Source organism: Sulfitobacter sp. JL08 (assembly GCF_003352045.1).
Classification (GTDB): Bacteria; Pseudomonadota; Alphaproteobacteria; order Rhodobacterales; family Rhodobacteraceae; genus JL08.
In genome coordinates this window covers 1069869-1125529 of sequence record NZ_CP025815.1, presented here as the reverse complement: position 1 = coordinate 1125529, position 55661 = coordinate 1069869, and the positions used below count along the sequence as shown (strand labels likewise).

Here is a 55661-nt window from a genome sequence, read left to right as displayed (position 1 = left end):
CCAAGAACTGATTGCGCGCGGGAAACATCCCGCCCTGATCTCCACGGGGGGTGCCACACGCGGGCACCCCCTTTCTTTTCAAGGACACGCCCCTCCATGCCCAATCCCGGTGCCCGCAACTGGGCCAAACTTGTTCTGCTTGGCATGATCTGGGGCGCGTCCTTTATGTTTGTGTCGGTCGCCCTGAACGGGTTCGCGCCGATCAGCGTGGCGGCCGCGCGTATCAGCATCGGGGCGCTGACGCTTTACATCATGATACGCGCGCTTGGCGTCAGCCTGCCGGACTGGTCCGCGCCGCAGGGGCGCGCCATCTGGGCCGCAGCGGCGGCGATGGGGCTGTTTTCGAACGCGCTGCCTTTTACCCTGCTCAGCTGGGGGCAAACCTATGTGGCCAGCGGGTTCGCCGGTGTCTGCATGGCGGTCGTGCCGCTGTTTGTATTGCCTCTGGCGCATTTTTTCGTCCCAAGCGAACACATGACATTGCGGCGCGGCATCAGTTTTCTGATCGGGTTTTCCGGGGTAATTGTTCTGATCGGTCTGGACGCGTTTCAAAGCATCGGCAGCGATTACGAGGCTCTGGCGCGTGTCGCCTGTCTGGGCGCGGCGCTGTGTTATGCCATCGGGGCCATTGTCACGCGGCTGTGCCCGGCCACGAACATGCTGTCCCTATCCGCAGCGGCCATGCTGTGCGCCGCTGTCATGATCGTGCCAGTCGCACTTTGGCAAGAAGGCGTTCCCGCCCGCCCCGATACCCTGTCGCTGGCGGCGATCCTTTATCTGGGGCTGTTGCCAACGGCGCTGGCACAGATTCTGCTGGTGCAGGTGATCCGCGATGCCGGGCCCAGTTTTCTATCGATGGTCAACTATCAGGTGCCGGTCTGGTCGGTGCTGTTTGGCGCACTGCTGCTGAATGAGGTGCTGCCGCCCCAGTTGCTGATATCGCTCGCGCTGATCCTTGGTGGCCTGTTGCTTAGTCGCAAGCGGGTGCGCGCGCTCGTCTGACTGGTTTTGCATCAAGGAAGCAGACAAAGAATACCTTGTCGCGCTCAACACATTGCATCACAAGTCACCGAAACAACGCATTCTGTGTCCGCCATCCCGATGGCCTACGCATTTCAATCCGCAAAAGGCCACCATGACACAGCCCCCTGAAATCACACTGAAAAGCTGGGTGATGGTGGCCACTCTGGGCCTGACATGGGGCGCCACCTTTATTGTTATCGAAATCGCACTGCGGGGGATCACCCCGTTCTGGCTGGCGGCTGCCCGGATCGGCTTTGCCGCGGCGCTGATGGGGCTGATCTGGGCCGTGCGCGGCGCGCGGCTGTTTCAGGCCCGACCGACACGGGCCAATCTGATGACCTTGCTGGCCGCAGGCGCGTTCAGTGCGGCAACGCCATTCATGCTGCTCAGTTGGGGGCAGCAATATGTTACGTCCGGATTTGCCGGTGTGTCGATGGCAACCGGCCCATTGATGGTTCTGCCACTGGCGCATTTTCTGGTGCCGGGCGAACGGATGACATGGCGTAAGGCGCTTGGGTTCGTGATCGGGTTTTGCGGCGTGGTGGTTCTGATCGGCGGAAACGCCTTTGAAAGCAGCGGTGCCGCATTTGAAACACCGGGGCGGATCGCGTGTCTGGGGGCCGCCACCTGCTACGGTTTCAGTTCGGTTCTGATGCGGCGTCTGCCGGCGATTGATCCGATCGGGCTTGCCACGGTGCTGTTGCTGATCGGATCGGCCATCGTGGTTCCGGTTGCGTGGGCCGTCGAAGGGCCGCCACCGATGCCTGATCGCCAGACGCTGATTGTACTGGCTGTGCTGGGGCTGATCCCGACTGCGGCGGCGAACCTGTTGCGGGTGCTGGTGGTGCGCACGGCGGGCCCGGTGTTCATGAGTCTGACCGGCTATCAGGTGCCGGTCTGGTCGGTCATTTTGGGTGCACTGATCCTGTCGGAACCCTTGCCTCCTTCGCTCTTGCTGGCAATGGGTCTGATCCTTGGCGGCGTCGGGTTAAGCCAGTACGGCGCGATTTCGCGATTGATCAACAGCGTCCGCGCTAGGACGCCACGGCATCGGTAACCGCATCGACAACACGATCGACGGCGCGTTCCAGAAGATCCGCATCCTCGCATTCCGCCATGACGCGCACCAAAGGCTCGGTTCCCGATTTCCGGATCAGCAAGCGGCCTTTTCCATGCAAATCCGCCTCGGTTTGCGCAATCGCCGCTTTCACTTTTTCAACTTCCAACGGCGCTTGACCTACAGAATACCGTACATTCTTTAACAATTGCGGCACTGGGTCAAAACTATGCAGCAAGGCGCTGGCCGGTCGGGACGAACGGATCATTTCGGCCAAAAACTGAAGGCCGGCCATCAATCCGTCGCCCGTTGTGGCGTAATCGGACATCACGATATGGCCCGATTGTTCGCCACCCAGATTAAATCCGCCCTCACGCATTCGTTCGACAACGTACCGGTCGCCCACGGCGGTGCGTTCCAGACCGATGTTATGCCCGGCCAGAAACCGTTCCAGCCCCAGGTTCGACATTACCGTTGCAACCAGCGCCCCGCCTTTCAGGCGGTTTTCGCTGGCCCAGCGCGCCGCCAGCAACGCCATGATCTGATCGCCGTCGGCAATTTTGCCCGACTCGTCTATGATAATCACGCGGTCGGCATCGCCATCCAGGCAAATGCCAACATCCGCGCCATGGGCAACAACTGTTTCGGCGGCCCTTTGCGGATGGGTCGAGCCGCAATCCTTGTTGATGTTCAACCCATCAGGGGCCACCCCCAGAGGGACAACATCGGCACCCAGTTCCCACAGGATTTCGGGGGCCGCGCGCCACGCCGCCCCATTGGCGCAATCGATTACGACCTTGACGCCATCCAGCCGCAGATCAGACGGAAAGGTGGATTTGACCCGCTCGGCATAGCGGAACCGTGCATCATCGATGCGTCTTGCACGCCCGATATTGCCCGCCTGCGCCGGTTCGACGCCTGTGTTTACCAGCGCCTCGATCTCGGCTTCGGCCTGATCGGACAGCTTGTATCCGTCGGGGCCGAAAAACTTGATCCCGTTGTCTTCCGCCGGGTTGTGGCTGGCCGAAATCATCACCCCCAGATCACCGCGCATGGATCGCGTCATCAACCCGACCGCAGGCGTTGGCACCGGGCCAAGGGTCAGTACATTCATGCCCGTCGATGTCAGCCCGGCAGTCAGCGCGCTTTCGAACATATAGCCCGACAGGCGGGTGTCCTTGCCGATGATGACCCGGTGCACGCCCTTGCTGTCGCGGCGGAAGTACCGGCCCACGGCGGCCCCTATTTTAAGAGCCATTTCTGCCGTCATCGGATAGGTATTGGCCGTGCCGCGCACACCGTCCGTTCCAAAAAGCTTACTCATGACGGTCCTCATCCCAAATGGCATCGTGCAATCTGACGGCCTGTTTCGTCATCGCCACATCATGCACACGCAAAAATTGCACGCCCTGCCCCAGTACCGCAAGGGCCACCGCAATCGACCCCGGCGCGCGAGCTGCGGCGACAGGTTCCTGCCCGATGGTTCCGATGAACCGTTTGCGCGACGCGCCCAGCAGAACCGGACAACCCAGCGTGTGAAACAGGCTGATGCGGCGCAAAAGGGCCAGATTATGCGCCTGCGTCTTGCCGAAGCCGATCCCTGGATCAACCAGAATACAAGACCTTTCGACACCGCAAGACACAAGCAAATCTACCCTTTCTTCCAGATAATCATACACATCCAACAACACATTGTCGTAGTGCGGGTTGTCCTGCATCGTGGCCGGATCGCCCTGGGCATGCATGACGCAGACCGGCACAGCGCGCTGCGCACAAAGTTTCGCCAGGTTCGGATCAAAGGTAAAACCCGACACATCGTTCACCAGATTTGCCCCCGCGCCCAGCGCCGCCTTGGCCACCGCGGCTTTACGCGTATCGATGGAAATTGGCGTTTCTGTTCGCGCGCGCACCCCTGCGATAACCTGTGCCGTGCGCGCGATTTCATCGGCAACAGACACTGTTACCGCACCGGGGCGCGTCGATTCTCCGCCGATGTCGATCATGTCGGCCCCCGCCTGCACCATGTCGAGCGCGGAACGGATCGCCGCATCGGGTGCCCCGTGCACTCCGTCATCGGAAAAACTGTCAGGTGTGACATTCAGGATGCCCATCAGGCGCGGCCTATCCAAACTCAGGCCGGCAATCGGTGCGCGCGGCGCTGTCATGGCCTGGCGCGCGTTTTCCGGCACATCTGACAGCGGTATGATCTTGGGTTTGGTTTCGCGCGACAGACATTCAACATGGGACGCAAAGCAAAGCCCCCCTGCCAGTTGGGCCGCGTGCGCGGTGCTGGCCGGTTCCATCATTGGGATCGGGCGATAATAGGACTTCATGGCCCTTTCCTGCGCGATGCGGCGCCCAAAGGCAAGCGCCGTCAGATCGTCTTTTGATCCACCGGAATCGCGCGCAATGGCACGTCAGGGGCGGTGGGCAGGTCAGACCCGATCACCAGCATTTCACCCGCGTGGAATGTCGCCGCAAACCACGCGGCCAGCGCAACTGCATCGCTGGGATGGGCCGATGGGCCATCGACAGCGTCAAGAACGATCTTGGAGGGCGCCCATACGCTGATCTGGCCGTTCTTCATGGCCCAGTCCAGTTCGGTCCGGGTTGAAACCACGACACAGCGCGCATCACGCGCCGCCAGAACCCACGCGTTCTGTTCGATCGCCAACAGATCAATCCGGCGTTGCGCCAGTTTGTGTTGCGCTTTCGGGGCGGGGGCGTCTGCCGCCCCGACACACAGGATCAGCGGGCGGCCCATATTTTCCAACTGGTCAACCCAGCTTGTCAGATTGGGCGACGCAATCGCGTCATTCGACAGATAGACCAGTTCGGGTGACAGCGTCTGGCCTGCCGGAGCTGGCGCTGTATCCTGAACGCGAGAGCGCACAATTTCGACACCCAAAGCACCGGGGCCGCGATCCAGCTTTTCAATCCGCACAAAGGCCCGCATCGCCTGCGGTTCCAGCAGGATGCGGTCGGCAATACGGCCAGCCAGCGTTTCCAGCAGGTTCAACCGCTCTTCGGCAAGTTCGTGCGCGATGGCTTCGGTCACACGATCATAGGACAGGATACGGTCTACATCGTCATCAATCTGTCCGCTCAGCGGGCGCACTTCGACTACGATGTTGAAACAGATCCTCTGGGTGGTGCCCCGTTCCGCCTGAAACGCGCCGATCTCGACTTCGACAATGTGGTCGCGCAGCGAAATTCTATCAAGCGGCGCATCCGGCGCGGTTGCTTCGGATCGTTCAGACGGATGCGCAAAGGCCAGACGAATTTCGGAAGTCATGGGAAACGGGCCTTTTTTCGTATCTGTTTGGGCTGCACCATAAATGCGTGGCGACCGAATAGCAGCCCTGCACGCGCCATACCAGCGGCCGAAAGCGTCTTGGACAGGGAAATTTTGAAAACGGTTCAGGCGTTGATGGGCCAGCGGCCCGAACCCCCTAGGGTTTGGACTGCGTGCTGACCGACGCGGCACGATAGTTGTGCCGGTAGAAAATGTGTACGCCGATATTGGCCGTTTTTGTGTAAACCCGCGCCCATTTAGGACGCACGGCAGTGGTGTGATAATGCGTGGCCCCGTTCGTGAGGTCGGGTGCGGCGCCATCCAGCACTGCCCGCGCAACCTTGCTGACGCGTTCGTAAGCTTTCGGCTCGCGGATCACTTCCTTGTTGCCATCACAGGTGTAGGTGAACTGGCACTGATACTTCTTGCCGGTTCCCTGATTGATCACGCCACACAGCGTACCGGGAAAACGGCTGCTTTCCACACGGTTCAGGATCACCTCGGCGACTGCGAACTGGCCTCTTACGGATTCACCGCGCGCCTCGAAATACAGCGCTTCGGACAGGCAGCGCCATTGCGCATCGCCGTCGGCCTTGGGTTGCGAATCCAACCAGGATTTCGAGAACGAGATGGTCGCCGGACGCTGCTTTGGCTCTGACACCAGTTTCCTGATCCGCGTGTCCGGCACTGCCGTCAACGACTGCCGTTCCTGCGCCATTGCGGTCCGGAATGTTGCGTCTGATGCCAGCGCGCCTTCCGCAGAAAACGCCATAACAAACCCAACACCAATCACGGCTATTGCCGCGCACCAAACCTTGTAGAAATACATGACAGCCCCAAACCACAGCCCCAAACGGCGGTTGGCGCACCTCCTCCCAGATGTGCAACCAAGGCGGTCTCTAACCAGTTTTGGAAATAACGTCCAGTTTGGGGCAAAAAATAGGCGGAAACACACTGTTTACCAGCTTACCCGCGCCCCACCGAATATTGTGCCGACGCGCATATTTTGCCGAAGGCAACGGGTTTCATCACTGTATTTTGTGTGAAATCGCCAACTGAGCAGCGGCCAATCTGGCCACCGGAACGCGGAAAGGAGAGCACGAAACATAGTCAAACCCTGCCTGACGGCAAAATGCAATCGATTCGGGATTGCCACCATGTTCGCCACAAATCGACAATGTCACGTGCGGATTCGCATTGCGTGCCCGCTCTGCTCCGATGCTTAGCAATTCGCCAACCCCATCCACGTCCAACACATGGAACGGGTCTTCGGAAAAGACACCCTGCTGCACATAGGTCGACATGAAACGGCCCGCGTCATCGCGTGACAGGCCGTATGTCATCTGGGTCAGGTCATTTGTCCCGTAGCTCAGGAAGGACACATAGGGCGCGATATCGCCTGCCCGCAAGGCAGCGCGCGGTGTTTCGACCATCACGCCAAGACGGTAGGTAAAATCACGGCCCTTTTCGGTGCGCACCGATGCGGCCACGGCATCCACCCGCGCCTTGACCATTTCAACTTCGCGCTTGGCGCTGACCAGCGGGATCATGATTTCCGGCACCACCGGCTCTCCGTCGATACTGGCCTCGATCGTGGCCTCGAAAATCGCGCGCGCCTGCATGTCGTAGATTTCGGGCACCGTGATGCCCAGACGTACACCGCGCAAACCCAGCATCGGGTTGTATTCGCCCATCGCCTCGACACGGCGGATCACATCGGACACCGGCAAATTCAGCGCTTCGGCCAGTTCGCGCTGGCCGTCCCGGTCAGAGGGCAGGAATTCGTGCAAGGGCGGATCAAACAGACGGATGCACACCGGCTGGCCCTGCATGATGCGGAACAGTTGGGTAAAATCCTCGCGCTGCATGGGCAGCAGGCGGGCCAGCACCGCGCGGCGATCATTGCTTTCATCCGCAAAGATCATTTCGCGCATGACCGTCAGACGGTCTTCATCGAAAAACATGTGTTCGGTCCGGCACAAGCCGATACCCTGCGCGTTGAAATTACGGGCCGTCTGGGCATCGTCGGGCGTATCGGCATTGGCGCGAATATCGATGTCGCGCTCTTTGTCGGCCCAGCCCATCAAGTCCTGAAACGCGTCATCCAGCGCCGCTTCCAGCATCGGCGGCTCTCCGGCAAGGATCTGTCCGCTGGTGCCATCCACTGTAATAATGTCGCCGGCGCGCAAGATACGCCCATCGGGCACGATCAGCTGTTTCTTGGCCGTCTGGAACCGGATCGAAGACGCGCCAACGACGCAAGGCACCCCGATTCCGCGCCCGATTACGGCAGCGTGGCTGGTGATGCCGCCCCGTTCCGTCAGAACGGCGCTGGCCGCATGCATCCCGCGCACATCTTCAGAAGAGGTTTCGCGGCGCACCAGAACACAGGCTTCGCCGCGCGCGGCGCTGGCTTGCGCTTCGTCCGCCGAAAACACGATCCGGCCCGTCGCGGCACCGGGGCTTGCGGCGATACCGGCGCCCAGCACGTCGCGGGGTGCGTCGGGGTTGATCTGGCGGTGCAGCAATTCCGTCAGGGTGCGCGGTTCGATCCGCATCACCGCCTCTTGCGCGGGAATGATCCCGTCATGCACCAGTGACACCGCAATGCGCACCGCCGCCCGGGCCGACCGTGCAACGCGAACGCCATCCAGAATGTGCAGAACGCCATCCTGCAACGCAAACTCGACCTGCATTTCCTCGCGCAGTTGCGTGCGCATCAGGCTGGCATGCGCCTTGAGATCGGCAAACGCCTTGGGTGCCAGTTCTTCCAATGATGGGCCGCGCGGATCCTGCTCCAGATAAAGGGCGGCTGCATCACCCTGCAACGCATCCCGGCCCTGTGACTGGGACAGGTAGCGCCCGGTGATCTGCGGCTGGCCCGTGACGGAATCGACCAGTTGCAGAACGCCTGACCCGCTTTCGCCCTGCCCGACACCAAACACCATCTGTTGCACCACAAGGCCCAGACCGGCATCTGCCGGCGCGCCCTTGGCCTGCCGCAGCAGACGCGCCGATGTGCCATCCCAGGCCCGCGCCATGGATCGCAACACGCCCGACAATTGCACAACCGGCTCTTGCGGGAAGGGTTCTTCGGTTTCGTCCTCATAGGCGCGCAGCGTTTCGGTCAGCGCGTCGGGGCCATCACCATCAACCGTGTCGAACATATCAGGGTCAAGCCGTGCCACGTGGATCGCATAGGATTGAACAAACCGCAGATACAGCGCGCTTGCCGCATTCGGGCCCAGCGTGTCGCACAACTGGGTATAGCGCGCGTCGTTCATTCCGATGTTCAGAACCGCGCCCGGCCCGCCCCAATCGGGATCTTCCGATGAAGGGCGCACACATAACAGATCGCCAGCGTCGAATTGCTTCAAGACCGATGCAATGTCCGGCATATCGCCCGATGCAATCCCGTGCACTGCATCAAAGGACAGCGCGACCGTTCGCGGCACAGGCAGATCAAGCCGCACCAGACGTTGCAGGCATTTGGCACGCCCGCCATGGGTTGCGGTCGCCACCGGCGCATCCGCCGAAATCAGGGTTGTTGTCGGGTTTCTATGCATGTTGCTGCGCTGCGGCACCTTTGTTGGATGGCGCAGCATAGGCACAGAACCGCCATGCGCAAGTAGGGCTTTGTTTCGCGGGATGCGACTGTTTAGCCTTCTATTCGTGTCAGATCGGCCACCGAAGAACAGACCGTGCGGATACGGTGCAACAGGTTCAGCCGGTTGCGCCGCACCGTCTGGTTGTCGACGTTGACCTGAACATCGGTAAAAAACGCATCAATCGGCGCACGCAGGGTGGCCATAGCGTGCATCGCGGCGGTGAAATCCTCCTGCGCCATGGCAGGGGCGATTTTCGCCTCGGCGGCATCCAGTGCGGCAAACAGTTCGGTTTCCGCGCCTGCCTCGGCAAATTTGACGTCCGGACCATAAGAATATTCAACGCCGTCGTTTTCTTCGGCCTGCAACAGAATGTTGTTGGCCCGCTTGAAGCCTTGGATCAGGTTTTCGCCATCTTCGGTTTTGACAGTGTCGTTCAGCGCAGTGGCGCGTTTGACCAGCAGCGTCAGGTCATCGTTTGCAGGCATCGCGATGCACGCATCTATAATGTCGTGACGGATGCCCTGATCGCGCAGATAAACCTTGAGCCGGTCATGCAGGAAAGACAGCAGGTGTTCACTGACATCGGGCAGGCGCTTTGCGATCCCGTCGATCCAAGACCCTTCCTTGAAATCCGGCTTTTCGGCGGCATCGTCAAACCGTGTTTTCACGGTGCGCAACGCCGCCCCGAATACGCCATGCTCTGCGATCTCACTCAGGGTTTCTTCCATTGTGTGCAGATCAAGCGCGGGCGGGGTGCCGTTGGCCTGACGAATTTCAAACTTCAGAAGTTCCGCGTCGATCATCCGGTCTAAATGCAGGCGGGCGCTGTTTTCCAGCACCAGCCGGATCACGCCCAGAGCGGCACGGCGCAATGCGAACGGATCTTTCGATCCGGTGGGTTTTTCATCAATCGCCCAGAACCCTGCCAGGGTGTCCAGTTTGTCCGCCAGCGCCACGGCCACCGAAACCGGCGCGGTTGGTACCGCATCGGATGGGCCCTGGGGGGCATAATGTTCCTGACTGGCGGCGGCGACGGCATCGGAATACCCCGCGGCAGAGGCGTAATAACGCCCCATAAGCCCTTGTAATTCCGGAAATTCTCCGACCATTTCCGAGCTGAGATCGGCCTTGGCCAGTTGTGCGGCCTGTTCCGCCTCGTCCGCATCCGCGCCGACAAAAGGGGCGATATCGCGCGCCAGTGCTGCAATACGCTGAACCCGTTCGGCCTGTGTTCCCAGTTTATTGTGAAACGTCACATTTTCAAGGGGTTGCGTCCAGATACTGATGTCAGATTTCGCAATACGCAGATCGTTTTCCCAAAAGAATTTGGCATCGGACAGACGGGCAAAAAGAACCTTCTGGTTGCCCGCCAGAATGGTCGCGCCATGATCGGGGGTTTGCACATTCGCAACTGTCACAAACCGTTCGATTCGTCCGGTTTTAGGGTTGCGCACGGAAAAGAATTTCTGATGTTCGCGCATCGAGGTTTGCAACACCTCGGGCGGCAAATCCTTGAACGCCGGATCAATCGTGCCCATCAACACAACGGGCCATTCGACAAGGCCCGCCACCTCGGTCAACAGGGCGGCATCTTCCACCACTTCAAACCCGTTGGCAAAGGCCTGATTTGTGGCGTCGGCCCAGATGTGATCGGCGCGTTCAGCGGCATCCAGAACGACGAATGCGCGTTTTAGCTTCGCACTGTAATCATCGAAATTAGTTACAGAAAACGCATCCGGCGCCATAAAGCGGTGGCCCCGCGTCATGTTGCCCGCCACGATCCCGTCCACCTCAAGCGGCACGGTCTGCGCGCCGTCTTCCGCGCTTAGAATACACAGGATCGATTGCAGCGGACGCACCCAGCGCAAACTGCCTGTGCCCCATCGCATGGATTTGGGCCATGGAAAGTTCCGGATCGTATGGTCCAGAACCTCGGCGATAATGTCGGGTGCGGGGCGGCCGGGCCGTTCCATCACGGCGTAGAACACGCGGCCCTTTTTCTCATCCCGTTCTTCCAGATCGGCGCGCGTCACGCCAGCGCCGCGCAAGAACCCTTCGATCGCTTTTTCGGGCGCATCAACGCGCGGGCCTTTGCGCTCTTCGCGCAGCGACGGGCTGTGATCCAATACGTCCTCAACCGTCAGGACAAGACGGCGCGGCGTGGTAAAGGCCGCTGCGCTGGCATAGGTCAAACCGGCCTCGACCAGACCGTCTGTCATGCGTTTTTTCAGGTCTTCGCCAGCGCGCGCCTGCATACGTGCGGGGATTTCCTCGGAAAACAGTTCAATCAGCAGATCGGGCATTGCGGGCGGCTTTCTTGTTCAACGGTTCCGGTCAGGTCCATTCCAGGTTGACCTTGGTGGCGGGATATTTGGCAGCGAACCGTTTGCGCAAGGCTTTCAGACGCGGGCGCAAGGCCGGAAATTTTCCCTGATGGGTCTCTACGACAGTCAGGCGAACAGCGTCAAACAGGTCGTGCTGTTCCATCGTTTCCAGAATGTCCAGTTCGGCCCCTTCGATGTCCATTTTCAGAAATGCGATCTGGCCGTGTTCCACTGCTGTTTCGCGGATCAGACGGGGCAGATCAACGGTTTTCACCTGTGTCGTCGTATCAGCCTGATCCGCCATCAGATGCCCCCCGGCCACGATTGTGCTGCGGCTGGATTTCGCGGCCGGATCATCCTTGAAGTCATGAGCACGTATCAGGGGAGCAACCCCGTCCTGCGTGCCGACGGCAACATTATGCAAAGTAACGTTGTCGGCGTCGGAAAACCGCTCGGACAGGCGGGCAAATGCCACAGGATCGGGTTCGAATGCGTGCACCTGCGCGCCGGACTGCGCCAGTTGCACCGTGACATCACCCACATTCGCCCCGCAATCAAAAACGATATCGCCTGCGCGCAGCATCGAAATAACGCCCTGCAGCATACCCTGGGCGCGCACCCGTTTCACGCGCCGTTTGTTGCGCCGGCGCATCTCGTCCAGTTCAGCCTGATGGGCCGGATCGGCCATAACGCATCCTAACTGGGTTCACGGGCGCGGCGGGCATTCTTCGCCGATCACCGTGCCGTCATAGGCTTTTTCACCACATTCATTCAGTTCGTGCCAGACATAACCACGCCCGTCATCGGTGATCGCGACAACGCGGTCCACACCGTAACGGATGTTCTTGGCGCCCAGAAAGACCTGTGCGGTGCCCGCATCCAGAGCCTGCGCGATGGCGGCTGCATCAAAACAGTCAAACCAACCCGGTGCATTGCGCGGCGTTACATCCTGCAACGGAACATAGAGGCCACCAGCCGTTTCCAGATCCAGACCGGTTGTGAAACAGGCACGATAGCGGATCGGGCTGGATTGCGCATCAATGGCCCGGAAATCGTCATAGGGGATGGTTTGCGGCTGCTCTGTGCCTGCCAGAGCCATTTGCACATCACCGACGCCGTCCGGCGTCACCTCTTCATAATAGCCGTAAACCTGCAAATAATACATCGCACCGCCCGCCAATGCGGCGATCAGCACCAGCATACCCACCAGAAACTTGCCCATCAGGCCGCCTGCCCGCCCGCAGCGGTTTGCACAAACGCATCCGCGCATTCCTTGGCCAGCGCGCGCACGCGCCCGATATAGGCCTGCCGTTCAGTGACAGAGATCACGCCGCGCGCGTCCAGCAGATTGAAAATATGGCTGGCCTTGATGCACTGATCATAGGCGGGATGCGCCATGATGATGCGCTTTCCGGTCTTGGGATCGTCTTTGGGCTGCTCCAGTATGGCGCGGCACTCGGCCTCGGCCTCCTCGAAATGGCGCAACAGGACGGATGTATCGGCCACATCGAAATTCCAGCGCGCGTATTCTTCTTCGGTCTGTTTGAACACATCCCCATAGGTCAGCGCGATCGGGGCATCGGGATCATTGAACGGCATGTCCATCACGTGATCCACGCCCAGAACATACATCGCCAACCGTTCAAGACCATAGGTCAGTTCGCCGGAAACGGGGTGGCAATCATGTCCGCCAACCTGTTGAAAATACGTGAATTGCGACACTTCCATGCCGTCACACCACACTTCCCATCCAAGGCCCCACGCACCCAGTGTCGGGCTTTCCCAATCGTCTTCGACAAAGCGGATATCGTGCATTCCCATGTCGATGCCGATGGCTGCCAGTGATCCAAGATAAAGATCCTGCAAATCCGGCGGGCTGGGTTTGATCAGCACCTGATACTGGTAATAGTGCTGCAATCTGTTGGGGTTTTCGCCATAGCGCCCGTCTGTAGGGCGGCGCGAGGGTTGCACGTAAGCGGCCGCCCATGGCCGGGTGCCAAGACTGCGCAGTGTTGTCGCGGGATGAAATGTGCCGGCCCCAACTTCCATGTCATAGGGTTGCAGCATGGCACAGCCGCGCGCCGCCCAATAGGACTGCAAGCGCAGGATAATTTCCTGAAAGGACCGGGGCGGATTGGGTGTGCTGTTCATCGGTTTTGGCCTTTGGTTGACGGCAAATCGCAGCCCGTCCGGCCCCGAATATACGCGCACCTTACCTAAGCTGCCACACCGGCGGGGTCAATTGTGACAGAAGCGGTAATTTGGCCGTGCAAATCATGGCAATTCGGTTAAAAGCCTGCTTTATTACGCCAAGTTTCACCCGTCAGAGGCCGTCCACTTGTTCAAGCATTTTTTCACGCCGGTCGTCATAGCCGTTTTCCTGTTGGTGTGCGCACCTTTCAATCGCGCACTTGCACAGGATAACGATGTTGTCTGGGTTCAGGTCGAAGCGCAGCCCAGCCTTGCCGAGGCACAGGACCGCGCGCGCGCCTATGCCGCCAGATTGCCTGATGTTAACGGTTTTGCCATGACCAGCGGGTGGTATGCCATCGCACTTGGCCCCTATGCCCGTGAAGACGCAAATCAGGTTCTTAGGGTGTACCGTTCGGAAGGAACGATCCCGCGTGACAGTTTCATCGCGTTTTCATCCAGCTTTCGCCAGCAGTTCTGGCCGGTGGGTGAAAACCTGCTGAACCGTGGCGTGCTGGCGCCGCCGGTGATTTCGTCATTACCCCAGCCCGAAGCGAATTTGCCTTCCATTATACAGACGACACCGGACCCTGCCGACGAAACCCCAACCGAGGCCCGCCGCAGCGAGGCGCAGCTGTCGCGCCCGGATCGGGAAGCCCTTCAGGTGGCGTTGAAATGGGCCGGATTCTACGATTCGACGATTGATGGCGCGTTCGGGCGCGGTACCCGCAATTCGATGGCCGCGTGGCAGCAGGCCAACGGGTTCGAATCGACGGGTATCCTGACAACGGCGCAGCGCGCTGCGCTTCTGGACCAGTACAATGCCGTGCTGAAAGGAATGGACCTGAAACTGGTGCGCGACACCCAGGCCGGGATCGAAATCATGATTCCAACCGGCGTAGTTGCTTTTGAAAAATACGAACCACCCTTTGCCCATTACGCGGCAACCGGTGATCTTGATGCGCAGGTTCTGCTGATCAGTCAGGCTGGCGATCAGGCCACTTTGTTCGGCCTTTATGACATCATGCAAACGCTGGAAATCGTGCCGCTGACCGGGCCGCGCGAACGTGACAGCGACAGTTTCCGCCTGATCGGGGAAAGCGGGATGATGATCTCGCAAACCGAAGCATGGCTTGAAAACGGCGAAATCAAGGGTTTTACGCTTGTCTGGCCGGCTGGTGATGAAGAACGCCGCCGCCGCGTTCTGGGCGAAATGCAGAAAAGTTTCGCGCGCCTTGGCGGTGTTCTGGACCCAAGCATCGGTGCAGATGCTCAGCAAAGCATTGATCTGGTCGCCGGCCTTGAGGTGCGCAAACCGCGCCTGTCGCGATCCGGTTTCTTTGTGGATCGTGCCGGTACGGTTGTGACGACCGCGGATGCGGTGGAAAGCTGCACCCGTATCACGCTGGACGATGAACATGATGCAAACGTACTGACGCTGGACACCAAACTGGGCGTTGCCGTCGTGCAGCCCGCAACAGCGCTGGCCCCGTTGGGTGTTGCGCGGTTCGCCGGTGCTGTGCCACGTCTGCAATCAGACGTTGCCGTGGGCGGATATTCCTACGAAGGCATACTGGGCGCGCCAACGGTAACGTTTGGCACCCTGTCCGACCTGCGCGGGCTGGCTGGCGAAGACCAGATCAAACGTCTTGCGCTGACCCCGTTGCCGGGCGATGCCGGTGGCCCCGTTCTGGACACTGGCGGGCATCTTCTGGGCATGCTTTTGCCGCGCTCCAACTCTGATCAGACATTGCCGGAAGACGTGAATTTTGCGGTAAACGGTGCGGCGATCAAAACCGTGCTGGATGCCGCGGGATTAAGCGTGAATGCCGTCGACCGGTCCGACCCCCTGCCGGTCGAGGATATCCGCGAACGGGCCAGCGGAATGACCGTTCTGGTCAGTTGCTGGGACTGATACAGCGTACATTCCGTGCTTAAAGCGTCATGTCAGGTGTGACGTAAATCAGGGTCGGGCCATCTGCATCGAACGCTGCACGCACATCCGCCTGTAATGCCTCAAGCGTAGCAGGCGTTGTGGCGCGGGCGCCGAACGCTTCGGCCAGCTTGCAAAAATCGGGGTTTCGCGCAATGACGGCATTGGGGGCGATCTGGGCGCGCACCATACTGTCCTCAATCTCTTTCAGCTTGCCGTTGTCCCATAGAATGATGGGTAGGCTAAGCCCCAGTTCCACCGCGACACCCAGTTCCTGCATTGTATAGTGGAACCCGTAATCGCCGATGATCACCATTGTCGGTTTGCCGCGCCGGGCCACGGCCCCGCCGATACCCGCGGGCAGCGCATAACCCAGCGTGCCGAAACCATAGGGATGGTGCCAGTGTTTGGGCCGTGTCATCGGCCAAACCTCTTTGGCGACATAGGCAAACTGGGTCATGTCCGAATAGATCATCGTATCGTCCGGCACGGCTGCACGCAGCGCATCACAGATTGGCACGATACCGGGGCGTTCCGCATCGGTTTCCGAACGCCAGCGCGCCCGTGCTTCGGCCACTTCGGCAACGCTCCATCTGGTATCGGGTGTGTTGTTTTCGGTTGCTGCCCACAAGGCCTTGGCCACATCCGCCGCATCGGCCAGCAGCTTGACCGATGCGCGCTGATCATCAGACAGGCTGACAGGGTCGATATCGACCCGGATCAGGGTCGCACTGTGCCCCAGATGGGCGCGCCACAGATCGACTTCGGCCAGTTCGGTGCCGACAGCAATCACCAGATCAGCCGTGGCAATAACATCAGCACTGCCCGGCCGCGCGAGGGTTGATCCGAAATCCAGATCATAGCCCGCACCGGCAAATCCGCGCCCCGCATAGGTCTGAAAACAGGCCGCACCGGTCTGTATCAGAACCTGACGCCACAGATTGCTGCACGCCCCGCCGCCGAACACGAAAAGCGGCCGGCGCGCGATGTTCAGCAGCGACAGAAGCGGGCTGATGTCGGGCGGGCCGGCCTTGGCGCGCAAACCGGGCATATTGGGCGGCTCTGCCGGGGCGGCATCGGCCTCGAGCTGGGCAATGGGCACCTGAATATGTTTCGCGCGCGGGCGCTGGGTGGCGAATTCTTCGAAAGCACGATCCACCAGACCATAGGCCGCAGCAGGGCTGTGCGCGGTATGGGACCAGTCGCACACCGTACCGGCGGCGATTTCCTGATCCTTCATCTGGTGCAACTGTCCCTGACGCGATGCGGTTTCATCCAGACAGGATGAAATCACCAGCACCTGAACCGAATCGCTGTTGGCCTGCCCCATCGGCGTCATGATGTTGCACACACCCGGTCCGGTGATCACATAGGCAACACCCGGCGTTCCGGTGGCGCGGGCATAGCCATCGGCCATGAAACCTGCGCCCTGTTCGTGGCGCGCCAGAACATGGGTGATCCCGGCCTCCTGAATGCCGCGATACATTTCCTGATTATGCACGCCGGGAATGCCGAAAATCACATCGACTCCGCGATCTTTCAGCATATGCGAAATCTGGGCACCCAAAGGGCGTGTCATACCCGTATCCGCGGTTTTTCTTGTCATTTTCAGGATCTCCAGAATTGTACGGTAAGAATAGCATAAACCGCCAGCAGCTCTAATCGTCCGATCAGCATTGCCGCGCTTAGCATCCATTTTGCAGTGTCATTCAGACCGGCAAAGTTGCCGGCGGGGCCGATCTGATCCCCCAGACCCGGCCCGATATTGGCCAGCGCCGCCGCCGCGCCCGAAACGGATGTCGTGAAATCCAGCCCCGTCAGCCCCAGCCCGACAGCCAGCACGCCCAGCGTGACGACAAAGAACATGAAAAACGACATCACCGAGCCAAGTACGTCTTCGCTGACCGGCCTGCCATCATAACGTGGCGTGAACACGCCGTTGGGCGATCTGATCTTGTATAGCTGGGCCCGGATCGACGCGAACAGCAGCTGATAGCGGAAAATCTTGATCGAACAGGCCGTTGAACCCGCACATCCGCCTATCAGCCCGGTGAAAAACAGAACGGCAATCGGCAAGGCGCCCCAGATCATGTAGTCCGCGCTGGCATAGCCTGTGCCCGTCAGCAATGACACCGTATTGAACAGCGCCTTGCGAAACATTTCCTCGCCCACCTCGCCGGCCTGAAACATTTTCCAGAACACGATGGTCAGCACCAGAACAACAGCGGTGCCAAAGAATGCGCGTATCTGGCTGTCATGAAACAGGGGCTGGGCGGATCCCGCAGTCAACTGCACGAACCGCACAAACGGCAATGCGGCCAGCAGCATAAAGGCCACCGCCGCATATTCGGTCATTCCGGTAAAGCTGGCGAAGGATGCATCGTAATTGGAAAACCCGCCCGTCGCGATTGTGGTCATGGCGTGCACGGTGGCATCAAACGCATTCATGCCGGTGCTGATATAGGCAATGGTGCAGGCCAGTGTCAGGCCGATGTAGATCACCGAAATCCGGCTGGAAATTTCGGTCGCCCTTGGCAGAATTTTTCCAAAAGTATCAAAGCCTTCCGAGCGGAAAATCTGCATCCCGCCGACACGCAGTTCCGGCAGGAACACCATCGCCACAACGATGATACCGATGCCCCCCAGCCACTGCAAAATGCCGCGCCACAACAACAATCCCTTGGGCAGGTCTTCCAATCCAGAGAAAACCGTTGATCCCGTTGTGGTCAGGCCCGACATCGCCTCAAAGAAAGCATCTACAAACCGTGCTTCGGTCGCGCCGAACACAAACGGGATCGCGCCGAACAAAGGCAGGGTCAGCCAGACGCCAGTGGTCAGCAAAAAGGTTTGCTGGATTGTCAGGCCTTCGCGCACGCCGTTGGCACATGCCAGCGCGATCAACCCGCCGCAAAGCATTGTAATAACGGAACTTTCAAGGAAAACGGGCCAATGTTCGCGCCCCTCGGCCAGATCGACCAGCAATGGCAACAGCATGGTCAGGCCCAGCATGGCCACCAACAGGCCGATCACATATCCGACAGGGCGCAGGTCAATCATGAGGCGCAGGGTTGGCCGCAGGACAGCCGACTGTCAAGCAGGGACAGCAGCCCATTCGACGAACGCCCCGCCTGGCGCCCTTCGTCACGCCACAAGAGGGTCGGGCGTGACGTGTGATCGGGGGCGTCCGTCTTACTTGGCGGGTGGCTTGGCCAGACTGATCTTGGCCTTTGTTTCGTCTTTCCCGGCGTCCACCGATTGCGCGTTCAATGCAGCGGGCAACGCAGGCGGCATGGACGGGGCGCGGGGCCGTTTGACTGCGGCCTTCGCGTTCGATGGTGTGCTCCGTTCAGGCGTTGCGGCAGGAACCGCAGGTTTGGCCGGGCTTACCGGGGCATCGGCGGCCTTCGCGGCGGGCACGGGTTTTGGCGCTGCATCAGATTTTGGCGCTGGTGCGGCGGGCGCAGCGACCTTGGGCTGTGCAGCAGGTGCAGGCGCGGGCGCTGCAACCGGTTTTTCAACCTGTGCCGGTGCAGGCGCAGCGGTTTTCGCAACGGGCGTTGGCGTCGGCGCAACCACAGCTTTTGCAACAGGCTCAGGCTGTGCGACAGGTTTGGCAACCACCGGTTTTGGTTTGATTTTGGCTTTAACAGGCTTTGCCGCAGCGGTTTTGACGACTTTGACAGGCTTGGCGTCCGGTTTGGGTGTTGTGGCCACCACCCGCGACGGTTTCTGGCGCACCGGTTTCGCCTTGCGCTGGGGTTTGCGCGGTTTGGGGGCGGCAGAAACCGCAGGTTTCGGCGCGGTGGCGGGCGCGTCAGGGGTTGTTGGCAACCAGACAAGCGGCGCGTTCCTGATTGACTGCATCACGATTTGCGAGGCTTTCAGATTGCTGGCCCATGTGTAGCCTGCCAGTTTCAGGCAGGCGGCGGAAAAGGCCAATGGATGTGTCATAGGGATCATTTCAAATCTCCGATCATGTCGTTCATTTGCTAAGTCTGAGAGTTGTGGGGCCGCGCCGCGCCAGCCGTTTCCGGTTGGATCTGGCCTTTTTGGACAATGGTTTGATCGCGGCGGCCATAATTTTGTCGGGGGCCCCGCCCTTGATGGCTGTCATGGTGCTGGCCACCATTGCTTCGGTAAAGGCCGGCCCCTTTTCACGCAGCATGGCGTGGTTTTCGCCCCGTGGCACGGACCAGGCCCCACCCATACCCATCAGCCTGTAGGCCACAACACTGTGCGCTTCGGTGATCAGCGTTGCATAGGATACCCACAAGGTTGCGATGTCGGCGGGTGAAGGGTGCTTCATTCAGCACACCGGTTCTTGCTGCATCGCAGCAGTCGCGCGAGTCTGACCGAAAAATCTTGCCTTGCCATCGAAAACCGCCTTTTATCGACCAAATCAAGGTCAACCATACGCAGTTTTTCTATTGATGACAGATAAAAATGCTGCACTGCGGCATTAAGTGTCAATCTGGGCTTTCATGCGGGTTCTGCCCAGATTGGGCCCGGTGGGACTGCACGCCGCATCAACGTTGGAAACGTCCGCGATCTTATCCGACGTGGAACAGCGTGCTGAACAGTTTGGGATCAAGGCTCGTGCTTGCGAACATACCGCCCTCTGTCAGAACGCTGACCGCATCATGGCTGTGCAGGCTTTCCTGATGGCTGGCGATGATACGGAAATCCCCTACCCTCACATCTGCCTGAAGCTGTTCACAGAACAGACGCGCCGCGTCTTCCACAAAAATCGGATTGGCGGCGTTCAGTTCCGCAAAGGCCTGTTCGTCTTCGCGTTTGACCATCACCTGTGTTTCGGTGGGCACCGCGCGGCGGCACATATCAATCAGATCCTCGAACCAGAGACAGTTTGCGGCACTGTCCAGTTCGACCGAAATGCGCGCGACAGAGCGTTGCGAATGGGGTGTCGCCAATTGGCCGCGCGTAATGCGCGCATGTTCGGATAGTTCAAGCGAACACGGGCAAGTTGACGAGTATACATAGTCCAGATGTATGATTTTTGAACGTACACCGTTCTGCTCAACCAGTTCCAGCGCTATGTCGTAATACTGATATCCGCTTAACCCCGAGCGCAGACTGTCCATTTTGACCGGAAAGGAAAACCGCATCTGGATGCGCGCATCAAAGCTGTCCAGATCGGTTTTGTAATCATCAAGTGCGGCTTCGATCACTTCAAAGCTGAACGTGCGTTCGGCCTGTTTGTAAAAGCTGCGCATGATGCGCGACATGTTGATGCCCTTCTTGTCCGCGTCAAGGCTGACAGACCCGGTGACCGAGGTTTCAAGTGTCAGATCGCCATTGTCACGGGTGTGAAACCGGATGGGCAACCGAAAATTCGAAATTCCGACATGCTGGATTTGGCGGCGCGCGCCGCGGATCAGGCTGCTGGGGCCGTTTTGCAGATCGGGCAATCCGGCCTTGTAGGTTGCATCGACCGTGAAAGCTTCGGGGTATTCGCGGGACAGGGCCGGATAATCCGTCAGACCGGATGCCGGGATCAGGGCCGCAAGCGACGGGTCAAGTTGCGCGATATCCGCCGGGCTGGCTTGGGCCGCCCATTGACGCAATACATCCAGTGCCGCTTGGGCGTCGTCGGCATCAGGCAAGGCAGTCAGATCAGGCGCGTGAAGGTTCAACGGTACAACCCCTTTGAAATCATCGAACCACATACATAATGGTTCCATGTATTAAAATCCATTCACAAGTGTTTACGCGCGCACCCTGCGACCGGATCAATCTGAATCCGACATGGCCAGCATCTTCTGGAAACTTTTCATGCGCCGGCTTCTGTTCTTGTAATGTGCCGAAATCATAACAAACGGACGTGGCAGTTCGATGACGGCATCGGACAGACAGGCCAGCCGGGCAGCGTTGACGTGGCCCAAAACCATGCTGCGCGGCACAAGAGCAGCGCCAACACCCGCTTCGGCCATTGCGATGGCCGAAGCGACTGACGCGACCGTAACGTCCACCCCTGCCCCCCGATCACGAACCGGCCCGTGATTGGCAATCCAGTGCGCCCATCGCGGCACACTGCTAATCGCCGCCCCCCAGTCAACATGGATCAGACGGCCTGTCGCCAGATCAAAGCGGGGATCAGCTGCAACCGGGACCAGCGCATCGGTGAATAGCGGGGTAATCTGGTAATCCGGCAATTCGCCACCATAGGTCAGGCGAATATCAATTCCGTCGCCTTCCATATCAACCGGATCATGTTCGACCCGGACAACGACCGGAATGTCGGGAAACAAGGTTGAAAACCGTTCCAACTGCGCAGGCAGCCAGAACTGCGCCAGTGTTTCAGTGGCGCTGATCACCAGCGGTATGCCTTTGCCCCCTTCGGTCAGGGCTTGGGTGAACTGCGCGATATCCGATAATGCGGCGGCGGCATTCGTGTAATAATCGCGCCCTGCATCGGTCAGGCGGATCTGGTTGTTGTGCCGTTCGAACAGCTTTCGGTTCAGCCAGGTTTCCAGATTCCGGACCTGCTGGCTTACCGCTGCAGAAGTCACACCCAACTCGCGCCCTGCGGCAGCAAAACTGCTGGATCGGGCGGCGCATTCAAAGGCGCGCAAGGCATTCAGCGGGGGCAGTTTCATCACTGCAGTATTAAAGAAAATCTAGGGGATACCAAGAATTTTTGCAGTGGTGGAAAACGCGTTCGGCAGTCAAAGATGTGGAACCCCAAAGCATGGAAGGGTGCGGTATGCGCGATATCATCGATCTTGAAACCTATCCGCTGGATCAGCCGCACAGCCCCGGCTGGCATCGTCTTGTCGCGCACTGCCGCGGCGAACTGGCACAAACAGGCATGTTCAACCTGCCCGGTCTGATGCGGCTGGATGCGGCCGACAAAGCCGTGGCGCAGATGCAGGGCCAGTTTGCCGAAAACGCCTTTTGTCATACACGATCCCACAACATCTATTTCAGGAAAGACATTCCCGGACTGGCGTCGGATCACCCGGCACTGCGGCTGTGTGAAACATCCAACAGAACCCTGTGTGCGGATCAGATTGCAACGTCGTATCTGCTTGGGCTTTACGAATGGCCCGAATTCGCGGCATTTCTGGCCGCCACGATGCACAAGCCAGAGCTTTTCGTGATGCGCGATCCGTTGGCCCGCGTGAACGTGATGTCCTATCACGCAGGGCAAGCGCTGAACTGGCATTTCGACCGCTCGGAATTCACCACGACGCTGCTGTTGCAAGCGCCCGAACAGGGTGGCGATTTCGAATACAGAACCGATCTGCGTTCGGATGATGACCCGAATTATGATGGTGTCGCGCGATTGCTGACCGGACAGGACGAAATGGTCAAAAGCATTACCCTCACGCCCGGCACATTGAACGTCTTTCGCGGCAAGAACACGGCCCACCGCGTGACCCCGGTGCAGGGCGACACAGCCCGAGTGATCGCCGTGTTTTCGTTTTACGACCGCCCCGGCGTCACCTTTTCGCAGGAAGAGCGGATCGGTTTTTACGGGCGCGCATCATGAACGTTGACACCCCTTTCAAGGATGATCGCAAGCTGGGATACCTGAACAGCGAAGGCGCCGATCGCCCGCTGAAAAGCCCGGTATCCCAGAATGTTCTGGAACGCGCGCGGGCCTACCGGTTGGCGCGGTTGCGCACGGTCCTGGGCGAATATGATGTGGCTGGCCTGCTTTTGTACGATCCGGTCAACATCCGGTACGCGGTTGACTGTTCCAACATGGGCGTCTGGACGGCACACAACCCGATGCGCTACGCGATGATCCTGACCGGTGGTCCGGGCATCATGTTCGAATTCAAGGGCTGTGAACACCTGAACGACGGGCTGGATGGCATAGACGAGTTGCGCAATTCGATTGCCTGGATGTTCATGGCCGCAGGCGACAAATCACATGACCGACTGAACCGCTGGGCCGACGAAATCGCCCAGACCCTGCGCGAACACGGCGGCGGCAACTTGCGTCTTGGCGTCGACCGGATGGAACCCGAAGGCGTTTATGCCCTGCAATCGCGCGGCATCACGATCATTGATGCAGGCCAGATCACCGAAATCGCCCGCGCCATCAAATCGGCAGATGAAATCGAACTGATGCGCTGGACCATCCGCGTCTGCGAGGCCGGAATGGCCCGTATTTACGACCATTCCGTTCCGGGCGCGACTGAAACCGAACTGTGGGCGCATCTGCATTTCGAAAACGCACGCTCTGGCGGGGACTGGCTGGAAACCAAATTGCTGACCTGTGGCCCCAACACCAAACCGTGGTATCGGGAATGTTCGTCGCGCCCCTGCCAAAAGGGTGAAATGATCGCCTTTGATACCGACATGATCGGTCCCTACGGATACTGCGCCGATCTGAGCCGGTCATGGACCTGCGGCTACACCCCGATGAATGATGAGCAGCGACGCATTTACAGTGCCGCCCGCGACCAGATCGAACATAATCTGGCATTGATAGAACCGGGGCTGAGTTTTGCCGAGTTCAACGCCAAAAGCTGGCAAATCCCGCCCGCCTACCAGCCCTACCGCTATTCGCTTGCGGCCCACGGTGTGGGCATGGCCGACGAATGGCCGGTGATCGCCCTGCATCCCGATTTTGCCGACAGCCAAAGCGGCACGTTCGAGGCGGGTCAGGTTATCTGTGTCGAAAGCCTGATCGCCGACGCGCATAGCGAAAGCGTCAAGCTGGAAACCCAGGTTCTGATCACCCACAGCGGCACCGAACGGCTGGACAGTTTCCCCTGGGAAGATGTCTAGGACGCCGCCAGTGCCTGCGTGATATCCGCGATCAGATCGCCCTGATCCTCGATCCCCACCGAAATCCGCACCAGCCCGCGGGTGATTCCCAGCGCCTGTTTCTGATCTTCGGGCAGGCGCTGATGCGTCGTGGTGGCCGGATGCGTCACGATGGTTTTCGCATCCCCCAGATTGTTGGAAATCGTGCACAGGCTCAGCGCATTCAGGAACCGGAACGCCGCCTCTTGTCCGTCGGCCAGATCAATCGACAGAACGGTGCCGCCCTTGATCATCTGCGCCTGGCTCAGTTCATGCTGCGCATGGGCGGGGTGGCCCGGGTAAATCACCCGCGCCAATGCGCTGTGCCCGTCCAGTGCACTGGCGATTGCCAGAGCCGTATCTGCCTGCGCATTTACCCGCAAATGCATGGTTTCAAGGCCTTTCAGCATGATCCACGCCGTAAAAGGGCTCATCGAGCCGCCGGTGTGCTTCATGTAGGGTTCAACAGTGCCGCGAATGAAATCGCGCCGCCCAAGGATCACGCCGCCCAGCGCACGCCCCTGCCCGTCGATATGTTTGGTGGCCGAATACACAACCACATCCGCCCCCTGTTCGAAGGCGCGCGAAAACACCGGGGTGGCAAACACATTGTCGACAACCACCTGCGCGCCGACCCTGTGCGCCATGTCCGAAACAGCGCGAATATCAATCACTTCCAGCGTCGGATTGGATACCGATTCAAAGAACACCAGCTTGGTGTCATGGCGCAGAGCATTCTGCCATTGCGAAAGGTCTGTGCCGTCGACAAACGTCACGTCGACCCCAAAACGGGTCAGCACCTCTTCCAGCACATAAAGACAGGATCCGAACAGCGCGCGCGCCGCCACTACATGATCGCCCGCACGCAACATCGCAGTCAGCGCGCCGCTGACAGCCGCCATGCCGCTGGCCGTGGCAAACCCGTCCTCGGCGCCTTCCAGTGCCGCAATCCGGTCTTCGAACATCGCAACTGTCGGGTTGCCATAGCGGGCATAGATGAATTCCTCGCGCCCGGCTTCGACAAACCGTGCCTCTGCCGCTTCGGCACTGTCATAGACAAAGCCCTGCGTCAGGAATATCGACTCGCTCACTTCGCCGTACTGGCTGCGTCTTGTGCCGCTGTGTACGGCTTTGGTGCGGCTGTTCCAGGTCTCGCTCATCTGATCGTCCTCCGGGCGCTTGCGCCCAATAAAAAACCCCCGTCGCGGTCAAGCGAAAGGGGGTCCCTCATCCTGACCTTTTAGCGGCTTGTTTAACGTGGCCCGCAATCCGGTAACAAATCGCCACATAAAACCGATACTGCGCGCCGCGCGCCGCGTCAACACTGCGTGGTCGTCACACTCTCTGGATATCGCAGCCGGGAAGCAGGCCGGTCACGCCGGTTTTGCGCTGTCTTTGCCATGCACCGCATTCCTGTCGTCTCTGCCCTTGCGGCGGGCGCAAAATACGCCACCATAGGCGCAACACTCGAAATGAAAGGGCCATCCCAATGCAAAATCCGATCGATCTATATTACTGGCCCACGCCGAATGGCTGGAAAATCTCGATCGCGCTGGAAGAAATGGGCCTGCCCTACACCCTGCATCTGGTCAATATCGGTGCGGGCGACCAGTTCAAACCCGAGTTTCTGAAAATCGCGCCAAACAACAGGATGCCGGCGATCGTCGATCCTGCCGGCCCAGATGATGCCCCGGTTTCAATCTTTGAAAGCGGCGCGATCCTGCAATATCTGGCGCGAAAGACCGGCCAGTTCGGCGGACAAACCGAACGCGACCGGGTCGCAATCGAACAATGGCTGATGTGGCAGATGGGCGGGGTTGGCCCGATGGCGGGGCAAGCGCACCATTTTCTGAAATACGCCCCCGCGATGGATCCCCCCAATGATCTGCCCTATGCCAAGGACCGGTATCGCAATGAAACCGCGCGCCTTTACGGTGTGCTGGACAGACAGCTGGAACAGAACGAATTTGTCGCCGGACCGGACTATTCCATCGCCGATATGGCCATCTGGCCCTGGGCCTCGCTTTGGGAAGGGCAGCAGCAAACGCTGGATGACAAGCCCCATTTTGCCAGATGGCTGGACAGCGTCGCCGCCCGCCCTGCCGTACAACGCGGCCGCGCTCTGGCCGCCGAACTGCGCACCAATCTGGCCTCCAAAGACCAGCGGTCGGCCCAGGACGTTCTATTCAAAAAGGGCTGATCCTGACCCAAAACAGGCGCACCGCCCGCCTTCATCTTTTCAAAAATACTTTCACCGAAGGTGACAAAAAAAGGTGTCACGCCGCAGGCACGTCATTGTCCCTGATCGTCGTTGTCGGTATCGATCATGTAGCCTTGCAGCGCCATGATCTGCCACCACAAATACGCCATCAGCGCGATGGGAAAGCCGAAGGTTTCGATCTTGACCCACATATCGGTCGACATCGTGCGCCAGATGATTTCGTTGGCAACCGCCAGCACCGCAAAGCCCAGACACAACCTTCTGGTCAGGATCATCCAGCCTTCGTGCTGCATCGGCATCACCTCGGCCATCACATAGGCCAGATAGGATTGTCCGCGCAAAAGCCCGATACCCAAAAGGGCCGAAAACGTACCGTAAACCAGCGTGGTTTTCATTTTGAAGAACCGCTCGTCATTGAACCACGCGGTCAGACCGCCAAAAAAGATCACCATAAAGGCGGTGAAGACCTGCATCCGGCTCAGCTGGCCGGTCAGCGCCCACAGAATGCCCATTGCAACCAGAAGGATCGGCACGAACACCAGCGCCGCAACGATAAAACCTGAATACTCGGTGCCGTTCCATTGATAGGTTTCATCGCGGATCAGCAGGTAGATCCCGAAAAAAACAAGCGTCGGGCCAAGCTCCAGCACCTGCTTGAGAACAGGGTTGATCTGTTTTGCGTCATTCATTTCATGCTCCTATCCGCCCATCTCAACGATCACGGCCCCAAGTGCAATAAGCGCCATCAGAAAAATGCGCCGCGGTCCGACGGTTTCCTTCAGCACAAGCCATCCGATCAGGGCGGCAAATACGGTCGATGTTTCGCGCAACACCGCCGCTTCGCCGACCTTGTCCAGACGCGTGGCCAGCATGATCGATCCGAAACTCAGAAAAGCGGTCAGTCCGCCGAACACGCCGCGCGCCATCAGCGGGGCGATGGCGGGCGGGTTGGGCATGTTGCGCCAGCGGGCATAGGCGATGAACGGCATCACCATCCCGTCAAACATGAAAAACCATGCCAGAAACGTAAAGGGGTTGGCCGTCGCGCGGATGCCATAGGCGTCATAGGTCGTATAAAGTGCCACGAACAGGCCCGTCAGAACCGCCAGAAACAACGCCAGTTTCAGCGTGTCCCTCTCGGTTTCCAGAAACATCAGATTATAGACGGCCAACCCGAATATGCCGCATAACAGTACCGCAATGCCCATCCACTGCACGCCGGTGAACACTTCGCCAAAAAGATAATAGGCCCCGATCACCGTGAACAGCGGGCCCATGCCGCGCACCACCGGATAAACAACCGTATAGGCCCCCTTGGTATAGGCCTGCGCCTGCAACATCTTGTAAACAAGGTGAATTGCAAAAGCGGTGGCAAAGATGATCCACATGTGCGGCTCGGGCCAGGGCACCACAAACAGGGCAAAGGGAGCGGCCATCAGGCAATAGGATATATCGATCGCGCCGCGCGTCAGCCACGGATCATGCCGCCCCTTTTGCAAGGCCCCGAACACCGCGTGCAAAAAAGCCGCAAGAATGGCCAGCCCAAGCGCCAGTTGATGGCCGGCCTCGGTGCCTTCCAGCGCGACGAACCAGTCACCCATACGCGTGAATGGCCTGACGGGTTCGGGCGTTGGACTCGATCACCTGTCGAGCCCGGTCAGTGCGGCGGCGAAGTCTTCGGGGTCGAACGCATCCAGATCGTCGATCTGTTCGCCAACACCGATCGCATGAATGGGCAGGCCGAATTTATCGGCCAGCGCCACCAGAACGCCACCCTTGGCTGTGCCGTCAAGCTTGGTCATCACCAGCCCCGACACATCGGATACTTCCTGAAAGATCTTGACCTGGTTCAGCGCGTTCTGACCTGTCGTGGCATCCAGCACCAGCAAGGTGTTGTGCGGCGCGCTGGGGTCTTTCTTGCGGATCACGCGCACGATCTTGGCCAGTTCTTCCATCAGGTCGCCGCGGTTTTGCAGCCGCCCCGCCGTGTCGATCATCAACAGATCGGCGCCGTCCTGTTGCGCCTTGGTCATCGCGTCAAAGGCCAGACTGGCCGGATCGGACCCTTCGGGCGCTGTCAGGACCGGCACACCGGCCCGTTCGCCCCAGACCTGCAGTTGTTCCACCGCAGCCGCACGGAAGGTATCGCCTGCGGCGATCACCACTTTCTTGCCGGCAGCACGGAACTGGCTGGCCAGTTTGCCGATGGTTGTGGTTTTGCCCGATCCGTTCACGCCCACCACAAGAACCACTTGCGGGCGGTGCGGATAGAGCGGCATCGGCTTGGCGACAGGCTCCATGATTCGGGCGATTTCGCGCGCCAGCAGTTCCTTGATCTCGGTTGCTGACAGTTTCTTGCCAAAACGGCCTTCGGCCATGTTGGCGGTCACACGCAACGCGGTATCAACGCCCATATCCGCCGAAATCAGCAGTTCTTCCAGCTGTTCCAGCATGTCGTCGTCCAGCACGCGGCGGACCACGGTTGTCTTTTCACCACGCCTGAACAGACGGCCCAGAAGGCCGGTCGATTTTTCCGCCACCGGTTCGGGTTCCTGCGTTGCCATCGGTTCGGGACGTGCCAGCGTGACCGGCTGCGACGCGGCAGGTTCCGGTTCCGGTTCCGGTTCCGGTTCCGGTTCCGGTTCCGGTTCCGGTTCCGGTTCCGGTTCCGGTTCCGGTTCCGGTTCCGGTTCCGGTTCCGGTTCCGGTTCCGGTTCCGGTTCCGGTTCCGGTTGAACGGACTCCATCGCGGGCTTTGGTGCAACCACTTCTGGCTCTGGCTCTGGCTCTGGCTCTGGCTCTGGCTCTGGCTCTGGCTCTGGCTCTGGCTCTGGCTCTGGCTCTGGCTCTGGCTCTGGCTCTGGCTCTGGCTCTGGCTCTGGCTCTGGCTCTGGCTCTGGCTCTGGCTCTGGCTCTGGAATGCGGTCTCCCGGTTCCGGGGCAATGGCAACAGGGCTTTCGTCCGTTTCCGGAATTTCTTCTTCGGTGCCGCCATCTTCCATGATGGCGTCCAGACCTTCATCAATCTTGGACGACGATTTGAACAACCGGTCTTTGAGTTTTTTGAAAAACGACATGCACCCTCCGCCACTCGGTTGATTTCACCTAATGGGGATTTGCGCCAGATGGAAGGCCGTGCGACTTGCCTTGGGGTTTCAAACTAAAATATGATCGTCAAAGGACCACCTTGCATGTGGCCGGAAACCGCAATGGCCAAGTGCGAAGGGGAGGATATGAAAATGATCACACCGCCCGCCGGCTTGGCCGAGGCCGTATCGGCGCAGTTGGCACAGCCGTTTAAACGTGTGACACACTTTACCCATAACGGCACCGTTTACTGGATCAAGCGCCCTGAACGGGCAGATGCACGGATGCGCCTGCAGAAAGGCAACGCACAGCGCAATTTCGATGCGGAACGGAAGGCACTGAAAACGCTGAATGCGGCGGGTCTGCCTTTTCCGTCAATCCTTCTGGACAGCCCTGATTACTTTGTGACCCCGGATGGCGGCGTACCGCTGATGCAGCTATTGCGAGAGGCAAAACTGCCCGAGGCAGAACGGGTGACCGCGTTCGAAGCGGCGGGGCGTGCCCTTGCGCTGATGCATCAGGCCGGATTTGCCCATGGCCGCCCGTCGATCAAGGATATTTGTTGGAAAGACGGGCAGATCACCCTGCTTGATCTGGAATATTACAGCCCGGCGCATAACAGTTTCAGGTATCAGGTGCGTGACCTGATCATATTCCTGCACAGCGCCTTTGCCGCCGTAGAAGAACAGCGCCCCGAGATGACAGCGGCGATGCGCGCCTATCGACTGCATGACACGAATTCCATCTGGGCCGGCGCGCAGGCATGGTGCCACCGCTACCGCTGGCTTGATCCGCTGACGCGTCCGATACAGGCGCTGAAAACGCGCCATGTGCGCGATTTCCGTGCGCTGCCCTTGCTTTTTGACGCCCTGAAAGACGCGGCGGCACAGGGTGGCTGAACCCTGCCACACTTTGCCTGTGGCGGTATTGCCGGTTTTCATGCGGTAAGTGATCTGCCACGATGGCCGCATGATTATTCTGCGCGCCTGTCTGTGTCTGTTGATTCTGTGCGGCCCTGTTTTGGCAGGGCAGCCGATGTCGGCGGATGCGTTTGACACGTATACGCGCGGTAAAACCCTGATGTATGCGCAGGGCGGATCGGCCTATGGCGCAGAGGAATATCTGGAAAACCGCCGGGTGCGCTGGTCGTTTCTGGATGGGCAATGCAAGGATGGCGTCTGGTACGAAGATGCAGGCCGGATCTGTTTCGTCTACGAAGACCGACCCGACCCGCAATGCTGGACGTTTACCCAAGGCGCAAACGGTCTGATTGCCCAGTTTGAAAACGAACCCGAAGGGTTAGAGCTTTATGAGGCCGAAACATCAGACGAACCGATGTTGTGTCTGGGCCCCGAGATCGGCGTTTAGAACAGAGATCCCTGATCTTTCGGGTCTGGTTTCGCGGGCTTGGTCGCAGGTTTGGCGCGCGCCGGCGTATCCGGCGAAAACCGACCATCCGAAAATTCGATCTCAAGCGCGGTCGCACGGGCGGCGGCCTTTTTCGTAGTGATCAACGTGTCACCATCGCGCACAACCGCATAGCCACGCGACAATGTCGCCTTGTACCCCAAAGTTTCGCGCAAGCGGTCGGTTGCCTCAAGGCGTTGATGCAACTGTGTGATCTGGCGCTGTGCGGTTTCGGAAAACCGGCGCGACAGGGCGGTCAGCGCCTCGCGCTTGCGGATGATATCCGCCGTCAGGGCGCGGATCTGCACGCGGGCCACACGGGCCTGAAACGCGGTGCGGTGCACATCGACAGATCGCAGCAAAGCCGGGGCAAGCCGGCGGCCCAACGCATCCATGCGGCGGCGTTCGTTTTCCACACCACGCCGCACCGTTCCGGGGCGCAGACTGCCTGCGCGTTCGGACAGATGCACGCGGCGCACCTGCACATTGCGGATCAGCGCGGCGGGCAACCTGTCACCCAGAACATCCAGCCTTTGGCGGGGTCCGTCCAGCAACGTATCGGCGCGCGGAAGGGCACGTCCCAGATCGCGCAACCGCTGGCCGCGTTGCGCCACCATATTGCCCAGACTGCGGGTCATCCGCGATTCCTGTTCGCCTACCCATGACAGCAAATCAAGGCGCACTGGCACCGCCAGTTCAGCCGCGGCTGTGGGGGTCGGCGCGCGCTGGTCTGATACAAAATCAATCAGCGTGGTATCAGTTTCGTGCCCCACCGCAGAGATCAGCGGGATACCGGACTCTGCCGCCGCACGCGCGACCGCCTCTTCGTTGAAGCCCCATAAATCTTCGATCGAGCCGCCGCCACGCGCCACGATCAGCAGATCAGGGCGCGGCAAGGCGCCCCCCGGCGAAAACGCATTGAAGCCTTCAATGGCACGCACCACTTCGGGGGCGCATTTGGCGCCCTGCACGGCGACCGGCCAGATCAGCACCTTGCGCGGAAATCTGTCGCGCAGACGGTGCAGAATATCGCGGATCACCGCGCCCGAGGGCGACGTGATCACGCCGATGATTTCGGGCAGATAGGGCAAGGCGCGTTTGCGCGCGGGATCAAACAGCCCTTCGCCCGCCAATTGCTGCTTGCGCTTTTCCAGCATCGCCATCAGCGCGCCCATGCCCGCCGGTTTTATATCTTCGATCACGATCTGGTATTTCGACTGGCCGCCAAAGGTTGTCACCCGCCCCGTCGCAACCACTTCCATGCCTTCTTCGGGCTGGGTTTGCAGGCGGGTGGCGACGCCTTTCCAGATCACACCGGCAATGACCGATTTGTCGTCTTTCAGATCCAGATAGATATGCCCCGATCTGGGCAGGCTGACGCGGCCCACCTCGCCCCTGATGCGGACATGGCCGAACTCACCCTCGATCACCCGTTTGATTGCGCCGGACAGTTCGGTCACGCTGTATTCGGGGGCATTCTGCCCCTCGGACGGGTCGTCGATCAGGTCCATGCAAGGCGGTTCCTTGTGCATTGTGTTATGCCAGCTTAGAACGCCATCACGGCAAGGCCAAGTGGAGAACCGGCATGAATATTCTGATCCTTGGAAGCGGCGGGCGGGAACATGCGCTGGCCTGGGCAGTGATGCAAAACCCCAAATGCGACAAGCTGATCGTGGCGCCGGGAAATGCCGGAATTGCGCAGATTGCGGATTGCGCGTCTCTGGACATACTGGATGGCGGTGCGGTTGTGGTTTTTGCCGAAGAGAACGCAATTGATTTCGTGATTGTCGGCCCCGAGGCGCCGCTGGCGGCCGGTGTCGCCGACCGGTTGCGCGATGCCGGAATTCTGGTTTTCGGCCCCTCTGGCAAGGCGGCGCAGCTGGAAGCATCCAAGGCATTCACCAAGGAAATCTGCGACGCAGCGGGCGCACCGACCGCCGCTTATGGCCACTTTACCGACGCCGCAGCCGCGCGCGCCCATATCAAGGCACATGGCGCGCCCATCGTGGTCAAGGCCGATGGTCTGGCTGCGGGCAAAGGCGTGATCGTCGCCATGACCGAAGCCGAAGCACTGGCGGCGGTGGACGAAATGTTTGGCGGCGCCTTTGGCGGGGCGGGCGCCGAAGTGGTGATCGAAGAATTCATGGACGGCGAGGAAGCATCGCTGTTCGTGCTGTGCGATGGCACCGACATCCTGTCGATCGGCACCGCGCAGGACCACAAACGCGTGGGCGACGGCGACACCGGCCCCAATACCGGCGGCATGGGGGCCTATTCCCCCGCCCCGGTTCTCAGCCCCGAGATCGAGGCGCTGGCGATGGAACAGATCGTGCGCCCGAGCATGCACGAGATGGCCGCGCGCGGGATGCCCTATCAGGGCGTTTTATATGTCGGGCTGATGATCAAGGACGGCCAACCGCGTCTGGTGGAATACAACGCCCGGTTTGGCGATCCCGAATGTCAGGTGCTGATGATGCGGCTGGGCGCGCAGGCCTTCGATCTGATGCACGCCGCCGCCGAGGACCGGTTGGGAGACGCGCGGGTCAACTGGGCGGATGATCATGCGCTGACCGTTGTGATGGCGGCAAACGGCTATCCCGGCGCCTATGAAAAGGGCAGCGTGATCCGTGGGTTGGAGGCATTGCCCGAAGACAGTTTCCACATGTGTTTTCACGCCGGAACAGCGCAGGTAAAGGGCCAGATCACCGCAACCGGCGGACGCGTTCTGAACGTGACGGCGCGCGGCGCCAGCCTGCAAGAGGCACGCGACCGCGCCTATGAAATGGTAGACGCCGTTGACTGGCCGGACGGATTTTACCGCAAGGATATCGGCTGGCGCGCGCTGTAGATGCGTTTTGTTTGAGTATTTCCGGACAAATGAAGGTTGGAGCGTGACGCACGGGCGCAGCTAGGCGCAGCCCAGCGCCGCAGCAATGGCAGCGGGGCCTGTATTCGGGCCGATGGTTTGCCGGGTCAGGGTACCGTTCGCAAAGGTAACGGCGATAATGTCAGACCAGTCGGCAGACAGAAGGATCAGTTCGGGCGCGCCGCCACAGGTGCGCAGACCGCCAAAAATCTGTTCGTCGCCGATGCGGTGGTTGGTGACGCCGCGCAGTGTTGCCGCTTCGGTCAGACCGCCTGGCGCAAAGGTCCACACGCGCAGGGTTTTGGCCAGATGCGGGCGGTCGACATAGGCGAGGTCGATCACCCCGTTGCCGTCAAGATCGGCAATTGCGACGGGGGCAAGCCAACGAAAGCGTGTGCCGATATAGGGTGTTGCGTGGGCCTTGACCAAAGCACCGTTGCGCAGGGTGTAGATGGCCAGTTGTGCGCCTTCGGTTTGGGCGCTTTCGACAACGACAATGTCGTTCTGCCCGTCACCGTCTGCATCGACAACGCGGGGTGCGATATCTTCGAACACATTATGGTTTGCGCCCTGATCGCGCAGATCGATCCGGTAGGTGCGGCCCTGCGCATCGCGCGCCGCCAGCACCGCCTTTTCGCGGATATTGCCCATGATCCGGTGCGGGTAGACATCCAGATCATGTTCATACCGCGCTGCGGTGATCCCTGCCCCCGATGCCGTGGTCCAGCCATTTTGCGCGGCGGCGCATCCGGCTGCCAGCAGGCACACCAGAACAGCCGCAAGGCGCATCAGATCTGTTTTTCCGGCATTTGCACGCGCAGACCGTCCAGCGCATCGGTCACCTTGATCTGGCAGGTCAGACGCGAACGGGTGGGATCAGGCTCGTAAGCGAAATCAAGCATGTCTTCTTCCATGTCGTCCTTTGCGGGCAGTTTTTCGACCCATGCGGCATCGACGTAAACATGACAGGTGGAACAGGCACAGGCCCCGCCGCAATCCGCTTCGATGCCGGGAATGTTGTTGTCGCGTGCGCCTTCCATCACGGTCAGGCCGTTGGCGACGTCAACCACATGTTCGGTGCCGCCATGTTCGACATAGGTGATTTTTGCCATTTGATCGTCTTTCTTTCGTAACTGTGTCGCGCTTGTCTATCTGGGCCATATAGGGCGCGCCACCCCCTTTTGCGACCGAACAATATTCCCCTTGCGACAAATTCCGTTTGTTCTATTTTTGTTCTTATGTCCGCTTTGAAAGATCATAGGGTTCCGCCTGCCCCGCAACAGGCCCGATGGCCCCGCCCGCCGCACTGTCTGGTGGCGTCGCGGTTGCGCGATCCGCCAAACGGGGCGCGTGTTGCCGTGGCCGGGCTGGTCATTCTGCGCCAGCGTCCCGGCACCGCAAACGGCGTGATCTTTATCACGCTGGAGGATGAAACCGGCGTGGTGAACGTGATCGTCTGGCGCGCGCTTTATGAACGGTTCCGCCGTGCGGTGATTGCCGGGCGGATGTTGCGTGTGACGGGGCGGTTACAACGCGAAAACGATGTGATCCATGTTATCGCAGAACAGATCGAGGATATTTCGGACATGCTGGACGGGCTGGTGAACCCCTGATCCCACCGCAAGCGGATCGCCCTTTCCGGGTGGTCACGAACAGGTTAGGTTGCGGGCGAGGAACAGGATCGAGATTTCAGACAATGGCATGGACGGCACGACACGCGGTTTTGCTGCTGGGCGTTTTCGCAGGATGCGATATCGCCCCGGACAGCGCGGCACGCACGCCGGACACCAGCGGCCTGCTGGCGGGCAGCGCGCCGCCAGATGCACCGCCGGGAACGTGCTGGGGCAAAAGCGTGGAACCGGCCGTGATCGAAACTGTCATCGCACCGGTTCTGGTGAACCCCGAACAGGTCGACAGCAATGGCGTTGTCATCAGTCCGGCGATTTACAGAAATGCGCCAAGCCCGAAAATCGTGCAGGAGCGGCAGGAAACCTGGTTTGAAACACCGTGTGAGGATGTGATGACACCCGAGTTCATCGAATCGGTCCAGCGCGCGCTGGCGGCGCGCAACATCTATGACGGGCCGATCACCGGGCGACTGGACAGCGCGACGCAATCCGCCATCCGCACCTTTCAAGAGCCCGATGGTATCCTGAGCGCGGACCTGTCGCTTGCATCTGCGCGCGCGCTTGGGCTGGTCACGGTGCCTGTTCCCGCCGAATAGGGCGCGCGATTGCCGGCCAAGAAAAAAGGCGCCACGGGGGCGCCTTTTTCCGGATTGTCAATCGAAAGACCGGGTCATTCTTCCAGGCTGAGCGCAACAAAGCGCGGATCACCGGCACGACGCACCAGCAGCAGAAGCGATTTGCGGCCTGCTTCTTTGGTGGCTTCAACACGTTCTTCCAGACCCTTGATATCCGAAATCTTCTGCTGTCCCGCCTCGGTGATCAGATCTCCGGCGCGCAGACCCTTTTCATAGGCTTCCGACGCTGGATCGACATCGACGACAACCAGACCGTCCATATCATCTCCAAGACCCAGCTGCTCGCGAAACTCGTCTGTCAGGGTGCTGAGTTTGAGGCCCAGCATTTCAGTTTCGGTTGCACCTTCGGCGGGCGCATCCATGGCTGCGGGCACAGCAGATTCGGCTTCTTCACGGCGGCCCAGCGTGACCAGCAGGGTTTGTGTCTTGCCGTCACGGAAAACAACCACGCGCACCGCCTTGCCGATTGCGGTATTGCCCACACGGCGCACAAGGGCGCGGGTGTCGGCCACATCATCGCCGTCGAAGTTGATGATCACGTCACCGGCCAGCATTCCGGCCTCTTTCGCGGGGCCTTCCGGCACATCGGTGACCAGAGCGCCCGAAGCTTTTTCCATACCCATGGCTTCGGCCACATCATCGGTCACGTCCTGAATACGCACACCCAGCCAGCCACGGCGGGTTTCGCCGAATTCCTTAAGCTGGTCCACAACGCGCGTCACCACATTGGACGCCATGGAAAAGCCGATACCGATAGAACCGCCATTGGGCGACAGGATCGCCGTGTTCACACCGATCACATCGCCATCCATGTTGAACAGCGGACCACCCGAATTGCCGCGGTTGATGGCGGCATCGGTCTGGATGTAATCGTCATAGGTGCCCGACAGCGCACGATTGCGCGCCGAAACGATGCCCGCGGAAACAGAAAAACCCTGCCCCAACGGGTTGCCCATTGCGATCACCCAATCCCCGACACGTGCCAGATCGCTGTCGCCAAACGACACGAAGGGCAGCGGTTCATCGGCTTCGACCTTGAGAAGCGCAATATCCGTGTTCGGGTCGGTCCCGATCAACGTTGCCTTGAGTTCCTGACCCGAAAAGAATTCGATCAGGATTTCATCGGCACCTTCGATGACGTGGTTGTTGGTCACCACATACCCGTCTTCGGAAATCACAAAGCCGGAGCCCAACGCCGAGGACCGGCGTGGTCGATCACCATCGCGGTTGCGTTCCTGAAAGTCGCGAAAGAAATCTTCGAATGGGCTGCCATCGGGAACGATACCCTGTGGTCCGGTCTGGCCGGCAACAACTGTGGATGTGGTGATGTTCACCACTGACGGGCTGATTTTTTCAGCCAGGGGCGCCAGGCTTTCGGGCTTTGCAAATGCAGGCAATGCCAAAAGCAGCATCGCCGCAAGCGCGACAACGCCAGTCCAAAGCACCCTGCGGGCGACCACCAAATTGGCAGCGGCAACATTTGCCCCGGCATCCGTGCGTGTTTGTTTTTGTCTGAAAGTACGAGCCTGCATGCTCAAATTCTCCTTGGTTGTGGCCGCATATGACCGACCCGATGTCCGGGTGTTGACCTTACCGTGCATTTAGGAACGAGTTAGGACAACATTAAAGGTGTAGCGCCGAAACAATCTGTCAAATGAATGTGAGGACGCACGCCATACCGGCGAAAGGCCGCGCACGTTGCGCCATTTCCGTCGGACAGAGTCAAACGCCCAACTGATGCGCCGCCCAGATCAGGATCAGGCCGGTCACGATGGCCAGCCCACCCACCTGCCGGCGGGCAGCTTCCGGTATCTGGCGCAGCATCTCAAGCATACGTTCCACAAGCGAAGGGGCCAGCGCATAGGCCAGCCCCTCAACCATTAGTACCAACCCGATGGCCAGAAGCGTTGTCGCGATCATTCCGACGCAACGCCTGTGGGGCTTTTCAGATAGTTGAAGAACTCGGAATCCGGCGACATCACCATCGTCGAGTTGCTGCCCTGCAAGGCCCGTGTATAGGCCGTAAGCGACCGGTAGAATTCAAAGAATTCCGGATCGGCGCCGAAAGCACCGGCAAAGATGGCGTTGCGGTTTGCATCTGCTTCACCGCGAATGATCTCGGCCTGACGCTGGGCGTCAGAAACAAGTTCAACCACAGTCCGGTCCGCCTGGGCGCGCACCCTTTGGGCCGCTTCGTTACCACGGGCACGTTCGTCTGTCGCCTCGCGTTCCCGTTCTGCGCGCATCCGCTCAAAGGTTGCTTCAAGGTTCTGCGAGGGCAGATCGGTCCGTTTCAGACGCACGTCGACGATTTCAATGCCCAGCGCCAGCGCTTCTGCGATGGCATCGTTGCGGATACGCAGCATCAGCGTGGCACGATCCGAACTCAGGATATCGTTGGAGGATACCGAACCCAGCGTTTCCCGTGTTTTGGCGCGCAGGATCGAATCAAGCCGGTTTTCGGCTGTGGCGATCCCGCCAACACCCACCGCCTGACGGAACTTGTTCACATCGGCAATCCGGTAGCGGGCAAACGCATCGACAACCAGACGCCGGTCATCCAGCGGCGTTACTTCCAGCGGGTCGATATCGCGGCTCAGAATACGATCATCATAGCGCACGACTTCCTGGATCAGTGGGATTTTAAACGCCAGTCCGGGTTCTTCCTTGATAGCGACGACACGGCCAAACTGAAGAACCAGCGCTTTTTCACGCTCGTCCACGATAAAGATCGACGACAATACACCGACAACGGCAATCACGACGATCGGAATTAGATAAGTGGCAGCACGCATCAGTTGTTCCCTCCGGTATTTGTCGTCGGGGTGCGACGCAATTCATTCAACGGCAGGTAGGGCACCACGCCCTGCCCTGCGCCGGTGGCGTTTTCGTCAAGGATAATCTTGTCGACGTCGCCCAGCACCCTTTCCATTGTTTCAAGGTACAAACGCTTGCGGGTCACTTCGGGTGCTTTACGGTATTCGCCCAGAACGGCGGTAAAGCGGCTGGCTTCACCTTCGGCCTCGTTCACGACCTGCGCGCGATAGCCTTCGGCTTCTTCCAGAATTTGCGCGGCTTCACCACGTGCTTCGGCCAAACGGCGATTGGCATAGGCATCGGCCACGTTTTGCAGGCGATCCCGCTCCTGTTCGGCTGCCTGAACGTCGCGGAACGCGTCAATCACGGTTTGCGGCGGATCGGCCTTGTCAAAGTTGACGCGGATAATGTTCACACCGCTGTCATAGCTGTCGAGCGTGCTTTGGATCAGATCCTGCAAGCGCCCCGCAATCAGGCCGCGATCCCGGTTCAGGATTGGCGCCAGATCGGACTGGGCGATAATTTCGCGCATCGCGGATTCAGATACTGCACGGATCGTTGCCGGTGGATTGGCAAGGTTGAACAGGTATTCGGCGGGGTCGTTGATGTTCCAGACAACCTGAAAATCGATATCAACGATGTTTTCATCGCCCGTCAGCATCAGGCCCGCATCATCACCGCGCGCGCCCACACCGATATCTTCGGTGCGTTCAGAGCTTACCGTGATGACCTCGGCGCTTACAACCGGCCATGGCGCAAAGTTCAGACCCGGATTGCCGATGGCATATTCCTTGCCCAGAAACAGTTCGACAGATTGTTCTTCGGGTTTGACGGTATAAAAGCTGGCCATAGCCCACAGGATCGCACCTGCCACAATGGCAAGGCCGACCGTGCCGCGCGTAATCGCGGGGCCACCGCCGCCGCTGCCGCCGGTACCACCACCGCGGCCCTTGTCGCCGCCGCGGCCGCCCATCAGAACGCGCAGTTGTTCCTGGCCTTTTTTCACCAGCTCATCAATTTCGGGAATCTGCGGGCCTTCCTGGCCGGGTCTGCGACCACCACCATTGTTGCCGCGATTGTCATCGCCGCCCTTGTTGCCGCCGGAGCCGCCTGAATTTCCGCCGCCCCCCCATGGGCCGCCGTTGTTACCTGCCATGTTCTGCACTTCCCCTAATTTCACACGCCCAAAAGACGCTTTCGTCTAAACTGTGATCTTTATTACAATATTCAAGCTGTCCGCATCGGAGTTTTCATCGTTACAAGTTCTTCGGACATTGTAGGATGGACTGCAACGGTCCGGTCGAAATCTTCCTTGGTTGCCCCCATTTTTACGGCGATACCCGCCAGCTGGATCATTTCACCTGCTCCGGGGGCAACGATATGGCATCCCAATACCACCCGCGTGGCCTTGGATACCACAAGTTTCATCAATACGCGATCACTGCGCCCGGCAAAGGCGGTCTGCATGGGCCGGAAGCTGGTGCAATAAATCTCGACGGGTTCGCGTTCGCGCGCCGCTTCTTCGGACAGTCCGACCGTGCCCATTTCCGGTTGCGTAAAGATCGCCGACGGGATCAATGCGTGATCCACCTTGGTCGGGTTGCCTTTGAATACGGTTTCAACAAAGGCCATTCCTTCGCGGATGGCCACCGGCGTCAGGTTCACACGGTTGGTCACATCGCCGATCGCGTAAACCGAAGGCTGGTCGGTCTGGGAATAGTCGTCCACCAGAATTTCGCCCCGTCGCCCGGTTTTCACACCGGTGTTTTCAAGACCCATATTGGCCGAATTCGGATCGCGCCCGGTGGCGAACATCACCTGATCGAATACCTGTTCGTCCCCGTTGGTCGCCTTGACCCAGACACCTTTGCCTTCGCGCCGCATCTCAAGCACGTTGGTGCCGGTTTTGATCTGGACACCGCGATCAACCATCTCGGTCGCGACCAGGCCGCGCGCCTCGTCGTCAAAGCCGCGCAGGATTTGCGCGCCGCGATAATATTGCGTCACCTCAACGCCCATGCCGTTCATCACACCGGCAAATTCGCACGCGATATAGCCGCCACCGATGACCAGCATCGTTTTGGGCAATTCGGGCAGGTGGAAAATATCGTCTGATGTTATTGCAAGTTCAGCCCCCGGCATATCGGGTTTGACAGGGTGCCCGCCGGTCGCGATCAGGATGTGTTTGGCGGTTTTGGTTTCACCGGTGGACAGCGCCACAGTGTGCGGATCAACCAGCGTGGCGCGCGCATCAAAGGTTTCAACCCCCGATCCGGCCAGCAGATTGCGATAGACCTGTTCCAGCCGGTCCAGTTCGTCCGTCATGTGTTTCTGAAAACGCGGCCATTCGAAACTGGGCATGGTGTTGTCCCAGCCATAGGCATGCGCATCTTCAGCCAGACGCGCGTAGCCCGACGCGAACACCATCAGCTTCTTGGGCACACAGCCCCGGATCACGCATGTCCCGCCATAGCGGTCGTCTTCGGCCAGTGCGACCTTGGCGCCGGTGTCGCCTGCGGCGACCCGCGCGGCGCGCACGCCACCCGATCCCCCGCCAATAACGAACAGATCATAATCAAACGCCATAGTGGTAATCCTTAGTCTGCCAGATCCGTGAACAGGTTGTCGTTTTCGGTGAAATCAACCCGATCCTGATCGACTGTGCCTTTGTTGATGTCGCGCACTTCGACGCGCCCGTCGCCGTACCCGATGACAACAGTATCGCAGATATCAATGAAAAGCCCGTTTTCAACCACCCCCGGCATCTGGTTCAGCACCAGAGCAAGCTGGCGCGGATTGCCGATACGGTTCAGATGCAGATCCAGAATGTGGTTGCCTTCGTCGGTCACAAAGGGAACCGATCCGTTCATCCGCATCGTGGTAGAGCGCCCCAGCACGTCCATGGAAATCAGCGTTTCCTCGACCAAAGCCTGCGTGGTTTGCCAGCCGAACGGGATCACCTCGATCGGCAGGGGAAATGCGCCCAGCGTTTCAACCTCTTTGCCGATATCGGCAATCACGATCATCCGGTCGCTGGCTGTGGCCACGATCTTTTCCTGCAACAGCGCGCCGCCGCCGCCCTTGATCAGGTTCAGATCACCATCAAATTCATCCGTGCCGTCAATCGTCAGATCCAGCCATTTCGCCTCGTCCAGCGATATCACCTGAATACCCACCTCGCGCGCCAGTTCGGCGGTGCGGGTGGATGTGGGAACGCCTTTGATTTTCAGCCCGTCTTCGCGCACCATTTCGCCCAGACACCGGACCAGCCATGCCGCCGTACTGCCCGTACCCAGCCCGACACGCATGCCGTCTTCTACATATTCGGTTGCGCGCTTGGCAGCGACAAATTTAGCCTTGTCGATGGGCGACAATTCATGGGTCATTGGAAGCCTCCGGATTGCATGGGCGCCTTATAGGCCGCTTGAGCCGCAGTGGCGAGGGCGATTTGCCGCAAAGTTGCGGTGAATTCGAAAATGCCGGGCCGGACCGGCAAGGCATCAAAGTACGCAAATGCACGCCATTGGTCGCTTTCCAGCAGAATTTATTCCGGCGCTCGCTTATATCCGCTGACATGACACAGATGTACCGCCTGTATTATGCCCCCGACAATGCGTCGCTGATCATTCGGCTGGCGCTGCATGCACTGGCCGTGCCCTATCAAACCGTGCTTGTCGACAGGTCCGTTCAGGGCCAGAAGGCGCCGGACTATCTGGCGATCAACCCCAACGGGCTGATCCCCGCGCTGGAAACACCGCACGGCGCGATTTTCGAAACCGGTGCGATCCTGTTGTGGCTGGCCGACACGCATAGCGCACTTGAACCTGCCCCGGATGATCCCGACCGTGCGGCTTTTCTGAAATGGTTGTTCTTTGTGTCCAACACCTTGCATCCTGCACTTCGCATGCTGTTTTACCCCAGCCAGTACGTGGGTTCGGAACCGGCGGTACAGGATGCCCTGCGCGCGCAGATGAACTCTGAGGTGGCGCGCCATTTCCAGACATTGAACGCGGCGGCAGGTGCCGGGCACCCGTGGTTCAACGGCGCAACCCCAAGCGGTCTGGATTACTACGTGGCCGCCTGCCTGCGCTGGGTGGCGCTTTATCCCGATCAGGCGGTCCGGCACGATTTTGATCTGCCCCGCTATCAGAACCTGATGACCCTGCTGCACAGAATTGAAAAACGCCCCGAAGCCCGCGCGGTTCAGACCGCCGAAGGTCTGGGCCCGACCCCGTTTACCGCCCCACATCACCCCACCCCACAGGAAGGATCGGCCACCTGATGTTTCTGTCCGTTTTCGAAATGTTCAAAGTCGGCATCGGCCCGTCATCATCCCATACGATGGGGCCAATGGTGGCGGCGGCACGGTTTCTCGAACTGATGCGCGCCTCACCGTTTGAATTTCACGGCGTGCGTGCGTCCCTGCACGGATCGCTGGCCTTTACCGGCGTCGGTCATGCAACGGATCGCGCAACCATTCTGGGTCTGGCGGGGTTCGTGCCCGAAACCTATGACGCATCCAAGGCGGACGCGACACTGGCCGACAACAAGGCAACCCACACCCTGACCCCCGAAGGTTTGCCGCCGCTGCATTTCAATCCCGCGCAGGATCTGGTCTTTGATTACGATCACGCTTTGCCCGGCCATGCCAATGGCATGATGCTGATGGCAACCGACGCCCAGGGCGACGTGACATTGCGCGAAACCTATTATTCGATCGGCGGCGGCTTTGTGATGACCGAAGCGGAACTGGCCGCAGGCAAGGATACCGACGAAGGCGCACCGGTGCCCTTCCCGTTCAAGACCGCCGCGCAGATGCTTGAGATGGCACACGCGTCGGGCAAGACGATAGCGGGCATGAAACGCGCCAACGAAGTGTCGCGCGGCGGCGCCGACAATCTGTCCAAGGGCACCGCGCGCATCTGGCAGGTGATGAATGATTGCATATCGCGGGGTCTGGAAACCGATGGCATTCTGCCGGGCGGGTTGATGGTGAAACGGCGCGCCAAGGGCATTCACGATGCGCTGCTGGCCGAACGCGGCATGAACTGGGCACCACCCCACACTATCAACGACTGGATGAGCGTTTACGCCATGGCCGTGAACGAGGAAAACGCCGCCGGCGGACAGGTTGTCACCGCGCCCACCAACGGGGCGGCGGGCGTCGTACCGGCCACGCTGCGCTATTATCTGGATCACGTGCCCGGCGCATCCAACGCCCATGTCGAGGACTTTCTGCTGACCGCCGCCGCCATTGGCGGGTTGGTCAAATACAACGCGTCGATTTCCGGTGCCGAAGCCGGATGTCAGGCCGAAGTGGGCAGCGCCAGCGCGATGGCTGCGGCCGGATTGTGCGCCGTCATGGGCGGTACGCCCGAACAGGTGGAAAACGCCGCTGAAATCGCGCTGGAACACCATCTGGGGATGACCTGTGATCCGGTGCGCGGGTTGGTGCAGGTGCCCTGTATCGAACGCAACGGTCTGGGCGCGATCAAGGCGGTGTCTGCCGCGTCACTGGCCCTGCGCGGCGACGGCACCCATCTGGTACCGCTGGATGCCTGCATCGAAACCATGCGCCAGACCGGTCAGGACATGAGCGAAAAGTACAAGGAAACATCCCTCGGAGGGTTGGCGGTGAACGTGCCGAATTGTTAGGAACTGGCAGCGCGACTTGCCAATCCAGATCGGCCTGCCTAGCGTGCCGGAATGACGCGCGTGAGCCAGATACCGACAACGCTTGATCGCCCCTTGCTGGGCGTGGGGCTGATGCTGGGGTTTTGCATCGTGGCCCCGATGGGCGATGCGATGGCAAAAATTCTGGGGCAGTCTGTGCCGCTTGGCGTTTTGCTGTTCGTGCGTTTTGCCGTTCAGGCTATCGTTCTGATCCCGCTGGTCCTGCTGACCGGGCGGCACTGGAAAATGCGGGGGCGGTTGTTACGGCTGACGGCGCTGCGCACTGCGTTGCATATCGTCGGCATTGGCGCGATGTTTTCCGCCTTGCAGTACCTGCCCTTGGCCGATGCGGTTGCGATTGCCTTTGTCATGCCGTTTCTGATGCTGCTGCTGGGCAAATATGTTCTGGGCGAAGAGGTCGGGCCGCGCCGCATCTATGCCTGTATCGTCGGCTTTATCGGCACTTTGCTGGTGATCCAGCCCAGCTTTGCCAATGTGGGTTTGCCCGCGCTGCTGCCTTTGGTGGTGGCGGTTGTGTTTTCTTTGTTCATGCTGGTGACACGCCAGATCGCCAAGGAAACCGACCCGATCGGATTACAGGCGGTCAGCGGTGTCATGGCCGTGGTGTTCATGGCGCCCCTGTTGTGGCTGGCGCGTGATAGCGGGTTTGCACCGCTGGAACTGATCCGCCCCAACAGCACGGAATGGAGCATGCTGATTGCCATCGGCCTGTTGGGCACGTTCGCACATCTGCTAATGACATGGTCGTTGCGCTATGCGCCGTCGGCCACGCTGGCCCCGATGCAGTATCTTGAAATTCCCTTTGCCACGATCATCGGCTGGCTGGTGTTCCGGGATCTTCCCAACGGGCTGGCCGCCCTCGGAATTCTGGTGACGATTTCCGCCGGGCTTTACATCGTGATCAGAGAGCGGGCCACCGCGCGGGCGATTGTTGCCAATGTCGCACCACCTGCGGCATGACATGGCGCGGCAGGATCAGCAGCATCGCCGGCTGATCAAAGCACAACCGCACCGGCCCCGTGGCCCTGTTTGACGTGCCGATCTTGCGGTCAGGTGCAAACTCCAACCCGTCTATCGGCCATTCCAACCCCTGCGACCGGCCCGTCACTGCCCCCATGGGATACAGCGACACCACATCTCCCGCCGCCAGATCAAGCGTCATATCCGGCGGTGCGAGGCAGATCAGTTCGTGGCTGCCAATCAGCACACAGGGACGGGCGGGATACCGGATCAGCGTGTGGAACGCGGCCAGCTGGTGATCTATCCGCGCACCGGTGAAACCAACGGCAAGAACAAGCGGCGCGGCGATGCTGCGCAACGCCTTTTCAAAGTCGGTACTGTCCTGTTCTTCGATCCGGTGCAAAGTTTCGGCGGGCAGTTTGGCGGCAATTGTTTCCGGCAGCGAATCAAAATCGCCGATCACGGCCTCGGGGATCAGACCGTTTTCATGCGCAAAAACTGCCCCGCCATCTGCCGCCACCAATCGCGGCGCCCATGAAAGCGCCTCGTTCAGGTCCGATATGGATACAACACCCCCGCCCAACAAGGTTATTGTTTCCAATGAATGGACAATGTCGTCATTCATGTCAATTTTAGGTCCCTTTGGGAAACAGGTCACATTCTGGCCATGAAATGATACCTTTACTGGCACAGATTCGAGCCGCTTTCGACTTTGGTTCCTTGTTATAGACAATCCTGCAATGTGGCAGAGGACGAGCATCCGATGGTAAACAATAACAAAATTCTTACAGTCTCTTATGGGACGTTTTCGTGCACGCTGGAAGGATTCGATGATTCTTTCGACACGATGAAGGCGATTGCAGAGTATTTTCGCGATCTTGCCGCAGATGATCGTTATTTCGGCGCCGAGCCGCCCCAACCCGATGCAGAGATGCTTGCCCGGATTGCCCAGCGCGAAATTACCCGCCGCGTAGAAGCACACAGTGAAAACGGTGGTATCGTCCTGCGCGCGAAAGACGATGCTGATGCACAGCCCGCTGCCAAAGCGGCCGCCATCGCTGCCCCTGTTGCCGCTGCCACGGCTGAACAGGCTGTTGCGAAAGCGGAACCCGCGCAAGAGCAGGATCAGGCCGAAGCCGAGGTCGCAGCGGATGAGGACGTGTCCGAACCCGTGATCGAAACAACCGAAGAGGTTGCCGAAGTCGAGGCTGTCGAAGGAGTTGAAGAAACTTCCCCGGTGAAGGAAGAAATCACCGTTGTGGAAGAAGAGATCACCATGGTGGAACAAGAAATCACCGTTGTGGAAGAAGAGACCGTAACAGAAGACGCGGTTGAAGAAGAGAGGGTGGAAGCCGAAGCTGCGGAAGACCACGCCGAAGACTCTGATGACGAAGAAACCGCCTTTGGTGCCGAAGATTACGCCGCTGTTTCCGAATCACTGGAAAGCCTGGATGACGAGACCGCAGAAGACGCGGCAGAAGACATTGTGACAGAGGTTGTTGAAACCCCTGCCCCCGCACCCGCGCCCGAAGTCAAGACATCCAGCATCGCAGACAAACTGCGTCGCATCCGTGCGGTGGTGTCGCGGTCGGAAAAAGCCACACCTGACGATACCTATCTGGAAGATGAACACGCCGAAGAAGTGGCCGAGGACGACACCGTGACCGAAAGCGTCATCGCCAGTGTCAGCGCGCCCGAAGTTGTCACCGTGGCCGAGCCTGACCTGTCCGACGAGGATGATGATGATGCCGCCGATACGGCCGACACGCACAGCAATCTGTTCATGGACGATGACGAGGATCAGGATGAAGCATCCGGCCCCGACATGGAAACCGAAGCCTATGACGACAACGAGGATTATGACGACGATGAAAGCCCGCTGCGCGCCCGTGTTCTGAAAGTGAACCGCGCCGATCTGGAAGCCGCCATTGCCGAAGGTGATCTGGAAGAAATCGACGAGAACGACGTTGCCGACGCATCAGACGATCAGGACACCACCCTGTCCGACGAAGAAGAAGCCGAATTGCAGCGCGAACTGGCCGAAGTCGAGGCCAGCGTTGAAGATGACGACGCGGACGAGGACACTGCTGCAGAGCAGGCGCATGATCAGGACGAAGATCATGGCCATGCCGGTGCCAAGGTTCTGTCGGAGAACACCGATGCTGATGAAGACCTTTCACGCCTGATGGCGGAAACCGAACAGCAGATGGGTGAACCCGAAGGATCGCAACGTCGCGATGCATTTGCCCACCTGCGCGCAGCTGTGGCCGCCACCAAGGCAGAAGAAACCCTTGGAACAGGCGGCAAGGACAAAGACAGCGCAGATGCGTACCGCGATGATCTGGCCAGCGTTGTAAAACCGCGCCGTCCGGAAACATCGGGTTCGCGGACAGAACGCCCATCGACAGATGCACGCCCTGCGCCGCTGAAACTGGTTGCAGAACAGCGCATCGACGTTGAAGACGGCGAAACGCGCGGGCCGGTGCGCCCCCGCCGCGTTGCCACCAACGTTCTGCAATCCGGCAGCGTCACCGTCGAAGAAGAAACCGATGATTTTGTGGAATTTGCCGAAAACGTCGGTGCGACGCGGTTGCCCGAAGTCATCGAAGCGGCCGCCGCCTTTATCGCCTATGTCGAAGGCCGCGAACAGTTTTCGCGCCCCCAGCTGATGGGCAAGGTGCGTCAGGTCGAAAAAGACGGCTATTCGCGCGAAGACGGTCTGCGCGCCTTCGGGTTGTTGCTGCGGTCGGGCAAGATCGAAAAAATCAAAGGTGGCCGGTTCATCGTATCCGACAAGATCGGCTTCAAACCCGAAGCCCATCGCGCGCGAGATGTGGGATGAACACGTCAGGTCATTTGACCGGCGGGCAAACGGGCGGAACCATCAGGTTCCGCCCGTTTTTTTTGTAGCAGTCTGTTCTCTGGCGGCAGGCTCTAGCGGTCATCCTTGTCCGGGTCGGCCTGACCGATGCCCTTGAAGATAAATTTGAACGGCAATGCCCAGACGACCCCCAGCGCGACATAAATCAGCAATTCGATCAGAAAACCGGGGCGCTCCAGCAAACCGACCAGCGTGACCGCCGCGACAATATAGATCGGCAGACCAACCAGCAGGATCACCAGCGCCCAGCGACGGCGTGCTTTGTAAGACAGCGCCATCAGTCGGCAAACGGATCAGTGACCAGAATCGTATCTTCGCGTTCCGGTGAGGTGGACAACAGCGCAACAGGGCACCCGATCAGTTCTTCGACGCGGCGCACGTATTTGATTGCTTCGGCAGGCAGGTCGGCCCAACTGCGCGCGCCTTCGGTGCTTTCGGACCAGCCGGGCATTTCTTCATAGATCGGGGTGCAGCGCGCCTGATGATCGGCAGCGGTGGGCAGGTAATCCATGCGCTGACCGTCCAGTTCGTAACCGACACAGATTTTCAGCGTTTCGAACCCGTCCAGAACGTCCAGCTTGGTGAATGCGATGCCGTTCACGCCCGATGTGGCGCAGGTCTGACGCACCAGAACCGCATCAAACCAGCCGCAGCGGCGCTTGCGCCCTGTCACGGTGCCAAATTCGTGGCCCCGTTCCCCCAGACGCTGGCCATCCGCATCATCCAGTTCGGCAGGAAACGGGCCTTCGCCGACGCGGGTGGTATAGGCTTTGACAATGCCCAGCACGAAATCGATCGATCCTGGGCCAATCCCGGTGCCGGTGGCGGCTTGCCCGGCGATCACATTGGACGATGTGACAAACGGGTAGGTGCCGAAATCAATGTCCAGCAACGCGCCCTGCGCGCCTTCGAACAGAATACGTTTTCCCGCTTTTCTCTTTTCGTTCAATACCTTCCAGACAGGGGCCGCGTATTCCAGCACCACGGGTGCAACGGCGCGCAGTTCCGCGATCAGCGCGTCGCGATCAACCGGTTCCAACCCCAGACCACGGCGCAGCGCATCGTGATGCACCAGCGCGCGATCCACCCGTAATTGCAGCGTTGCATCATCGGCAAGGTCGGCAACACGTACCGATCTGCGCCCCACCTTGTCTTCATAGGCGGGGCCGATGCCACGCCCTGTCGTGCCGATCTTGGCGACAGAATTCTGCGATTCGCGTGCGCGATCCAGTTCACCGTGGATCGGCAGGATCAGCGGCGTGTTTTCCGCGATCATCAGTGTTTTGGGCGATATGGTCACGCCCTGATCGCGCAATTGCGCAATTTCCTTCACCAGATGCCACGGATCCAGCACAACCCCGTTGCCAATCACCGAAAGTTTGCCGCCGCGCACAATGCCAGAGGGCAGCAGCGACAGCTTGTAAACCTTGCCATCAATGACAAGGGTGTGGCCCGCATTGTGCCCGCCCTGAAACCGCGCGATCACGTCCGCCCGTTCGGACAGCCAGTCTACGATTTTGCCTTTTCCTTCATCGCCCCACTGGGCTCCGACAACGACAACGTTGGCCATGATCCGTCCTTTGATTTCAGTACAACCCGCGCCCGTATATCGGGGCATGGCGCGGGGCGAAACCTCAATTTCACCTCTGCCGTGTTGCGGCACGGGCAAGATGCAGAAAACAGGGTCGATCGGGGGCGGAACTGTGCGATTATACTTGCGCCAGATGTGCCCCGGTTCTTCAGGCAATATGTAAAGGCAGGCCCATGTGGATAATGCGGGCAATCGAAAGGTGCCCAAGCCTGTGAAATCTGTCCCCGTCGTGCTAGGTTAAGATGCGAAAGAAAAAGGAAACACCATGTCGCGCGGCCCCGCAAAGGACCAGAGTTTCGAAAAGTTCTATTACGCCAAGGTCGGTCTTGGCGAAGGCTGTGGCTGCGCCGAACGTGTCATTGACGTGCATGAATTCAATCGCTTGGCAGGAAAACCCAAACGCGTATTCCGGATCGGCAAACCCAATCTCAAGGCCAGTCTGCGCCGGTTTCTGAACGCCGCGGGTCTAAGCCGGCGGCCTTCGCGTTAATCTAGCCGTTCAACCGGCCCGCCCTGTTCTTCCCAGGTGGAAAACCCTTCTTTCAAGTGGGCGGCCTTGAACCCCATGTCATTCAGCGTCGCCACTGTCAGCGCAGACCGCCAGCCCGATGCACAGTGAAAGACGTAATTCTTGTCCTGTCCGAATTCTTCCTTGTAATACGGGCTTTCGGGATCAACCCAAAATTCGGCCATTCCGCGCGGGCAATGAAAACTGCCGGGAATAAAACCCGATCTCTGGCGTTCGCGCACATCGCGCAGATCGACAAAAACCACCTCGGGATCATTGACCATCGCGATGGCATTGGGTGTTTCGATTTCTTCTATCCGCGCGCGTGCAGCCTTGACCATCTCAGCCGCGGACGTATCGAGCTTTCTCATACGGATTAATCCTTTAGTTGTACCGGCGCACCTTGGGGCGTTTCCAGATAGGCGGTTTCCCATGCGCCACGCAGACGGGTCACATCCTCGGGCGGGGCAATATCCCGTTCGGCCAGCAGGCTTTCCAGCGCGGCCAGCCATGCGGTGAAATAATCATCCCCGCCATCCAGTTCGCGATCCAGTCCATGCGCCGCGAGGGTTTGCGAAAACCGGTCGGCCCAGTCGGGCCAGGTGAACACACCGGTTTCGTTCAGATGCACCGCCAGCGCGAACACCTGCGCGTGCCAGGGTTCCCGAAATACTGGTTCCTTACCCAGAATTTCCATTACGCAGACTCCAGATACGATTGCCACAGGTCAAGAACGACCTCGTCCTGCGGATGTTCGGGCGACACCCAAAGTTCGGACGCGGGAAACACAACGGCATAAAGCGGCTGCGCGGCGTCGCCCAGCCCATGTGCGGCACTGTCTGGAAAAACATGCGTGCCGTGATAGCGCAGGATATGCCCGGTTGCGCCTGCAGCATAGGCGGGCAAACGTGTGTGCCCGCCATCCACCAACCGGTTGCCCGCGGGGCGCAATGTGCGCACTTTCTGTCCTATTTCAAATTGTTGCGCGATATCGCTGTCGCGGGTTGCCGGCCCGCCTTTGGCCAGAACGGCGGCCACCGCATCGCGCTTCAGACAACGCGCCGCCAGATCGGACAACATGCCATCGGCCTGTCCGTTTTCCAGTTCCTGCCGTGTGACGATGCCTTTGGCGACCAACAGATCGGCCAATCCGGCCAGCCATTTCTCGTAATAGCCGAAGCGCGCGTAATCCTTGGGCGCGATGGATTCGCGGGCATGGCGCGAGGTGTCGATGTTCCACTGCCCCAAAGCGCCCGATGCCAGCGTCAGCGCCAGGGCGCGGCCATGCCAATCGGCGGCAAATTCGGGAATGCCCTGCGGTTCTGGCACCACCGGCCCGTCGCCGAACCGCCCTCCCATATCATGCGGGCGGGTCATGCCGGAGCCTGTGGTAAACCGGTGCCGATCATGCTGTCGCGTGTGACCCATTGCGCCAGCGCGTCGACGTCCAGCCCTTTGGTTTCTGCGGGGCGTTGCGGCAAGACAAGATAGCGCACTTCGGCGGTTGAATCCCAGACACTCACCGCCGTATCAGCGGGCAGTTCAATCCCGAAATCGGCCAGAACCTTGCGCGGTTCACGCACCACGCGGGCACGGTATGCATCCGATTTGTACCAACCGGGTGGAATGCCCAGAACCGGCCACGGATAACAACTGCACAAGGTGCACACGACCACATTGTGGGTCTGGTCGGTATTTTCGACCACGACCATATGTTCGCCCTGGCGCCCATAAATATCCATGTCCTGCAACACGGCATCCGCATCTTCCAGCAGACGCGCGCGAAAGGCCGGATCGCTCCAGGCGCGGGCGACCACACGCGCGCCGTTTTGCGGCCCTATGCGGTTTTGATAGGTGTCGATGATTTCATCCAGTGCCGCCGGATCGATCAGCCCTTTCTGGGTCAGAATCGTTTCCAGCGCGCGCACACGCAACGCTGGTTCCGGGGGCAAAAGACTGTGCGGATGGTCGTGATCGTGGTGGTCATGGGGCATAAAAACAGAATGATCCCACTCCCCTCGCCTTGTCCAGCGGGAAGTGTCGGAAACTGGCCTTGCCCCTCTGGGCAAACTTGCCTACATAGCCGCAATCAAGTCGCGCACGCAGGGTATGCATGGAAAACGTCGTCCTTATCATCCATTTGTTTCTGGCTTTTGGCCTGATCGGCGTTGTTTTGATGCAACGTTCCGAAGGCGGCGGCCTTGGTATGGGCAGCGGCGGCGGTGGCGGGGCCATGTCGGGCCGCGCTGCGGCAACGGCGCTGGGAAAACTCACATGGCTGCTGGCGATTGCGTTCATCTGCACATCGATCACCCTGACGGTGATCGCCGCGCAAAAGGCCGCAGGCACCAGTGTGATCGACAGACTGGGCGCTCCTAGCAGCGAAGAAGGTGCGGATGCACCCGCGACACCGCTGGGCACCGATCTGTTGCCGCCGACATCGGACGAAAACGCGCCATTGGTACCCAAGGCGGACTGAAACACTAGACCTTGACGCAGCGGAACACGTTGCAACATGATGTTGCGGTTGCCTTGCCAATCCGTGACGAATCCTTTATGACGTAAGTCCCGTGATGCTGTGGTTTTTTGATCGACAGCGGGCAACGCTTTTTGGCGTTTTCACACCATAATTTCGCGGGGGATCGCCACCACATGGCTCGTTACATATTCATTACCGGCGGTGTCGTCTCCTCGCTTGGCAAAGGTCTGGCATCGGCCGCTTTGGGCGCATTGTTGCAGGCACGCGGCTTTTCGGTGCGCTTGCGCAAGCTTGATCCCTACCTGAATGTCGATCCCGGCACTATGAGCCCGTTTGAACATGGCGAGGTGTTCGTCACCGATGACGGGGCTGAAACCGATCTGGATCTGGGCCATTACGAACGGTTTACCGGTGTTGCCGCCCGCCAGACCGACTCGGTCAGTTCCGGGCGCATCTATTCCACCGTGCTGGAAAAGGAACGGCGCGGCGATTATCTGGGCAAAACCATTCAGGTGATCCCGCACGTCACCAACGAGATCAAGGAATTCCTGAAAATCGGTGAGGACGAAGTCGATTTCATGCTGTGCGAGATTGGCGGCACCGTGGGCGATATCGAAGGCCTGCCGTTTTTCGAGGCAATCCGCCAGTTCAGTCAGGATAAGCCCCGTGGTCAGTGCATTTTCATGCACCTGACGCTGCTGCCCTTCATCAAGGCCAGCGGCGAACTGAAGACCAAACCGACACAGCACAGTGTGAAAGAACTGCGTTCAATCGGGATTGCGCCCGATATTCTGGTCTGCCGGTCCGAAGGGCCGATCCCGGTCAAGGAACGTGAAAAGCTGGCACTGTTCTGCAATGTACGCCCCGAAAGCGTTATTGCCGCACAGGATCTGAAATCGATCTACGAAGCGCCGTTGGCCTATCACCGCGAAGGGCTGGATCAGGCGGTGTTGGATGCCTTTCAGATCACCCCTGCCCCCAAACCAAATCTGGACCGCTGGGAAGATGTGGCAGACCGGATTTACAACCCTGAGGGCGATGTGAAAATTGCCATTGTGGGGAAATACATCCAGCTTGAAGATGCCTACAAATCCATCGCCGAGGCGCTGACCCATGGCGGCATGGCCAACCGCGTCAAGGTCAACATCGAATGGGTGGACAGCGAACTGTTCGAACGCGAAGACCCCGCGCCCCATCTGGAAGGGTTTCACGCCATTCTGGTGCCCGGCGGTTTCGGAGAACGCGGAACCGAAGGCAAGATAAAGGCGGCGCAATTCGCGCGCGAACGCCAGATTCCCTATCTGGGCATTTGTCTGGGCATGCAGATGGCGGTGATCGAAGCGGCGCGTAATCTGGCCGATCTGGCCGATGCCGGATCGGAGGAATTCGACCACGAAGCCGGCAAGAAACGGTTTACGCCCGTGGTCTACCACCTGAAAGAATGGGTGCAGGGCAACGAAAAGGTAAACCGGCGGCCCGATGACGACAAAGGCGGCACAATGCGGCTGGGCGCCTATGATGCCGTGCTGAAACAAGGATCGCGCGTCGCCGAGATTTACGGTCGCTTGGATATCGATGAACGTCATCGCCACCGCTACGAAGTGGACATTCAGTATCGCAAGCAACTGGAAAAGGCGGGATTGTGCTTTTCCGGCATGTCGCCCGACGGGCGCCTGCCTGAAATCGTGGAATGGCCCGATCATCCCTGGTTTATCGGCGTGCAATTCCACCCTGAACTGAAATCAAAGCCGTTCGATCCGCACCCACTGTTCAAGGATTTCGTGCGCGCGGCAAAGGACAATTCACGGCTGGTTTAAAACGCAACGAAAAGGACCGAAGCGAAACGATGCCAAAGGGCTATTGGATAGCACATGTCGATGTGCATGATTTTGAAGCATACAAGGCCTATATCGCGGCCAACGCGATACCGCTTGCGAAATATGGCGCACGCTTTCTGGTGCGGGGCGGCACCCGCATCGAAGCGGAAGGCGAAACCCGGGAGCGCACAGTCGTGATCGAGTTTCCAAGCTATGATGCGGCTTTGGAATGCTATCATTCAGATGAATATCAAACTGCCAAAGGCCTGCGTGATCCGGTTTCGACCGGTGATCTCGTTATTATTGAAGGCTACGACAGCTAAGTCGTGCTAACATAGGCCATGACAGGTTTTCGGTTTGGCCTTTTCAGTGTTTTTCTTGCGGTTTTGCCGCGCATGGCGCTGGCGTGCGAACAGGCGATTTGCCTCGTCGATCCGGACTCTTTGGCGCTGACGCAGATCGTGACATTTGACGACATGCCCAGCAGTTTCGGACCGGGCCGTCTGGTGGATGACGTGCTGGTCACCACCGGCGTTCAGTTCGGAGAGCGGTTTGCCGGCCAGTCGCGCGATGCGCTGGGAATGTTTGATCATATCACCGGCGTGCCGCTGGCCCCGCTGGTGGCGATCAGTGGCGGGCCGGGTGAAACCCTTTCGATCACCCGAATGTCGGGCACCAATGTGTTGAACGGGTTCGGCCCCGCACGATATCCCAAGCGCGATGCCCAGGGCGAAGGCGCGATCTCGGTGCTGTTTGATCGCGATCAGGCGGCACTATCCTTTGAATTGCGCGGTGGCGAGGACGGTGTTGCAACCCTGCAATTCCTGCGCCGCGACGGCAGTATCATTCAGGATATGCA

56 protein-coding genes and 1 riboswitch (2 of these 57 cut by a window edge) are annotated in these 55661 nt (G+C 59.5%); of the genes, 21 read left to right on the top strand and 35 right to left on the bottom strand.

Annotated elements, in window-relative coordinates:
* The 3 genes from ilvC to C1J05_RS05710 all read left to right on the top strand — a co-directional run.
* On the top strand, positions 1-11 hold the 3' end of the coding sequence (gene ilvC, locus C1J05_RS05720) for a ketol-acid reductoisomerase (RefSeq protein WP_114869408.1). Its footprint begins 1012 nt before the window's first position; the window shows 11 of its 1023 coding nt (coding positions 1013-1023); its start codon lies off the left edge, out of view; its stop codon occupies positions 9-11.
* A gap of 85 nt (positions 12-96) precedes the next feature.
* On the top strand, positions 97-1002 hold the full coding sequence (locus C1J05_RS05715; RefSeq protein WP_114869407.1) for a DMT family transporter: 906 nt from the start codon (positions 97-99) through the stop codon (positions 1000-1002).
* A 133-nt stretch (positions 1003-1135) separates the two neighbouring features.
* Entirely contained in the window at positions 1136-2080 is a 945-nt protein-coding gene (locus C1J05_RS05710; RefSeq protein ID WP_114869406.1) for a DMT family transporter, read from the top strand.
* On the opposite strand, the gene glmM is transcribed toward C1J05_RS05710, so the two are convergent.
* The 9 genes from glmM to C1J05_RS05665 form a co-directional block, all read right to left on the bottom strand.
* Complete coding sequence (glmM, locus tag C1J05_RS05705; RefSeq protein WP_114869405.1) at positions 2058-3404, bottom strand: phosphoglucosamine mutase; 1347 nt, start codon at positions 3402-3404, stop codon at positions 2058-2060. The genes C1J05_RS05710 and glmM overlap by 23 nt on opposite strands.
* Positions 3397-4413, bottom strand: coding sequence for a dihydropteroate synthase (folP, locus tag C1J05_RS05700; protein WP_114869404.1), 1017 nt, complete (start codon positions 4411-4413; stop codon positions 3397-3399). The genes glmM and folP overlap by 8 nt, the downstream gene beginning before the upstream one ends.
* 41 nt (positions 4414-4454) lie before the next feature.
* Positions 4455-5375, bottom strand: a complete 921-nt coding sequence (locus tag C1J05_RS05695) for a dihydroneopterin aldolase (protein ID WP_114869403.1) — start codon at positions 5373-5375, stop codon at positions 4455-4457.
* 157 nt (positions 5376-5532) lie between these two features.
* The gene (locus tag C1J05_RS05690) at positions 5533-6147 is read right to left on the bottom strand and encodes a cell wall hydrolase (RefSeq protein ID WP_114872145.1); all 615 of its coding nucleotides are present in this window, start codon (positions 6145-6147) and stop codon (positions 5533-5535) included.
* A gap of 256 nt (positions 6148-6403) precedes the next feature.
* Positions 6404-8941 (bottom strand): putative PEP-binding protein, encoded by a 2538-nt coding sequence (locus C1J05_RS05685; RefSeq protein ID WP_114872144.1) that lies wholly within the window; start codon positions 8939-8941, stop codon positions 6404-6406.
* A 92-nt stretch (positions 8942-9033) separates the two neighbouring features.
* On the bottom strand, positions 9034-11286 hold the full coding sequence (gene glyS / locus C1J05_RS05680) for a glycine--tRNA ligase subunit beta (protein WP_114869402.1): 2253 nt from the start codon (positions 11284-11286) through the stop codon (positions 9034-9036).
* A gap of 31 nt (positions 11287-11317) precedes the next feature.
* Positions 11318-11995: an FkbM family methyltransferase gene (locus C1J05_RS05675; RefSeq protein WP_114869401.1), complete on the bottom strand. Its 678-nt coding sequence runs from the start codon at positions 11993-11995 to the stop codon at positions 11318-11320.
* A gap of 18 nt (positions 11996-12013) precedes the next feature.
* A complete protein-coding gene (locus C1J05_RS05670) occupies positions 12014-12529 on the bottom strand; it encodes a DUF6446 family protein (protein ID WP_205389085.1) in 516 nt (171 codons plus the stop codon).
* Positions 12529-13458, bottom strand: a complete 930-nt coding sequence (locus tag C1J05_RS05665) for a glycine--tRNA ligase subunit alpha (RefSeq protein WP_114869400.1) — start codon at positions 13456-13458, stop codon at positions 12529-12531. Before C1J05_RS05665 ends, C1J05_RS05670 begins: the two co-directional genes overlap by 1 nt.
* Before the next feature lie 187 nt (positions 13459-13645).
* Between C1J05_RS05665 and C1J05_RS05660 the strand changes: the two genes are divergently transcribed.
* The gene (locus tag C1J05_RS05660) at positions 13646-15412 is read left to right on the top strand and encodes a serine protease (protein WP_114869399.1); all 1767 of its coding nucleotides are present in this window, start codon (positions 13646-13648) and stop codon (positions 15410-15412) included.
* 19 nt (positions 15413-15431) lie between these two features.
* On the opposite strand, the gene C1J05_RS05655 is transcribed toward C1J05_RS05660, so the two are convergent.
* The 6 genes from C1J05_RS05655 to C1J05_RS05630 form a co-directional block, all read right to left on the bottom strand.
* On the bottom strand, positions 15432-17009 hold the full coding sequence (locus C1J05_RS05655; protein WP_114872142.1) for a thiamine pyrophosphate-binding protein: 1578 nt from the start codon (positions 17007-17009) through the stop codon (positions 15432-15434).
* Positions 17010-17038: 29 nt separating this feature from the next.
* Positions 17039-18487: a TrkH family potassium uptake protein gene (locus C1J05_RS05650; RefSeq protein WP_114869398.1), complete on the bottom strand. Its 1449-nt coding sequence runs from the start codon at positions 18485-18487 to the stop codon at positions 17039-17041.
* Positions 18488-18619: 132 nt separating this feature from the next.
* Positions 18620-19390: a hypothetical protein gene (locus tag C1J05_RS05645; RefSeq protein ID WP_205389083.1), complete on the bottom strand. Its 771-nt coding sequence runs from the start codon at positions 19388-19390 to the stop codon at positions 18620-18622.
* Positions 19391-19412: 22 nt separating this feature from the next.
* Positions 19413-19736 carry an antifreeze protein gene (locus tag C1J05_RS05640; RefSeq protein ID WP_114869396.1) on the bottom strand — a complete coding sequence of 108 codons (324 nt, stop codon included), beginning with the start codon at positions 19734-19736 and terminating at the stop codon, positions 19413-19415.
* A gap of 244 nt (positions 19737-19980) precedes the next feature.
* On the bottom strand, positions 19981-21084 hold the full coding sequence (gene folE2 / locus C1J05_RS05635; protein WP_114872141.1) for a GTP cyclohydrolase FolE2: 1104 nt from the start codon (positions 21082-21084) through the stop codon (positions 19981-19983).
* Between the two features lie 96 nt (positions 21085-21180).
* Complete coding sequence (locus tag C1J05_RS05630; protein WP_114869395.1) at positions 21181-22047, bottom strand: LysR family transcriptional regulator; 867 nt, start codon at positions 22045-22047, stop codon at positions 21181-21183.
* A gap of 107 nt (positions 22048-22154) precedes the next feature.
* Between C1J05_RS05630 and C1J05_RS05625 the strand changes: the two genes are divergently transcribed.
* Both C1J05_RS05625 and C1J05_RS05620 read left to right on the top strand, forming a co-directional pair.
* Entirely contained in the window at positions 22155-22943 is a 789-nt protein-coding gene (locus C1J05_RS05625; protein ID WP_114872140.1) for a HalD/BesD family halogenase, read from the top strand.
* A complete protein-coding gene (locus C1J05_RS05620) occupies positions 22940-24193 on the top strand; it encodes a M24 family metallopeptidase (RefSeq protein ID WP_114869394.1) in 1254 nt (417 codons plus the stop codon). The genes C1J05_RS05625 and C1J05_RS05620 overlap by 4 nt, the downstream gene beginning before the upstream one ends.
* Here C1J05_RS05620 and metZ read toward each other — a convergent pair.
* Positions 24190-25371, bottom strand: coding sequence for an O-succinylhomoserine sulfhydrylase (metZ, locus tag C1J05_RS05615; RefSeq protein ID WP_114869393.1), 1182 nt, complete (start codon positions 25369-25371; stop codon positions 24190-24192). The two genes, C1J05_RS05620 and metZ, sit on opposite strands and share 4 nt — an antisense overlap.
* Before the next feature lie 60 nt (positions 25372-25431).
* Positions 25432-25508: riboswitch (SAM riboswitch) on the bottom strand.
* Between the two features lie 192 nt (positions 25509-25700).
* Here metZ and C1J05_RS05610 point away from each other — a divergent pair.
* Positions 25701-26411: a glutathione S-transferase N-terminal domain-containing protein gene (locus C1J05_RS05610; RefSeq protein WP_114869392.1), complete on the top strand. Its 711-nt coding sequence runs from the start codon at positions 25701-25703 to the stop codon at positions 26409-26411.
* Between the two features lie 92 nt (positions 26412-26503).
* Here the strand turns inward: C1J05_RS05610 and C1J05_RS05605 are convergent, their stop codons facing one another.
* Genes C1J05_RS05605 through ftsY form a run of 3 tightly spaced genes read right to left on the bottom strand, consistent with a single transcriptional unit; the run spans position 26504 to position 29509 of the window.
* Positions 26504-27121, bottom strand: a complete 618-nt coding sequence (locus C1J05_RS05605; RefSeq protein WP_114869391.1) for an inner membrane-spanning protein YciB — start codon at positions 27119-27121, stop codon at positions 26504-26506.
* A 9-nt stretch (positions 27122-27130) separates the two neighbouring features.
* Complete coding sequence (locus C1J05_RS05600) at positions 27131-28033, bottom strand: EamA family transporter (RefSeq protein WP_114869390.1); 903 nt, start codon at positions 28031-28033, stop codon at positions 27131-27133.
* 39 nt (positions 28034-28072) lie between these two features.
* Positions 28073-29509, bottom strand: coding sequence for a signal recognition particle-docking protein FtsY (ftsY, locus tag C1J05_RS05595; RefSeq protein WP_114869389.1), 1437 nt, complete (start codon positions 29507-29509; stop codon positions 28073-28075).
* 156 nt (positions 29510-29665) lie between these two features.
* On the opposite strand from ftsY, the gene C1J05_RS05590 reads away from it, so the two are divergent.
* Positions 29666-30418, top strand: a complete 753-nt coding sequence (locus C1J05_RS05590) for a phosphotransferase (protein ID WP_162797926.1) — start codon at positions 29666-29668, stop codon at positions 30416-30418.
* A 70-nt stretch (positions 30419-30488) separates the two neighbouring features.
* Positions 30489-30887: a hypothetical protein gene (locus C1J05_RS05585; RefSeq protein WP_114869387.1), complete on the top strand. Its 399-nt coding sequence runs from the start codon at positions 30489-30491 to the stop codon at positions 30885-30887.
* Here C1J05_RS05585 and xseA read toward each other — a convergent pair.
* Positions 30884-32437 carry an exodeoxyribonuclease VII large subunit gene (xseA, locus tag C1J05_RS05580; RefSeq protein WP_114872139.1) on the bottom strand — a complete coding sequence of 518 codons (1554 nt, stop codon included), beginning with the start codon at positions 32435-32437 and terminating at the stop codon, positions 30884-30886. The genes C1J05_RS05585 and xseA overlap by 4 nt on opposite strands.
* Positions 32438-32511: 74 nt before the next feature.
* Here xseA and purD point away from each other — a divergent pair, with 74 nt between their 5' ends.
* Entirely contained in the window at positions 32512-33774 is a 1263-nt protein-coding gene (gene purD, locus C1J05_RS05575) for a phosphoribosylamine--glycine ligase (protein ID WP_114869386.1), read from the top strand.
* Between the two features lie 60 nt (positions 33775-33834).
* Here the strand turns inward: purD and C1J05_RS05570 are convergent, their stop codons facing one another.
* Positions 33835-34581 carry an FG-GAP repeat domain-containing protein gene (locus C1J05_RS05570; RefSeq protein ID WP_114869385.1) on the bottom strand — a complete coding sequence of 249 codons (747 nt, stop codon included), beginning with the start codon at positions 34579-34581 and terminating at the stop codon, positions 33835-33837.
* Positions 34581-34904, bottom strand: a complete 324-nt coding sequence (locus C1J05_RS05565) for a 2Fe-2S iron-sulfur cluster-binding protein (RefSeq protein WP_114869384.1) — start codon at positions 34902-34904, stop codon at positions 34581-34583. The genes C1J05_RS05570 and C1J05_RS05565 overlap by 1 nt, the downstream gene beginning before the upstream one ends.
* Before the next feature lie 126 nt (positions 34905-35030).
* Here C1J05_RS05565 and C1J05_RS05560 point away from each other — a divergent pair, with 126 nt between their 5' ends.
* On the top strand, positions 35031-35405 hold the full coding sequence (locus C1J05_RS05560) for an OB-fold nucleic acid binding domain-containing protein (protein ID WP_114869383.1): 375 nt from the start codon (positions 35031-35033) through the stop codon (positions 35403-35405).
* An 83-nt stretch (positions 35406-35488) separates the two neighbouring features.
* Positions 35489-36016 (top strand): peptidoglycan-binding domain-containing protein, encoded by a 528-nt coding sequence (locus tag C1J05_RS05555; protein WP_114869382.1) that lies wholly within the window; start codon positions 35489-35491, stop codon positions 36014-36016.
* A 74-nt stretch (positions 36017-36090) separates the two neighbouring features.
* On the opposite strand, the gene C1J05_RS05550 is transcribed toward C1J05_RS05555, so the two are convergent.
* The 6 genes from C1J05_RS05550 to rpiA all read right to left on the bottom strand — a co-directional run bounded on the left by C1J05_RS05550 (position 36091) and on the right by rpiA (position 42258).
* Positions 36091-37467 carry a Do family serine endopeptidase gene (locus C1J05_RS05550; RefSeq protein ID WP_114872138.1) on the bottom strand — a complete coding sequence of 459 codons (1377 nt, stop codon included), beginning with the start codon at positions 37465-37467 and terminating at the stop codon, positions 36091-36093.
* A 310-nt stretch (positions 37468-37777) separates the two neighbouring features.
* Complete coding sequence (locus C1J05_RS05545) at positions 37778-37975, bottom strand: DUF2065 domain-containing protein (RefSeq protein ID WP_114869381.1); 198 nt, start codon at positions 37973-37975, stop codon at positions 37778-37780.
* Complete coding sequence (hflC, locus tag C1J05_RS05540; protein ID WP_114869380.1) at positions 37972-38850, bottom strand: protease modulator HflC; 879 nt, start codon at positions 38848-38850, stop codon at positions 37972-37974. The genes C1J05_RS05545 and hflC overlap by 4 nt, the downstream gene beginning before the upstream one ends.
* Positions 38850-40028 carry an FtsH protease activity modulator HflK gene (gene hflK / locus C1J05_RS05535; RefSeq protein ID WP_114869379.1) on the bottom strand — a complete coding sequence of 393 codons (1179 nt, stop codon included), beginning with the start codon at positions 40026-40028 and terminating at the stop codon, positions 38850-38852. Before hflK ends, hflC begins: the two co-directional genes overlap by 1 nt.
* A 71-nt stretch (positions 40029-40099) precedes the next feature.
* Complete coding sequence (gene gor / locus C1J05_RS05530) at positions 40100-41458, bottom strand: glutathione-disulfide reductase (RefSeq protein WP_114869378.1); 1359 nt, start codon at positions 41456-41458, stop codon at positions 40100-40102.
* Positions 41459-41469: 11 nt separating this feature from the next.
* Positions 41470-42258, bottom strand: coding sequence for a ribose-5-phosphate isomerase RpiA (rpiA, locus tag C1J05_RS05525; protein WP_114869377.1), 789 nt, complete (start codon positions 42256-42258; stop codon positions 41470-41472).
* A 188-nt stretch (positions 42259-42446) separates the two neighbouring features.
* On the opposite strand from rpiA, the gene C1J05_RS05520 reads away from it, so the two are divergent.
* From C1J05_RS05520 to C1J05_RS05510, 3 genes are read left to right on the top strand one after another with little or no spacing between them, the layout of a single operon-like run.
* Positions 42447-43154 (top strand): glutathione S-transferase family protein, encoded by a 708-nt coding sequence (locus tag C1J05_RS05520; RefSeq protein ID WP_114872137.1) that lies wholly within the window; start codon positions 42447-42449, stop codon positions 43152-43154.
* Entirely contained in the window at positions 43154-44527 is a 1374-nt protein-coding gene (locus C1J05_RS05515; protein ID WP_114869376.1) for an L-serine ammonia-lyase, read from the top strand. The genes C1J05_RS05520 and C1J05_RS05515 overlap by 1 nt, the downstream gene beginning before the upstream one ends.
* A gap of 51 nt (positions 44528-44578) precedes the next feature.
* A complete protein-coding gene (locus C1J05_RS05510) occupies positions 44579-45526 on the top strand; it encodes a DMT family transporter (protein ID WP_114869375.1) in 948 nt (315 codons plus the stop codon).
* On the opposite strand, the gene C1J05_RS05505 is transcribed toward C1J05_RS05510, so the two are convergent.
* Positions 45468-46151 carry a thiamine diphosphokinase gene (locus tag C1J05_RS05505; RefSeq protein WP_114869374.1) on the bottom strand — a complete coding sequence of 228 codons (684 nt, stop codon included), beginning with the start codon at positions 46149-46151 and terminating at the stop codon, positions 45468-45470. The genes C1J05_RS05510 and C1J05_RS05505 overlap by 59 nt on opposite strands.
* A 138-nt stretch (positions 46152-46289) precedes the next feature.
* On the opposite strand from C1J05_RS05505, the gene C1J05_RS05500 reads away from it, so the two are divergent.
* A complete protein-coding gene (locus C1J05_RS05500) occupies positions 46290-48368 on the top strand; it encodes a hypothetical protein (RefSeq protein ID WP_254684711.1) in 2079 nt (692 codons plus the stop codon).
* Positions 48369-48460: 92 nt separating this feature from the next.
* Here the strand turns inward: C1J05_RS05500 and C1J05_RS05495 are convergent, their stop codons facing one another.
* Together C1J05_RS05495 and C1J05_RS05490 are read right to left on the bottom strand one after the other, a co-directional pair.
* Complete coding sequence (locus C1J05_RS05495) at positions 48461-48685, bottom strand: DUF2842 domain-containing protein (protein ID WP_114869373.1); 225 nt, start codon at positions 48683-48685, stop codon at positions 48461-48463.
* Positions 48685-49977, bottom strand: a complete 1293-nt coding sequence (locus tag C1J05_RS05490; protein ID WP_114872135.1) for an adenylosuccinate synthase — start codon at positions 49975-49977, stop codon at positions 48685-48687. Before C1J05_RS05490 ends, C1J05_RS05495 begins: the two co-directional genes overlap by 1 nt.
* Positions 49978-50263: 286 nt before the next feature.
* On the opposite strand from C1J05_RS05490, the gene C1J05_RS05485 reads away from it, so the two are divergent.
* Entirely contained in the window at positions 50264-50488 is a 225-nt protein-coding gene (locus C1J05_RS05485; protein WP_114869372.1) for a hypothetical protein, read from the top strand.
* On the opposite strand, the gene C1J05_RS05480 is transcribed toward C1J05_RS05485, so the two are convergent.
* The 4 genes from C1J05_RS05480 to nthA are packed head-to-tail and all read right to left on the bottom strand — an operon-like array spanning position 50485 to position 52500.
* Positions 50485-50877 carry a rhodanese-like domain-containing protein gene (locus C1J05_RS05480; RefSeq protein ID WP_114869371.1) on the bottom strand — a complete coding sequence of 131 codons (393 nt, stop codon included), beginning with the start codon at positions 50875-50877 and terminating at the stop codon, positions 50485-50487. The two genes, C1J05_RS05485 and C1J05_RS05480, sit on opposite strands and share 4 nt — an antisense overlap.
* Positions 50878-50882: 5 nt before the next feature.
* Positions 50883-51203, bottom strand: a complete 321-nt coding sequence (locus tag C1J05_RS05475; RefSeq protein WP_114869370.1) for a nitrile hydratase accessory protein — start codon at positions 51201-51203, stop codon at positions 50883-50885.
* On the bottom strand, positions 51203-51883 hold the full coding sequence (gene nthB, locus C1J05_RS05470; RefSeq protein ID WP_114869369.1) for a nitrile hydratase subunit beta: 681 nt from the start codon (positions 51881-51883) through the stop codon (positions 51203-51205). The genes C1J05_RS05475 and nthB overlap by 1 nt, the downstream gene beginning before the upstream one ends.
* The gene (gene nthA, locus C1J05_RS05465; protein ID WP_114869368.1) at positions 51880-52500 is read right to left on the bottom strand and encodes a nitrile hydratase subunit alpha; all 621 of its coding nucleotides are present in this window, start codon (positions 52498-52500) and stop codon (positions 51880-51882) included. The genes nthB and nthA overlap by 4 nt, the downstream gene beginning before the upstream one ends.
* Before the next feature lie 119 nt (positions 52501-52619).
* On the opposite strand from nthA, the gene secG reads away from it, so the two are divergent.
* The 4 genes from secG to C1J05_RS05445 form a co-directional block, all read left to right on the top strand.
* Positions 52620-52985, top strand: a complete 366-nt coding sequence (gene secG, locus C1J05_RS05460) for a preprotein translocase subunit SecG (protein ID WP_114869367.1) — start codon at positions 52620-52622, stop codon at positions 52983-52985.
* A 173-nt stretch (positions 52986-53158) separates the two neighbouring features.
* The gene (locus C1J05_RS05455; RefSeq protein WP_114869366.1) at positions 53159-54802 is read left to right on the top strand and encodes a CTP synthase; all 1644 of its coding nucleotides are present in this window, start codon (positions 53159-53161) and stop codon (positions 54800-54802) included.
* Between the two features lie 29 nt (positions 54803-54831).
* Positions 54832-55125, top strand: a complete 294-nt coding sequence (locus tag C1J05_RS05450; protein ID WP_114869365.1) for a DUF1330 domain-containing protein — start codon at positions 54832-54834, stop codon at positions 55123-55125.
* A gap of 18 nt (positions 55126-55143) precedes the next feature.
* Positions 55144-55661 carry the 5' portion of a hypothetical protein gene (locus C1J05_RS05445; RefSeq protein WP_114869364.1) on the top strand. The gene runs 175 nt beyond the window's last position, so the window shows 518 of its 693 coding nt (coding positions 1-518); its start codon is at positions 55144-55146; its stop codon lies beyond the right edge, outside the window.

What these genes read in the sequence shown, in the direction of transcription:
- C1J05_RS05715 (WP_114869407.1), top strand. Translation starts at nt 97, where the DNA reads ATGCCCAATCCCGGTGCCCGCAACTGGGCCAAACTTGTTCTGCTTGGC.
- C1J05_RS05710 (WP_114869406.1), top strand. Translation starts at nt 1,136, where the DNA reads ATGACACAGCCCCCTGAAATCACACTGAAAAGCTGGGTGATGGTGGCC.
- glmM (WP_114869405.1), bottom strand. Translation starts at nt 3,404, where the DNA reads ATGAGTAAGCTTTTTGGAACGGACGGTGTGCGCGGCACGGCCAATACC.
- folP (WP_114869404.1), bottom strand. Translation starts at nt 4,413, where the DNA reads ATGAAGTCCTATTATCGCCCGATCCCAATGATGGAACCGGCCAGCACC.
- C1J05_RS05695 (WP_114869403.1), bottom strand. Translation starts at nt 5,375, where the DNA reads ATGACTTCCGAAATTCGTCTGGCCTTTGCGCATCCGTCTGAACGATCC.
- C1J05_RS05690 (WP_114872145.1), bottom strand. Translation starts at nt 6,147, where the DNA reads ATGGCGTTTTCTGCGGAAGGCGCGCTGGCATCAGACGCAACATTCCGG.
- C1J05_RS05685 (WP_114872144.1), bottom strand. Translation starts at nt 8,941, where the DNA reads ATGCATAGAAACCCGACAACAACCCTGATTTCGGCGGATGCGCCGGTG.
- glyS (WP_114869402.1), bottom strand. Translation starts at nt 11,286, where the DNA reads ATGCCCGATCTGCTGATTGAACTGTTTTCCGAGGAAATCCCCGCACGT.
- C1J05_RS05675 (WP_114869401.1), bottom strand. Translation starts at nt 11,995, where the DNA reads ATGGCCGATCCGGCCCATCAGGCTGAACTGGACGAGATGCGCCGGCGC.
- C1J05_RS05670 (WP_205389085.1), bottom strand. Translation starts at nt 12,529, where the DNA reads ATGGGCAAGTTTCTGGTGGGTATGCTGGTGCTGATCGCCGCATTGGCG.
- C1J05_RS05665 (WP_114869400.1), bottom strand. Translation starts at nt 13,458, where the DNA reads ATGAACAGCACACCCAATCCGCCCCGGTCCTTTCAGGAAATTATCCTG.
- C1J05_RS05655 (WP_114872142.1), bottom strand. Translation starts at nt 17,009, where the DNA reads ATGACACGCCCTTTGGGTGCCCAGATTTCGCATATGCTGAAAGATCGC.
- C1J05_RS05650 (WP_114869398.1), bottom strand. Translation starts at nt 18,487, where the DNA reads ATGATTGACCTGCGCCCTGTCGGATATGTGATCGGCCTGTTGGTGGCC.
- C1J05_RS05645 (WP_205389083.1), bottom strand. Translation starts at nt 19,390, where the DNA reads ATGATCCCTATGACACATCCATTGGCCTTTTCCGCCGCCTGCCTGAAA.
- C1J05_RS05640 (WP_114869396.1), bottom strand. Translation starts at nt 19,736, where the DNA reads ATGAAGCACCCTTCACCCGCCGACATCGCAACCTTGTGGGTATCCTAT.
- C1J05_RS05630 (WP_114869395.1), bottom strand. Translation starts at nt 22,047, where the DNA reads ATGAAACTGCCCCCGCTGAATGCCTTGCGCGCCTTTGAATGCGCCGCC.
- C1J05_RS05625 (WP_114872140.1), top strand. Translation starts at nt 22,155, where the DNA reads ATGCGCGATATCATCGATCTTGAAACCTATCCGCTGGATCAGCCGCAC.
- C1J05_RS05620 (WP_114869394.1), top strand. Translation starts at nt 22,940, where the DNA reads ATGAACGTTGACACCCCTTTCAAGGATGATCGCAAGCTGGGATACCTG.
- metZ (WP_114869393.1), bottom strand. Translation starts at nt 25,371, where the DNA reads ATGAGCGAGACCTGGAACAGCCGCACCAAAGCCGTACACAGCGGCACA.
- C1J05_RS05610 (WP_114869392.1), top strand. Translation starts at nt 25,701, where the DNA reads ATGCAAAATCCGATCGATCTATATTACTGGCCCACGCCGAATGGCTGG.
- C1J05_RS05605 (WP_114869391.1), bottom strand. Translation starts at nt 27,121, where the DNA reads ATGAATGACGCAAAACAGATCAACCCTGTTCTCAAGCAGGTGCTGGAG.
- C1J05_RS05600 (WP_114869390.1), bottom strand. Translation starts at nt 28,033, where the DNA reads ATGGGTGACTGGTTCGTCGCGCTGGAAGGCACCGAGGCCGGCCATCAA.
- ftsY (WP_114869389.1), bottom strand. Translation starts at nt 29,509, where the DNA reads ATGTCGTTTTTCAAAAAACTCAAAGACCGGTTGTTCAAATCGTCGTCC.
- C1J05_RS05590 (WP_162797926.1), top strand. Translation starts at nt 29,666, where the DNA reads ATGAAAATGATCACACCGCCCGCCGGCTTGGCCGAGGCCGTATCGGCG.
- C1J05_RS05585 (WP_114869387.1), top strand. Translation starts at nt 30,489, where the DNA reads ATGATTATTCTGCGCGCCTGTCTGTGTCTGTTGATTCTGTGCGGCCCT.
- xseA (WP_114872139.1), bottom strand. Translation starts at nt 32,437, where the DNA reads ATGGACCTGATCGACGACCCGTCCGAGGGGCAGAATGCCCCCGAATAC.
- purD (WP_114869386.1), top strand. Translation starts at nt 32,512, where the DNA reads ATGAATATTCTGATCCTTGGAAGCGGCGGGCGGGAACATGCGCTGGCC.
- C1J05_RS05570 (WP_114869385.1), bottom strand. Translation starts at nt 34,581, where the DNA reads ATGCGCCTTGCGGCTGTTCTGGTGTGCCTGCTGGCAGCCGGATGCGCC.
- C1J05_RS05565 (WP_114869384.1), bottom strand. Translation starts at nt 34,904, where the DNA reads ATGGCAAAAATCACCTATGTCGAACATGGCGGCACCGAACATGTGGTT.
- C1J05_RS05560 (WP_114869383.1), top strand. Translation starts at nt 35,031, where the DNA reads ATGTCCGCTTTGAAAGATCATAGGGTTCCGCCTGCCCCGCAACAGGCC.
- C1J05_RS05555 (WP_114869382.1), top strand. Translation starts at nt 35,489, where the DNA reads ATGGCATGGACGGCACGACACGCGGTTTTGCTGCTGGGCGTTTTCGCA.
- C1J05_RS05550 (WP_114872138.1), bottom strand. Translation starts at nt 37,467, where the DNA reads ATGCTGCTTTTGGCATTGCCTGCATTTGCAAAGCCCGAAAGCCTGGCG.
- C1J05_RS05545 (WP_114869381.1), bottom strand. Translation starts at nt 37,975, where the DNA reads ATGATCGCGACAACGCTTCTGGCCATCGGGTTGGTACTAATGGTTGAG.
- hflC (WP_114869380.1), bottom strand. Translation starts at nt 38,850, where the DNA reads ATGCGTGCTGCCACTTATCTAATTCCGATCGTCGTGATTGCCGTTGTC.
- hflK (WP_114869379.1), bottom strand. Translation starts at nt 40,028, where the DNA reads ATGGCAGGTAACAACGGCGGCCCATGGGGGGGCGGCGGAAATTCAGGC.
- gor (WP_114869378.1), bottom strand. Translation starts at nt 41,458, where the DNA reads ATGGCGTTTGATTATGATCTGTTCGTTATTGGCGGGGGATCGGGTGGC.
- rpiA (WP_114869377.1), bottom strand. Translation starts at nt 42,258, where the DNA reads ATGACCCATGAATTGTCGCCCATCGACAAGGCTAAATTTGTCGCTGCC.
- C1J05_RS05520 (WP_114872137.1), top strand. Translation starts at nt 42,447, where the DNA reads ATGACACAGATGTACCGCCTGTATTATGCCCCCGACAATGCGTCGCTG.
- C1J05_RS05515 (WP_114869376.1), top strand. Translation starts at nt 43,154, where the DNA reads ATGTTTCTGTCCGTTTTCGAAATGTTCAAAGTCGGCATCGGCCCGTCA.
- C1J05_RS05510 (WP_114869375.1), top strand. Translation starts at nt 44,579, where the DNA reads ATGACGCGCGTGAGCCAGATACCGACAACGCTTGATCGCCCCTTGCTG.
- C1J05_RS05505 (WP_114869374.1), bottom strand. Translation starts at nt 46,151, where the DNA reads ATGAATGACGACATTGTCCATTCATTGGAAACAATAACCTTGTTGGGC.
- C1J05_RS05500 (WP_254684711.1), top strand. Translation starts at nt 46,290, where the DNA reads ATGGTAAACAATAACAAAATTCTTACAGTCTCTTATGGGACGTTTTCG.
- C1J05_RS05495 (WP_114869373.1), bottom strand. Translation starts at nt 48,685, where the DNA reads ATGGCGCTGTCTTACAAAGCACGCCGTCGCTGGGCGCTGGTGATCCTG.
- C1J05_RS05490 (WP_114872135.1), bottom strand. Translation starts at nt 49,977, where the DNA reads ATGGCCAACGTTGTCGTTGTCGGAGCCCAGTGGGGCGATGAAGGAAAA.
- C1J05_RS05485 (WP_114869372.1), top strand. Translation starts at nt 50,264, where the DNA reads ATGTCGCGCGGCCCCGCAAAGGACCAGAGTTTCGAAAAGTTCTATTAC.
- C1J05_RS05480 (WP_114869371.1), bottom strand. Translation starts at nt 50,877, where the DNA reads ATGAGAAAGCTCGATACGTCCGCGGCTGAGATGGTCAAGGCTGCACGC.
- C1J05_RS05475 (WP_114869370.1), bottom strand. Translation starts at nt 51,203, where the DNA reads ATGGAAATTCTGGGTAAGGAACCAGTATTTCGGGAACCCTGGCACGCG.
- nthB (WP_114869369.1), bottom strand. Translation starts at nt 51,883, where the DNA reads ATGACCCGCCCGCATGATATGGGAGGGCGGTTCGGCGACGGGCCGGTG.
- nthA (WP_114869368.1), bottom strand. Translation starts at nt 52,500, where the DNA reads ATGCCCCATGACCACCACGATCACGACCATCCGCACAGTCTTTTGCCC.
- secG (WP_114869367.1), top strand. Translation starts at nt 52,620, where the DNA reads ATGGAAAACGTCGTCCTTATCATCCATTTGTTTCTGGCTTTTGGCCTG.
- C1J05_RS05455 (WP_114869366.1), top strand. Translation starts at nt 53,159, where the DNA reads ATGGCTCGTTACATATTCATTACCGGCGGTGTCGTCTCCTCGCTTGGC.
- C1J05_RS05450 (WP_114869365.1), top strand. Translation starts at nt 54,832, where the DNA reads ATGCCAAAGGGCTATTGGATAGCACATGTCGATGTGCATGATTTTGAA.